Source organism: Paenibacillus sp. Y951, assembly GCF_056786395.1.
In genome coordinates this window covers 1-42,646 of sequence record NZ_JBXCIY010000027.1, presented here as the reverse complement: position 1 = coordinate 42,646, position 42,646 = coordinate 1, and the positions used below count along the sequence as shown (strand labels likewise).

At 38.5% G+C, this 42,646-nt stretch carries 27 protein-coding genes and 1 pseudogene; 11 read left to right on the top strand and 17 right to left on the bottom strand.

Annotated elements, in window-relative coordinates:
- Positions 1–506: 506 nt before the first annotated feature.
- The 3 genes from AC1TPB_RS23205 to AC1TPB_RS23195 form a co-directional block, all read right to left on the bottom strand.
- On the bottom strand, positions 507–779 hold the full coding sequence (locus AC1TPB_RS23205; protein ID WP_482078658.1) for a hypothetical protein: 273 nt from the start codon (positions 777–779) through the stop codon (positions 507–509).
- Between the two features lie 56 nt (positions 780–835).
- Complete coding sequence (locus tag AC1TPB_RS23200) at positions 836–1,093, bottom strand: hypothetical protein (protein ID WP_482078657.1); 258 nt, start codon at positions 1,091–1,093, stop codon at positions 836–838.
- 333 nt (positions 1,094–1,426) lie between these two features.
- Positions 1,427–2,221: a carbon-nitrogen family hydrolase gene (locus AC1TPB_RS23195; protein WP_482078656.1), complete on the bottom strand. Its 795-nt coding sequence runs from the start codon at positions 2,219–2,221 to the stop codon at positions 1,427–1,429.
- A 198-nt stretch (positions 2,222–2,419) separates the two neighbouring features.
- Here AC1TPB_RS23195 and AC1TPB_RS23190 point away from each other — a divergent pair, with 198 nt between their 5' ends.
- From AC1TPB_RS23190 to mtnB, 8 genes are all read left to right on the top strand, one after another.
- Positions 2,420–2,941, top strand: coding sequence for a hypothetical protein (locus AC1TPB_RS23190; protein ID WP_482078655.1), 522 nt, complete (start codon positions 2,420–2,422; stop codon positions 2,939–2,941).
- Between the two features lie 108 nt (positions 2,942–3,049).
- Entirely contained in the window at positions 3,050–4,246 is a 1,197-nt protein-coding gene (locus AC1TPB_RS23185; protein WP_482078654.1) for an aminotransferase class I/II-fold pyridoxal phosphate-dependent enzyme, read from the top strand.
- Between the two features lie 786 nt (positions 4,247–5,032).
- On the top strand, positions 5,033–6,133 hold the full coding sequence (gene proB, locus AC1TPB_RS23180; protein ID WP_482078653.1) for a glutamate 5-kinase: 1,101 nt from the start codon (positions 5,033–5,035) through the stop codon (positions 6,131–6,133).
- Positions 6,134–6,475: 342 nt separating this feature from the next.
- Positions 6,476–7,732 (top strand): glutamate-5-semialdehyde dehydrogenase, encoded by a 1,257-nt coding sequence (locus AC1TPB_RS23175; protein ID WP_482078652.1) that lies wholly within the window; start codon positions 6,476–6,478, stop codon positions 7,730–7,732.
- Positions 7,733–7,827: 95 nt separating this feature from the next.
- Positions 7,828–8,700, top strand: a complete 873-nt coding sequence (gene proC / locus AC1TPB_RS23170; RefSeq protein WP_482078651.1) for a pyrroline-5-carboxylate reductase — start codon at positions 7,828–7,830, stop codon at positions 8,698–8,700.
- 1 nt (position 8,701) lies between these two features.
- Positions 8,702–9,928, top strand: coding sequence for a 2,3-diketo-5-methylthiopentyl-1-phosphate enolase (locus AC1TPB_RS23165; protein WP_482078650.1), 1,227 nt, complete (start codon positions 8,702–8,704; stop codon positions 9,926–9,928).
- The gene (locus tag AC1TPB_RS23160) at positions 9,928–10,590 is read left to right on the top strand and encodes a 2-hydroxy-3-keto-5-methylthiopentenyl-1-phosphate phosphatase (protein ID WP_482078661.1); all 663 of its coding nucleotides are present in this window, start codon (positions 9,928–9,930) and stop codon (positions 10,588–10,590) included. The genes AC1TPB_RS23165 and AC1TPB_RS23160 overlap by 1 nt, the downstream gene beginning before the upstream one ends.
- 8 nt (positions 10,591–10,598) lie before the next feature.
- Positions 10,599–11,258 (top strand): methylthioribulose 1-phosphate dehydratase, encoded by a 660-nt coding sequence (gene mtnB / locus AC1TPB_RS23155; RefSeq protein WP_482078649.1) that lies wholly within the window; start codon positions 10,599–10,601, stop codon positions 11,256–11,258.
- Between the two features lie 164 nt (positions 11,259–11,422).
- Here mtnB and AC1TPB_RS23150 read toward each other — a convergent pair whose 3' ends face one another.
- Positions 11,423–11,974 (bottom strand): GNAT family N-acetyltransferase, encoded by a 552-nt coding sequence (locus tag AC1TPB_RS23150; protein ID WP_482078660.1) that lies wholly within the window; start codon positions 11,972–11,974, stop codon positions 11,423–11,425.
- Positions 11,975–11,987: 13 nt separating this feature from the next.
- Positions 11,988–12,566 carry an LURP-one-related family protein gene (locus AC1TPB_RS23145; RefSeq protein WP_482063627.1) on the bottom strand — a complete coding sequence of 193 codons (579 nt, stop codon included), beginning with the start codon at positions 12,564–12,566 and terminating at the stop codon, positions 11,988–11,990.
- Positions 12,567–13,117: 551 nt separating this feature from the next.
- Here AC1TPB_RS23145 and AC1TPB_RS23140 point away from each other — a divergent pair.
- From AC1TPB_RS23140 to AC1TPB_RS23130, 3 genes and pseudogenes are all read left to right on the top strand, one after another.
- Positions 13,118–13,920 (top strand): annotated as a pseudogene (locus tag AC1TPB_RS23140) (ribonuclease J); the annotation flags it as partial.
- A complete protein-coding gene (locus AC1TPB_RS23135; RefSeq protein WP_482078648.1) occupies positions 13,904–14,110 on the top strand; it encodes a hypothetical protein in 207 nt (68 codons plus the stop codon). The pseudogene AC1TPB_RS23140 and the gene AC1TPB_RS23135, both read left to right, overlap by 17 nt.
- A 547-nt stretch (positions 14,111–14,657) precedes the next feature.
- Complete coding sequence (locus tag AC1TPB_RS23130) at positions 14,658–15,980, top strand: condensation domain-containing protein (RefSeq protein ID WP_482078647.1); 1,323 nt, start codon at positions 14,658–14,660, stop codon at positions 15,978–15,980.
- Between the two features lie 235 nt (positions 15,981–16,215).
- Here AC1TPB_RS23130 and AC1TPB_RS23125 read toward each other — a convergent pair whose 3' ends face one another.
- The 12 genes from AC1TPB_RS23125 to AC1TPB_RS23070 form a co-directional block, all read right to left on the bottom strand.
- Complete coding sequence (locus tag AC1TPB_RS23125; protein ID WP_482078646.1) at positions 16,216–17,163, bottom strand: ketopantoate reductase family protein; 948 nt, start codon at positions 17,161–17,163, stop codon at positions 16,216–16,218.
- 28 nt (positions 17,164–17,191) lie between these two features.
- Positions 17,192–24,136, bottom strand: a complete 6,945-nt coding sequence (locus AC1TPB_RS23120; RefSeq protein ID WP_482078645.1) for an HAD-IIIC family phosphatase — start codon at positions 24,134–24,136, stop codon at positions 17,192–17,194.
- A 20-nt stretch (positions 24,137–24,156) separates the two neighbouring features.
- Positions 24,157–25,446, bottom strand: a complete 1,290-nt coding sequence (fabD, locus tag AC1TPB_RS23115) for an ACP S-malonyltransferase (RefSeq protein ID WP_482078644.1) — start codon at positions 25,444–25,446, stop codon at positions 24,157–24,159.
- A gap of 4 nt (positions 25,447–25,450) precedes the next feature.
- Positions 25,451–31,216 carry an amino acid adenylation domain-containing protein gene (locus AC1TPB_RS23110; protein WP_482078643.1) on the bottom strand — a complete coding sequence of 1,922 codons (5,766 nt, stop codon included), beginning with the start codon at positions 31,214–31,216 and terminating at the stop codon, positions 25,451–25,453.
- 39 nt (positions 31,217–31,255) lie between these two features.
- Positions 31,256–31,990 (bottom strand): thioesterase II family protein, encoded by a 735-nt coding sequence (locus AC1TPB_RS23105; RefSeq protein ID WP_482078642.1) that lies wholly within the window; start codon positions 31,988–31,990, stop codon positions 31,256–31,258.
- A 40-nt stretch (positions 31,991–32,030) separates the two neighbouring features.
- Entirely contained in the window at positions 32,031–34,310 is a 2,280-nt protein-coding gene (locus tag AC1TPB_RS23100; RefSeq protein ID WP_482078641.1) for an MMPL family transporter, read from the bottom strand.
- Positions 34,311–34,783: 473 nt separating this feature from the next.
- A complete protein-coding gene (locus tag AC1TPB_RS23095; protein WP_482078640.1) occupies positions 34,784–35,626 on the bottom strand; it encodes a helix-turn-helix transcriptional regulator in 843 nt (280 codons plus the stop codon).
- 214 nt (positions 35,627–35,840) lie between these two features.
- Positions 35,841–38,252 (bottom strand): ABC transporter permease, encoded by a 2,412-nt coding sequence (locus tag AC1TPB_RS23090; protein WP_482078639.1) that lies wholly within the window; start codon positions 38,250–38,252, stop codon positions 35,841–35,843.
- Positions 38,245–38,979: an ABC transporter ATP-binding protein gene (locus AC1TPB_RS23085; protein WP_482078638.1), complete on the bottom strand. Its 735-nt coding sequence runs from the start codon at positions 38,977–38,979 to the stop codon at positions 38,245–38,247. The genes AC1TPB_RS23090 and AC1TPB_RS23085 overlap by 8 nt, the downstream gene beginning before the upstream one ends.
- Before the next feature lie 22 nt (positions 38,980–39,001).
- Positions 39,002–39,679 (bottom strand): MBL fold metallo-hydrolase, encoded by a 678-nt coding sequence (locus AC1TPB_RS23080; protein WP_482078659.1) that lies wholly within the window; start codon positions 39,677–39,679, stop codon positions 39,002–39,004.
- Positions 39,680–39,727: 48 nt separating this feature from the next.
- Positions 39,728–41,350, bottom strand: a complete 1,623-nt coding sequence (locus AC1TPB_RS23075) for a GMC family oxidoreductase (protein ID WP_482078637.1) — start codon at positions 41,348–41,350, stop codon at positions 39,728–39,730.
- 108 nt (positions 41,351–41,458) lie between these two features.
- Positions 41,459–42,646, bottom strand: a 1,188-nt coding sequence (locus AC1TPB_RS23070) for a thioesterase domain-containing protein (RefSeq protein ID WP_482078636.1), incomplete at its 5' end; no start/stop codon positions are given.

Sequence of the window (42,646 nt, the reverse complement as noted above, 5' to 3'; positions counted from 1 at the left end):
GTAACTTTTTCAACATCACCCAAGCCCTTAATGGTGAGTCCTCTAGTTATTTCTGTTCCTTCGGTGTATAGTGATTCAGCGTGTCTAACCATATAGATGATGGTCTTCATATTATCCTCCTTGAAATGCTAACTTTTTACTGTGATTTCACATAACGTCATATTTATGAACTTCGTAATTTAACTATAAACTAGGTTATAAATGAACCATACACATTAGTCATTTAACTTAATCATATTATAGCAAATATTAGGTTTAATGGAATTTTAAATTTGTTCTATACTGACTATTTTATACAGTTACCATACACTATCGATTGTTTGGTAACTATATAGTATTAGACTGATCAATTAAAAGGAGCAGCTGCAGACCAAAACTTGATAAATAAAGAATAAAGCCTTAGACTGCCGCTGTTGTCATTCAACTAACGTACCCGTTAGCCATACATGCGCCGCACCACAGATGATAGAAGTTAATGAGTTCTTCCATGGGAGCTTAATCATTAATTAATTTGACTCGTCTTTATAATGAAAATGTTCTTGATGAATAGTATCCATTCCAACTAACTTTCCGTTCTTTTTATGATAATACGAAAAATCTTTATTTATTGGCATCCGAAGTAGCTGATAATTATTATCTCTGGGCATGGTTTCAATTTGGTTAATTGCTAATTCGCGTGTTGTATATAGTCCAACTGGAAAGAAATTAGGGAATGGCTTTGAACTGTCAGCTACAAATATTCCCCAAACAAATGAATCCTCCGCTATCCCTGCCCTCATAAAATGTCCCCTTCCACTTAGCTCAATAATTGAGGCTGATTTCTTTTACCAGAAATTCATCGCCGCTTCCTTTTGCTTCTTATCAAAACCATGACTAGCAACAGAAGGGCAACAGCGATGGCAACTATAGTCGCCAAAATGGCATACGGCAACTGTTGTTCAGATTGCTCCGCATCCATTGATGATTCAGGCTTAATTAACTCCATTATCGCGCCTTCCATTGATGATCCAGGTTTAATAGACTTGATGCCTGAATCCTTCATCGGCGTTTCTCTCGCATTGTCCCAAGGTCCCGTTCGCCCACACAAATTCATCTGAAGCTTTTCTTCCTGAACGCTTCCAAATACCAAATATACGGTATCTTTACTAAAAGGATCCCCTCCGCTTTTTTTTGGCTAAAGCTTCTGACGATCCCAAGTGCAAGAATGTTGCGGCGAAGTTAGTTAGGCGACATTACTCACTAAAGTTTTTATGGTTTAATTTTGGCAAAAATATCCCCCATCGTCGTCTTAAGTTATGAAATAACAAAATGGGAGGGTTATCTTATGGCTCATAAATGGGATGTTGTTATTATCGAATGGCATAGCAAAAAGGATTGAGCTCTACATTGGTAGAAAACTCAATCCTATTTATAGTTGTTGATCAATTTAATATTGCTCTGGGCGGCGGTCTTTGAACACTGGTATCGTTGAGCGTACTTTATCAACTACGCTCATATCAATCTCCCCAGTTAATATCGTTTCTTCATCGCCTGCTTCAGCTACAATTTCACCCCAAGGGTCGATTACGATAGAATGACCGAAGAATGTGCTTTCTCCACTCGTCCCCATTCGATTACAAGCAATGACATACATTTGGTTCTCAATTGCTCTAGCCATCAGCAATGTTCTCCAATGATGTAGACGAGGGTTTGGCCATTGTGCAGGTACAAACATGACCTTTGCTCCACCTAATGCCAGACGACGGAATAATTCAGGGAAACGGATATCGTAGCAAATCATCATCCCGGCATCAATCTCATCAATTTTCAACTGACCAAGCTTATTTCCGGCTTGCAAATATTTTTCTTCCTCCATAAGTCGGAACAGATGAAGCTTAGAATAATCACTAATCACTTCGCCTTTGCGATCGAACGCATAAATCGTATTGTACACGCCATTTTCTTTCGCTTCAGCTATGGATCCCGCTACAATATTGATTTGATGCTCCGCTGCAAATTGGGATAGCCATAATTTCGTTGCTGTTCCGTTAGGATCAGCTAATGTTGTAATTTCTGTTAATGCGTAGCCTGTATTCCACATTTCCGGGAATAAAATAACATCAGGTTTATTATCAGTTGATACTGCCTGATGTAGCATATTTTTTAATTTCATAGTGTTCGCTTCTACATTTCCAGCCTCAACATGCATTTGAATGATAGCGAATTTCAGCGTCTGACTCATGTTGTTTCCTCCTACAACTTTTCATTTACTTCTCGATTCGCTACTTCTTAATGAAAAGTAACATCGAAAGCATCAACTAATCTTTTCATTAGTTTCTTGTTTGTGAATCTTTTCCTAATCATACCCTGTCATGGATACATGTCAAGATGGGTAAACTAAACTCGCCGTTGCATATTTATGAAAGAAGGAGATTGAACGATGAAAATAGTTTCAATATTGTCACTTGCATTATGTTGTTGTTTTACATTTTTGATCCCTACTGACTATACCTACAGTGCTCCTAATCATTATGAAGTCGCCGCTCAAGCAGCAACGATTGGTGAAGATTTATCATTACCTGCACAATTGATCATTACAGAACAAAGTGAGCGCGTCAATGAAGTTCAAGTATTCGACGTAAAAAAGGGCGAAGTCGTCCAAACAACAGCCAACAATGAATATTTCCAAAAAAATGCCCATCAATGGTTATCAGGCATTACAGGGTTAGCTCCTGAAATTTCACCAGACTTAAAAGCAAAGTACATTGTACGTGTACCGGTTCAGCCAGTTGCAACACTTCAAGTTGGCACTACAAAACTTAATGTAGGCGAAGTTTTTCTGTTCTACTATGATGACAAGGAACCGATGCTACTCATTTTTGATGAAGCCAAGAAACCTTACATCTTCCACATCCATAATGATGTAAAACCATTTATTCAATATTTATCTATTCCCGATTAACAAACTAGGATTTTTCCGCATTCTACTTCATTTCTCTCGCCATTCATGCTACATTAGTTCTATTGTAAATTTGACAAGTAATTTCGAATTATGGATGGTGAAGAGATAATGACAACAAAGCAAACAATTCAAATCGAGCCGGCAACGAGAATGACTGGCTTACCCACTCAATTTTTTTCTACACTTGTTGCGAAAGCTAACAAACAAATTGCACTAGGTAAAGATGTTATTAATTTAGGTCAAGGCAATCCAGATCAGCCGACACCCCCACATATTGTGAGTTCTCTTCAGCAAGCCGCTGCAAATCCGCAGTATCATAAATATCCGCCGTTCAGTGGCTATAGCTTTTTAAAGGAAGCGATTGTAACACGTTACAAAGAAGATTATGACGTTGATCTTGATCCTCAGACAGAAGTTGCTATTTTATTTGGCGGCAAGACGGGCTTAGTAGAAATTAGTCAGTGCTTCCTGAATCCTGATGATATTTGTCTTGTTCCTGATCCTGGTTATCCAGATTATTGGTCTGGCGTAGCTTTGGCAGGAGCTAGTATGCACTTTATGCCACTACTTGAACGTAATGAATACTTACCTGACTTTGCTGCAATCGACCCTGCTATTGCCGACAAAGCTAAGCTAATGTTTTTAAATTATCCGAATAATCCTACAGGTGCAACTGCCGATGGCGCCTTCTACGATGAAGCTATCGCCTACGCTCGCAAACATAATATTATCGTTACAAGTGACTTTGCCTATGGCACGATCGGATTTGATGGGAAAAAGCCAACTAGCTTCCTACAATCTGAAGGAGCTAAAGATGTCGGCATCGAGTTCTATACATTATCGAAAAGCTATAATATGGCAGGCTGGCGTGTTGGTTTTGCACTAGGCAATGCGCAAATTATTGAACAAATTAATTTAATACAAGATCACTATTATTGCTCTTTGTTCGGTGGCATCCAAGAAGCTGCTGCTGTTGCTTTAACTAGTTCGCAAGATTGTGTTGAACAATTAACTGCTACATATGAACGTCGTCGTGATGCTCTATTCACTGCACTTGATGAAATTGGTTGGAAGGCTGCGAAGCCTACTGGCTCGTTCTTCTGCTGGCTACCTGTTCCAGCAGGTCATACATCTGCATCGTTTGCTGATCTTTTATTGGAAGAAGCTGCTGTAGTCGTTGCACCTGGACATGGCTTCGGCACATCAGGCGAAGGCTATGTAAGACTTGGGCTCCTTACGTCAGAGGAGAGGTTGCAAGAGGCCATCTATCGCATAGGCAAACTGAACCTCTTCGATCGCACGTGATCACGAGAGGATAGTTTAAAATATGGACTTTGATAACGATGTGATGCATTGTAGCTTATTCGACATCGAATATGAAGCGAATTTGGGAAGTCCGGGCCGCGTGTACATATTTCGTACACTGGCGCTTCCTCCTTCCGAAAATTCGCTCCATCTTCTCGATTCTGAAATCCCATATTTTAAACTTTTATTTTATATTACTGGCATCGCTAACGAGCAATTATCTGAGGGAATCTAATTTCTCCATCGCTTCCCTTCGAAGATCTGGGGCTGTCGCTCGCTAGCGAACGAGGCGCGTTTGCTTCCTGCTTCCTTCCCTGATTGTTTCCCTTCGAGGATCTGTGGGTGTCATACATTTTTTGTACGAAATGCTGCTTGCGTTCAAGACTCTGCTTTCTTCGGGATTACTCGGAGATGGCTTGTTTTCTTTACAGTTACAGCCGTTTCATGATATTCTATTAACAATTACATAGTAACGTGTTGACGGGACCAGTAAGTAGAAAATGCTGTATCAGAGAGTAAATTCCATTGGCTGAAAGAATTTATTGTTAGCAAACTACTGAAACCTATCTCCGAGCGGCCGATAACTATCGGACAGCGCCTCTGTTATAAGGCTTAAGCTGGACACTATATTTGTGTCAACTAAGGTGGTACCGCGGAAGTTAACGACTTTCGTCCTTTATTTAGGACGGAGGTCTTTTTTATTACCACAATACAATTTTTCATTTTTCGAGGATAGCCTCGATAGAGGTTTTCTCATTTTCACTACTTTAAGCTAGGATGGTAGATATGGAACGAATTGTCGTGAAAATCGGTAGTAGCTCCCTTACATCTGATGAGGGCGGACTACATAAACAAAATATTCAATTTTTCGCTGCTGAGCTTGCTGAATTATATAAACAAGGAAATGATGTTATTCTCGTAACTTCTGGTGCGGTTGCTGCTGGCTACCGTGAAATTGGCTACGAAGCCCGTCCTAAAATGGTTCATCAAAAACAAGCCGCCGCTGCGGTAGGTCAAGCATTATTAATGCAAGCTTATCAAGAAGCGTTCTCACAATATGATATCGTTGCAGCGCAAATATTGTTGACTCGCTATGATTTCTCTAATCGCAAACGAATTAGCAATGCCTTGATGACGATTGAAGAATTATTAGCTCAACGTATTATTCCGATCATTAATGAAAATGATACAGTTTCTACAGCTGAAATCGTCTTGAAATTCGGTGATAATGATCATCTATCTGCTCTTGTAGCTACGATGACAAAAGCTAATAAGCTGGCTATTATTACAGATATGGATGGCTTATATACTGCTGATCCACGTAAAGATCCTGATGCTACAAAAATCGAGCGTGTCGCTGAAATATCTGATGATATTCTTGCGATTGCCGGTGGTGCTGGTAGCGCTGTTGGAACTGGCGGGATGCGTTCAAAAATCGAAGCGGCTCGGATTGCCATGCGCGGTGGCGTAACTACATTCATCGGGCGTGTACAATATGTAGGGGAATTACCTTCCGCAGTATCCGGGAGTGGTCGAGGTACTTACTTCGATACGGAGGAAACGTCTTTGCCGATGAAAAAACAATGGCTTGGCTTCCACTCTATTCCTGTTGGTACAATTACAATTGATCAAGGTGCTGTAACAGCACTTATTGAAAGACATAAAAGTTTATTACCTGCCGGAGTTGTTCAAGTGTCGGGAGATTTCTCTCCTGGTGATGTTGTTGAAGTTATCGACAATCAAGGTGCAATTATTGGTCGTGGTGTCGTTAATTATGCAACATGGCAGCTACAAGCTGCCGCAGGACTGTCCTCTGATGAAGTTGAGAGGCGAGTGGATGTGCAGCGCTTAGAAGTAATCCACAGAGATGAATGGATCACCCTATAAGGTAGTTCAAAAAGCGGACTTTGATAATGATGAGTGTTCTGACGTAGCTTATTCGACATCGCATCTGAAGCGAACTTGGAAAGTACGGTTCGCGTGTACCAAACATGTACACTTGCGCTTCCGCCTTTCTCAAGTAGCGCTTCACCTGCTCGATTCTGAAAGCCCGCTTTTTAAACTTTCATTTTAAGCTTCGTGCTACACATTTGACCGCTTGTGTACTCGTGCCGTACACGTTGCTGGGTTTCGTTTCATTGTTTTCTTGCTTTATGTATCTTCTTCGTTGAAGACATGTAACGATTTTGAATATTTTGAACTTAATATGAAATTTCAGGAGGGTTTATTATGACGAATATTTCGGAAGTGAAAACTAAGGCATTGCTTGCTAAGCAAGCTGCTGCTGTAATGAACAATCTGTCTACTTTACAAAAAAATAACGCTTTGCTTGCTATGGCTGATGCTCTAGTCGAGCAAAGTGCTGCTATCATTGCAGCTAACGCGCTTGATATTGAATATGGCAGAAAAAATGGTACGAGTGAATCACTGTTGGACAGATTAGCATTGAATGAAGAACGCGTAGTGGCAATCGCTGAGGGCTTGAAGCAGGTCGTTGAGCTTGAAGATCCTGTTGGTCAACAACTTTCGCAATTCTCTCGTCCTAATGGATTACAGGTTACACAAATCCGTGTTCCACTTGGCGTTATTGGTATGATCTATGAAGCTCGTCCTAATGTAACGGTTGATGCAACCGGTCTTTGCCTGAAAACAGGGAATACGGTAGTATTGCGTGGTGGTTCTGCCGCACTTCAATCCAATCGTAAAATTGTCGAAGTTATGCGTAACGCGCTTACTTCAACGGATGTCCCAGCTGATGCTATTCAATTAATCGAAGATTCTGATCGTGCTTCCGTGAATGAAATGCTGAAAGCTAATGGATTGCTTGATGTTGTAATTCCTCGTGGCGGTGCTTCCTTAATTCGTACAGTTGTGGAAAATGCTTCGGTTCCAGTTATTGAAACGGGTGCTGGTATATGCCATACATTCGTGGATGCAACGGCACAATTAGAAATGGCGGCACAAATTGCTTTAAATGCGAAGGCACAACGTCCATCAGTATGTAATGCAATGGAAACTTTGCTTGTGCATGAACAATTTGCACAAAAGCATCTTGCACAATTACTTGCTCCTTTAACTGAAGCTAATGTTGAAATTCGTGGCTGTAAAGACGCACATTTATTACTAAGCAGTATCGTTGCTGCAACTGAAGCAGACTTCGCAACGGAGTATAATGACTACATTTTAAATGTACGTATAGTGAAGGATGTTCACGAAGCAATTGCTCATATTTCCACATATGGGACGATGCATTCTGAATGTATTGTTACAGAAAACAATGACAACGCGGCGCTCTTCTTACAAAGTATCGATGCTGCGGCTGTATATCATAATGCCTCCACTCGCTTTACCGATGGATTTGAGTTCGGCTTTGGTGCTGAGATCGGAATAAGCACTCAGAAGCTACATGCTCGTGGCCCAATGGGCTTACCTGCCTTAACTAGTACCAAATATATTGTTCAAGGAAATGGACAAATTCGTCCATAATATAGATGAAAAGTTAGATACTGCTTACGAAGTAACTTTTCAATTTCGAGAAGTTACTCCATTAGCACATGAAAAGTTCTAGGAGGAAAAATGCGATGACACACGACAACTATCATGAAACAAGCGCTATTTCTAATCAGCATATTTGCTTTTATGGAGCGGGTTCAATGGCTGAGGCGATTGCTAGAGGACTACTTAATCAAGAGTTAGTTCCGTTCAAGCAAATATCTATGCTTAATCGTTCCAACAAAGAGCGACAGCACCAATTGCATTTACAATATGGCGTGCAAACTGCACTGCAAGGTAAGAGCAATGAGCAATATTTGCAAGCAGCAAATATTATAATTCTGGCGATGAAGCCGAAAGATGCCGTTGAAGCGATTCGTGCATTAAAGCCTTTTCTCTCTCCAAATCAATTAATCATTTCAGTCATTGCTGGCCTGTCTATTACTGCTATCGAGTCATTATTAGGTAGTGATATGGCTATCGTACGTACGATGCCGAATACTTCAAGTACAATTGGACTCGGAGCAACAGGAATTAGCTATTCCGCATCTGTTTGCGAAGAGCAACGCTTTATGACGGAAACGATGTTTGAATCTGTAGGTCTACATGTCGTTATCGAGGAGCATTTACAGGATGCAGTAACAAGTGTATCCGGCAGTGGACCTGCTTACTTTTACTATGTAATGGAAGCAATGATGAAAGGTGCCCAGCAAGCTGGTCTTTCTGCTGAGCAAGCCAAACTCCTTGTCGTGCAAACTGCACTTGGTGCAGCATCAATGGTTGATACTACTGGAGAAGCTCCTGCTGACTTGCGTCGTAAAGTATCGTCTCCTAATGGTACAACTCAAGCTGCACTTGAAACGATGGCAGAAGGTCATTTGGAAGCAACCATTATTGCTGGCATGAACCGTTGTGCCCAGCGTGCTCAAGAAATTGGTAAAAGCATCGAGGAGGACATCTAATATGAGTATGTGTATTGCCACTTATCGTTCATATGACGATAATGCTGATTTTAATAAAAAAGCAAATTCTATTGCCATTGGACTAACTGTAGGTAGCTGGACTGATCTACCCGAAGCGAATAAAGCTTCTATGGAAAAGCATCTTGGTAAAGTACTTTCTATCGATGTTCATGAGCCTGCAAATGCGGTAGCTGGTGAACGTTATGCCGATATTAAAATTGCTTATCCTGATATTAATTTCAGTCGTGATATCCCTGCTCTACTTGTTACGATTTTTGGTAAATTATCAATGGATGGTCGCATCAAATTAATCGATCTAGACGTGTCGCAGCAATTTGCTTCAGCGTTCCCTGGTCCGAAATTTGGCATAGAAGGTATTCGTAATTTGCTTGGCGTGCATGATCGTCCATTACTGATGAGTATTTTCAAATCTGTTGTTGGTCATGACTTAGCAACACTTCGTGAGCAATTTTATGAGCAAGCTTTGGGCGGCGTTGATCTTATTAAAGATGATGAAATTTTATTCGAAAATCCATTAACACCAATTGAGAAGCGTGTTGAGGCTTGTATGGACGCTGCTCGTCAAGCGGAGCAAATGACTGGTCAGAAGCTACTTTATGCTGTTAATTTGACTGGACCAACAAGTAAGCTTGCTTCACAAGCGAAAAAAGCAATTAATGCAGGGGCAAATGCATTATTATTCAATACATTAGCATATGGCTATGATGTGTTACATGAACTAAGCAGTGATCCCGATATTAATGTACCAATTGCCTCTCATCCCGCCATGGCAGGAGCAATGTATCCATCTCCACATTACGGAATAAGTGCTGCAGTATTACTAGGGAAGCTTAATCGCTTAGCAGGTGCTGATCTCGTTCTCTTCCCTTCTCCATATGGTTCAGTTGTTATGCCGAAGGAAGAAAATCTAGCTATTAAAGAAGTACTGCTTAATGATATGCATCACTTGAAAACTAGCTTCCCTGTACCGTCAGCCGGTATTCATCCTGGAATTGTACCGCTTATATTAAAGGACTTTGGCATCGATGTTGTTGTCAATGCAGGTGGTGGTATTCATGGTCATGCGATGGGTACTGCTGCAGGCGGACGAGCATTCCATCAAGCGATTCAAGCAACGATGAACGGCATTGATTTGCGCGAGGCTGCATTGCAGTCCAATCATGAAGAGCTACGCATAGCGATAGAAGCATGGGGGATCAAACAATAATGACGACAGCTAAGAAACAAATTGTATTTTGTGATTTCGACGGTACAATTACAGAAAATGACAATATTATTGCAATCATTAAACATTTCGAGCCTGCTGGCTGGGAACAATTAGTTAAGAAAGTTATTTCTACAGAAATTTCTATTCAAGAAGGTGTCGGTTCACTGTTCCGCCTCCTTCCCGCTTCCATGGAAAAAGAAGTTATTGAATTTGGAATTCAAAATGCGATCATTCGTGATGGCTTTACTGAATTTGTGCAATTCTGTAAAGATAGCAATATTGATTTCTATGTAACAAGCGGTGGTATTGATTTCTTCGTATATCCATTACTTAAATCTTTCGGTATTCCAGAAGATCATATATACTGCAATAAAAGTGATTTTACTGGTGAGCAAATTGAAATTTTATGGCCTCACCCTTGTGATGAGCACTGTCACAATAGCTGTGGCATGTGTAAGCCGACAATTATGCGTAAATTCAGTACGAAGCAATACGAACGTATTATTATTGGCGATAGCGTGACTGATTTTGAAGGTGCAAAAATAGCTGATAAAGTATACTCAAGATCACATCTTACTGAAAAATGTAACGAGCTTGGTATAGCACACACTGAATTTCAAACCTTCTTTGATATCATAGAAGCGATGAAGCAGAAAGGATAATGTTAACTATGAATTTTGATCAAATTCCATTGCATGAAAAACAAGAAGTATTAATGAAATTGCGCGAAGTAAAAGAAGCATTCGCAGCACGTAATTGGTTCCCAGGCACGGCGGGTAATCTGTCGATCCGTATCGGAGAATATACGCCAGAAAAATTCAATTTTGGAATAACAGCAAGTGGTAAAGACAAATATGTCAATACTTCCGAAGACTTCTTATTTGTCGATCAAGATGCTGTTCCATGTGAAGCTACCAATTTGAAACCATCTGCTGAAACTGTGATTCATACTGAAATCTATCGCAAAACAGGTGCAGGTGCAATCTTCCATATTCACTCCGTCTTCGGAGCTGTTATTTCCGAGTATTATTGGCATCGTCGTTCTATTCCTGTTGATGGAGTGGAATTGATTAAAGGGTTAAACATTTGGGAAGAAGAATATCAGTTGGAAATTCCAATCGTGAATAATTTTCTTCATGTCCCTTCTATTGTCCCTGAAATTACTGAGAATTTGGATCCAAAAGTGCCAGGTATTTATCTCCGCAAACATGGCGTGTACGCTTGGGGAGCTAACGCTTTTGAAGCGAAACGTCATCTTGAATCTTTTGAATTCATCTTTGAATATGTATATCGCCTAGAGATGTTGAAAAAAGGATTACCTAGCGTATAGTTGATCCACTCATCTTTCATATCTAATACATGAAACAACAAAAGTTACAACAAAAGGAATGTCTAGCATTCAACTCACCAGAGTATGACTGCTAGACATTCCTTTTTACGATGATTAATCTCTAAGAATAGTCTGTTCTAAATTGAACAGCACCTCTTCGATGTTTAATTCTCTTTATAAAGTTTGTAGTAATTATAGCTTTCACTATCAATCTCAATAACACTTTCAAAGTTAAATCCGCATTTTTGTATTACTCTATTCGACGCTAAATTACTTATTAGAGCAATAGCATTAAGCACCTCAACGTCCGTATTTCCCAATAAATAGTTAACTAACCCTCTTGTAGCTTGGGTTGTATAACCTCTTCCTCTATGATCTTTTGATACTGCATACATGATCTCTCGATTTGGTGGTGGCAATTCATCTTTTATGCCTGTACAGCACCAGCCGATAAGCTCACTTGTCTCTTTCAAAATAATTCCCAATCGAAGCCTGAGTTCATCAATGTCTTCACCATTCGAGACAGCATTCAAAAACTGTTTATTCTCCGGAATTTCGTAGTTAATAAACCACTCTTCCCTTTGTTCTTTTGATACGTTCCAACCTGGTAAATATTCATATATCTCGGATTGCCAAGTAAGTTCGTGAAACTTATCTAAATCAGTAACTATGAATTCTCGTAAAATTACGTCCCCACAATCAATCTCAAAAATAATATCTTCCCCCTATCTAGCTTTGGCTTCCTTCAATAGCGAGTAATAATACAGCTGCCGCTAGACCTAAGCGAGGGTCTAATTGTTTGTTTGTATTAGCTGAGAAGTCTACATTTAATTTACTAACCATAGGATTGAAGTTTTGTTGGAATTCTACAACTGTTCTTCCATCTATTTCACCATGAAATTTTTGTGGAACTAGATTTGTTAGAAATCTTCTAAGCAATGCTAATACTGCGCTATCTTCCTTAATGAGACCAACTTCTTGTTCATTAGAATTGAGTATGATCCATTCATCTTTCAAAATAGACTTCATACCTTTACGACGAAGAGAACCAAGATTTTCTCCTGTAACAGCATCTACTACATCATAAGTTGCAGAGAAATCAATCGCAGTACGAGCTTGAATTGTTATCAGTTCTTGTTGCATCGATTCATCACTATACAAGCGAATATCCTCTTTCAACTTGAAAGCTTTCATCTGAGAAAACATGACTAACTGTTCATTATTATCATAGATATGAAACTTAGCTCCTAGTACAGTTAATATTTTCTTTCTTACGACGTACTGTGTATGAGTAAAGATTGGATTCAATTATATTCCCCCTAATATTAGTAACTAATTGAAGTTATTATCGACTAACATAGTCAAACAACTCTTTCCAGTAATTTCGACAAGATGATATGAAATCCTTCTAAAATTCTACTAATTTATATAATTTTCGCACATTCCCATGTCGAACAGTATACAAAAATCCCAATTTATCAATACTCACTGGGTATGCCCCGACTAAATGAGCGTCCTCTGGGAAGCATACAAGGAAGTAGCTAGAGGTCAAGTAATCTTCAAACTTTTCTAAAGTTCTCAAATCTCCAAAACCAATGTCGCTAGACTCATCGGATCTCGACGAGATACAAGCTTCACCCGAACGGACACAGAAACCGTTATTTGTGGATTTTATTGATTTTGGTTTTGAGCCGTATTTTAATGTATATTTTCTTTCATGTAACAAACATTATAATTGAAACATATACATATGCTTCTTGGACGCTCTCAAGACATTCTGTTAATTACACTAATGCTGAAATAGTTACAACTACTTAGCTTCACTTAATACATTCAAAAAAAGCATTGGAGGTCTTTTGATGAACATGACTAATTCGAATCCGATCAAGAAAGGATTATCAGTCTTTGCGTTAGGTGGCTTATTCGAAATAGGTAAAAATATGTATGTCATTCAATATGATGAAGATATTGTAATTATCGATTGCGGTTCTAAGATTCCGACGAAAGTTTGCTAGGGGTGGATCTTATCATCCCTGATATTCCCTACTTATTAGATCATAAAGAATCGATACGAGCAATGATTGTGACGCATGGCCATGAGGACCATATTGGAGCTATCCCTTACATACTCAAGCAATTGAATATGTAAGTTTACGGATCTCGATTAACTTTGGGTCTCATCAAAGGAAAACTTAAAGAACATCATCTAAATCAAACAGAATTACTTGAAATTAATGGAGATTCACAGTTAGAGCTCGGTAGTCTGAACCTTTCTTTTTTCCGGACTAACCATAGTATTCCAGACTGTCTTGGTATTGTTATCGACACTCCAGATGGCAGAGTTGCCATGGAGTTAGGCTACTTAAACGTTCCTGAAGACATGATTATCGATGCCAAAGAAGCTGATAACCTCCCTAGGGAACGCATTACAGTTTTATGAACTGGCAGTCAAGGGGAACCATTAGCGGCCCTCTCGAGATTAGCTAGCTCAACACATCCTTTCATCGCAATCGAAGAGGGAGATACTGTTATATTTGCTTCATCCCCTATTCCTGGTAATGAAAGAAGTGTAGCTAGTACGCTCAATCATTTATATATGCTAGGAGCAGATATCATTCATGGAAGTGGATCTGTAACTGGCATGCATGTGTCAGGTCACGGAAGTCATTACTAGAGGATTTGTATACGTAAAAGAATCGGAAGATCTGTTGAATGTAGATAGTAAATTAGCTATGGTTGAATTTGAAAAACTACAAAGATCAGGTGATAATTGGAAATGGTCTCAATTAAAAAATAATATTAGAAATTCTATTGGTAAATTTTATACGCAGAAACAAGAAGAATACCGATGATATTACCAATTATTATTGAAGTGTAATCTGTCTGAACCAAATTCTTCAGATCGCAATGATGAACATATTGTAAATCTGTTTGGTTTATCGAGAGAATACACTGTTACCCCTATGAAATTAAGCTTCTTTGCAATAAACAGATGATCTCTTACTGTTATATAAATGCGTGAGTTTCTGTAAATCGAACTCACGCATTTTCAGTATATAATAAACTAACTTACATCATTCATAACGGCTATGAATGATTTTTCATCATTGTTCTTTGTATTGCGCAGCCTACTTGATAATCTGAACACCTAGATCAGCAGCTCATTTAATACTCTCCTGACAGGATTGATCGATATTTTACTCCTCTGAGTCTAGTCATTTATATCAAAATAAATCTTGACTATCAGAGGCTAAAAGAATATATTTGTATATATAGTAATATATTGTATCTATTACTATTATTAGCAATATTATTGACTGTGTACAGATATCTTTTCATTTGTTTTAGATAGGTTAACGTGATACTAAAGTAGATATACAATAAGGAGAGAACTGGTTTATGTTTAAATTAATAAATAATGAATCGAACGTTATTGATGAAATCACTACCAGCGGTCAGGATTGGGCGAATCATATTGCTGGATATCATTCATCAGACACTCAGATCAGTGTTGTATTAGAATTTGAGGGAGAACTAAATAGGAAAAATCTTGAGCGAGCCATCAGGTTATCTATAGATGCTGAACCTATCCTCAGCTGTCAATTTGTTGATCACCCCCAAAATCCTTATTGGAAACGGCATGAAAACCCAGATGATATGGAATGGCTTCAAATTGAAGCATCAGATAATAGAGGAGAATCCCTAAATCATTACCTTAACTATCCTATGAAACAAGATCAACAATTACACGCCCTACTTATCCATACACCCAATCAAAGTGATATTTTAGTCGTTAAGTTAAACCATTCCTGTACTGATGCTGCTGGGGTAAAGGACTTTTTACGGCTACTTATCCAGATTTACAATAGTTTGTTAGACGACCCTAACTTTATTCCTTCTTCCAATCAATCTATAAAACGTGATGCGATGGAGGTATTTAAAAACCTTGGGATTACCGATTATCGAAAAGCTTGGGAACCTCAATTAGCAACATCTAAGCCAACTTGGTCGTTTCCTTATAAAGGAAATATACAAGAAACTCTACATACCTCATTAAACCGAATTAATAAGGATATCTTTATTGAGCTATATGCGTATTCTAAATCAAACAAAGTTACATTGAATGATATGATGTTAACTGCTTTCTATCGTGTAATGTTCAAATTAGTTGCTCCACCTGCTGGCGAACCAATGGAGATTACAGTTACCTGCGATTTGCGCCGATATCTGCCTATGAAAGCAGCGGATACGATTTGTAATATGTCAGGGGCAATTAACATTCAATTCCCACGAGTAGAAAATGAAACATTCCATTCAACACTTATACGTATTGCTGAGCAAATGAATCGATATAAGAAAGGGACTCCAGGGATACATAATGCTATGGCAATGGAAATGTTGAGAAGTATGAACTACAATGACGTTGTTCCATTTCTGCAAAATGCAAGACAAAAGGCTGTCCTAAGCGGTAAAACTTCTCCGCTATTCTCCAATTTGGGTATTATTGCAGATGATTCGTTAGCATTCGGAAATGTCACTGTTGCTGACCTCTATATTGTATCACCAGCTGCTCATGCACCGGGACTAATCTATTCTTTCGGTTCATACCGAAGTAAATTAACGATGTGCATAAGCTATTATGAACCCTCAGTAAGTAAAGAAGTAGTAGAGAAATTCCTAACTGATATTCAGTGTGAGCTTATGTCTTGTCTATCCTCTTAATAGACACTCTATCTGTCTTCTGTATTTGTTAAAGATTTGTTTTATATCAAAAAGGCGATATTTCGTTCAAATTGAAACGAAATATCGCCTTTCTTTTATTTCACTTTGATTCTTTCATTCAAAAAGGTACCCATACGCTAAACACTTTTTTCAAAGTGTCCAATATATAGGTACCAGTTTTCTGTCTACCATAAGAGGGAAAACACCTTCTCTATTTCCGTTTAACATTCTTTATTTATTTACGATTAATATAGGGTTCCATTCTCTTAAAGAGAGGCATCGGTATTTGATGAAAATGTGCCGTTTCCAGCACGTCACTATATATTTGCTTTACTTCCTCTTCCCCGTCAAACAATTCAAAGATTTTTCTTTGGGCTTTATCTCCTTTTAGCATAAGCCAAAAGGAGAATGCAACTACCCACGAAGGTAAATATAGAGCTTTTGCATCGGGAAATGCTTTTACATTTACACCACGAATTTTACATACCTCAAACGCTTCACGGGCCGCCAGTACTCCTTCACGAATGCTACGAATATTGTTTATAAAAGACACCGGGCCGCCTGCTTTCAGCATGGCACTACTTAAACCGGCATTCAGCGCAAAATGTTTCCACAACCATTGCTGCATATTACTGTGAAGTTGAACATTAACACCCGCTTGACGAAACATTTTCGCTACGTCTTGGAGGCTAGAGCTATTGTTACCATCTCCCGCTCCCAAGTGAATCTGGTGCATGAGTACACCTTTTAACTTATTTCGATCCTCAGGATCAAATCCACCACCAGCACCAGGAAATCCCCATAAGCATTTGTCCAGTTGTATACTGGTGTTCATATCCGCTATATCTTTCCACGAGTGGTGGAAGAACATGATATTTGTTTTTCTATTGCCCTGTTCCAATAAAGGTAATACGGATTCCATTTGATAATGTCTAACACATACGATGACAAGATCAAACCTATCTAAGTCATCCAATTGATCTACAACGTTTGGCATATAATGATCCTGAACATCCACAGGCTTCTTCTTAACTCTACCATCTAATAGTTCCAGCTTAATGCCATTCTTCAAGCTGTCTAGCTTACCTGGGCGAATGTAATGTGTAATCTTATGCCCAGCCTTGGAAAAGATATATCCGTATAAAGTCCCAATAACTCCCGTTCCAATAATGATAATATTCATACCAATCTCCTTCATTTCAGAGGAAGTTCTAGATAAACTTAACTTCTCTGGAGTAATCCAACATGTTTTTAATATGTGAATGATTAATCTCTACCCAATTAAAACCAAGCATCTCTAAAATGTAATTAGTTTTATCGCTACGCGTATGGAAGTTCGTGTCATTAAGATTACCCATAATCGCAGCATGCACAAGAATATTTAGAACATGCTCTTGCATTTCAGGATCCTTAAAGCTCTTAATAGCATTATTATTAAATTCAATAATGTCCAGAATAAGGATGTCAGGGCAACCGGCCTGCTGCATTAATTCACCCAAAGTTCTGCTACTAATACGATTAAAGTTATACACATGATAGGTCTCATTCACAAGGTTTTTCTTGTTAAATAAGAGAGTAATTGCATTGCTCACATAGTTTACAAAGGAGAAATCAAGTCCTTTGGTATCTAAAGCCGGAATCATGTTGATCTTAACAAATGACTTAATAATTGTATAAAAAGCATTATCTTCGATGTTTTTTTGGAATTTGCCAGTATTTGTATTATAAATGAGATTTCCTACTCTGTAAATATTGCAGTTTAGTCCACGTTTTCTCGCTTCGACGATCAGCTTTTCTGCTTCAAACTTACTTCGTGCATATACATTTTCATCACGTTGACCCACATCATGATCGTTTTCTGTGAATAAGAAGTTCTGAATACCGTCTATTTTACCATGAGCAACTAGTGGAGTAGAAATATGATGAAAATCGATCTCAGCACCACTGAATGCAAGTTCAAGCAAAGTGTTTGTTACTTTCACGTTGCCCTCGTATGAATCCTCATATTTACCATAATGACTCACATTAGCTGCAGAGTTAATTATACAATCAATCTGCAAAGCTAACTGCTCGTATTCAGATTTATCCAAACCGATTAATGGTTTGGATAAATCTCCAAGACAGATGTGAAGACGGTTCTTATATCGGTCATAGACACTCTCTTGAAAATAGAATTCCAATGTTTCTTTTATGCGTTTTTCTGCTTCTTTATGGGTTGTCGCTCGAACAATCAGGTAAATATTTGCAGACCCCTTCAGAAGAAGATCATAAAGCAGATGCGAGCCTAAGTATCCAGTTGCACCTGTCAGAAGAATGTTCTTATACGGTTTAATTTCTGTCACATTTATTTGATCATAATTGTCCATGAAATTAATGTATTCCGTAAGCTTGGCTTTTATATCTTCATCTTGCTCGACATCATAAGCAAGGGAAGTACTCGCGAGTGTCTCCATCTTCTTAAACTGGGACAGCATGTGATCTTGTTTCATAGGGATATTTTCTGCAAGTGCAGCAATCGTATCGTGATTAAAAATATCATTTAAGTGAGCATCAAAATCCATTGCCATCCTTGATATGACTTGAATTCCTTCTAGAGATGTACCCCCTAGATCAAAAAACTTTTCATAGATTCCTATTTTCTCAATTCCTAGTACCTCTTGCCAAATCAGCGCAATTTTCTCCTCTGCTTGATTCCTTGGAGCAAAATAACTTGATGGATTCAAATCAATTCGCTCATTATTCGGCTTAAGCAACTTAGTAATACTTTCACCCGTTGTATGCATCAATGGAGAATAATATTTTCGGTGAATCAATTGATCTTCGTTAACAACGTTAACACTCCACGTTCCTAGCTTAGTATCAGTCGTATGAATGGGAGACGTTGCTACCTGAAATCCACCTGAAACAAGGTCTTTATCGGCTATATACTCAGTAATTAGCGAAATATCATCTAGTGGAGCAGGTATTTCTTCATTCCAATATATATGGATAACATCAATAGCTGATGGAATATGGGCAACCTTCAATCGATATAGCTTATTGTCCACATTTTCTTTTATTAACTCCCAGCCATTACTTATAAGAAATGCCAAAAATGGCTCGTTTTTTTCTGTAGGATAATACTTCACTTCAAGTTCTTTAAGCTCTCGTTCTCTACAGTAATTGCCCAATCCGACAAGTATACTTTCCTCCACACTTCGCCCTAATACTCGGCAGCTTAATAGGAAGGCATCAATAACCAACTTGGAAGATTGTTCCTTTGCGAAAACAGTTCCTACAAGACCATAGTCACCGAAACGATCAGAAACCTCCACTTTCAAACCTATCGTCTGTTCCTGAATTAGAATATTGCTTACTTCTTCTTCAGTAAACCGTTTGGAGCTCATGTTAAACTGGTTCGTCCGCTGAGTTAGCTGAGCAATCCGTTTGATATGGGAGACATCAGCTTGTTTCAAAGATACCTTTAACTCAAGACCCTTCAAAAATTCTGTTAAAGATGAGACCTCATGTTGACTATCCTTTCTTAGCTTTTCGGAACGATACATCTCTGTTCGTTTACGATCTTCATCTGTAACACTTGTTTTATCAAAGGCCCACACATGCTTAAGATAAACTGGAATCTGCTCCTCTTGATCTGGTAAATGCAGTGTTAGAACCTCTGGACAATGCGTCATGACCTCGGAGCATTCAGCAAAATTATCATCAATAAAGATAAAACTATCTAAACCAAGATTCAGCTCCTCAGCCATTTTCCTTATGTTTACAGATTTTGCTTGCCAATTAATTTTCCAATGAATAATATGTTCCTTTTTAAGTAGCATGTCAGGATTGTTCTCGAATACATCCCAGACATCCTGTTCATTGTTTTTACTGCTTAGGACAAGCATCATTCCCTCATTAAGCCGCTCAATCATAAAACGCTGTAATGCCCGATATGATTCATTTATGTGTACGCCAATTGCACCATCCTCACCGCATATTCCTTTCCAAAGAGTGTTATCGCAGTCTAGTACAATTACCTTGAACTCTCGTCTCTTCGAGGTAGCCAAATGTCGGGAAATCAAAGTTCCCATTGCTGCATAAGCCTCATCAGTAAATGGAGCATGTCCTTCCTTATCTTTGACTGGATCGAATAGTTGCCCTATAGCATATTGTTCGCCAAGCTTGTAAAAGTCTATCATATAGACGTTGTTCATCTCATTAAGACGTTTTTTCCATTTTTCATTAAGTTCCTCGATGCATTCTTGGACACGTTTACTTAAAGATAAATGAATCGAAACAGGAAACACTCCAACATAATATGGGACTTGTTTTGGCTTACTTTCCAACATGGAGACCAAATCATGAAAGTTTCTTTTTAGCTTGTCACATTTACTTTGATCATCAGATGATTGATCATCGCGAATCCAATCCTCAAAGCGTACTAATAGAACATTTACACCATTATTGCTAGATAACAAACTGGATGGTTCTAGAAGCTCCATGAAGACCTGATTGTAAGGTGAAAATTGTAGGTTCAGCCCCAATTCAAACTCATTATTCCACCAAAGGATAGAATCCAAAAGCGGTTCCGAGGTGAATGTAGCAGTTACTACCAGATTCAACTCATTCGTTGTTGGGTATGCAAGCATTCGCTTTGCATTGAGGTCTTCTTTTTCAATTCCAGTCAGCACTCGGAGATCACTAATTTTCTCGTTCTCTGAAACTATCATCTCATCTAACAATTTATTGAAATGTTTAATAAAAGATTTCACCGTTTCTTGCTTGAACAAACCTGAATTATATTCTAAGAGACACAACATACCTTCACTTTTATCCGCAAAAATATCCATTTTTATGTCCAGCTTAGACGTCTGGGTTGTTAAAGAATGAACGGTATAAGAAATCCCATCTGCCGATTGAAGCTTATCAGAATTATACTCATTATGATAAATAAGTGTTGTATCAAACAACGGGTTACGGGAACGATCATACTTATAATCGCATATTTCAAGCATACTTGTATAAGGAAAATCCTGATTCTCGTAAGCTCCAAGTATTGCTTCATTGGAAGCACGAATAAATTCTATTACTGTACTTTCCGCATGAATTGAGTTACGAACAGGCAGAAGGTTAACGAAAGCGCCGATTATATTCTCTAGTTGATAATGAGATCTACCAGATACGATCGTACCGACAATGATATCTTCTTGCTGACTATATTCGTAAAGAAGTAGGCTATATACACTGAACATGAGTGAATTCATTGTCACATTCAGTTCTTTGGCAAATTGCATCAGCTTATCTGCTCTATCCTTTTCTATCTTAAATTCCGTAGTTAAGCCTTGAAAACCCCGCTCTTCCTTGCGTGGATAATCCTGAGGCATTGTTATTTTGGAGATATCTCCACTTAAAATTCCTCTCCAATATTCCTTCTGCTTTTCCATTCTGATTGTTGACAAATATTGAGGTTGCCATTCACTATAGTCCTTATAATCAATCCCTGGATCATCCAGCTGATGTCCTTCATACAAACTCCTGAATTGCTTAATAAGAATGTCACAAGAGATTCCGTCTGAGATAATATGATGCATATCCACAAACAACACATCTTTTCCATCCGAACGATGGAGCAATTGTATTCTGCATAAAGGTGCTTGACTTAAGTCAAATGGCTGAATTAATCCTTCTACAACTGAGTCTACTGAAATTGTTGAGATTAAATGCTCTTTAACCTCAAAATCTACCTCATTATGGATATATTGAACCAAATCACCTTCTGCGAAACCGAAAGATGTACGTAAAGCATCATGACGATTTACAAGTGTAGTGAAGGCCGCTTCCACCTTATGGGAATCCAACTTCCCTTCAAATACCAAATAAAACGGAATATTCAAAGATGTTCCAATACCATTATATTGAGCTTGAGCAAATACTTGTTTTTGAATAATCGATGTACGGTAGTAATCTTTCTTTTCCACAGGAACAATGCTCGCAACTGGTGACTGTTCCTTCAGCTCATTCAATGTTTGAGCAAGCTCATTAATTGTAGGACTTCTTAATAGACTTGTTACCTCTAATTTCATACCGAATGCTTCGCTAATCGCATTGACTATACGTGTCGCAATAATTGAATCACCTCCAAGCTCGTAGAAGTTATCATCAACTCCAACTTCTTCAAACCCTAGAGTATCTCCCCATATTTGTGCTATTTCCCACTCATACTTTGAATACTGATCGCTATTTCGTCCTAGTAAACGAATTTCCCCAGACTGTTTCTCAACTACTTCAAGCTCTCTATCAGCTTTCATTTTCTTAGGAATTCTTCCTACCTCATACCAACAACGCTTTTTCTCGAAAGTATAGGTTGGGACCGAAATTCTTCTAGCATTTGATTTCTTATAATAAGAGTTCCAATGAATGTTCGATCCATTAATATATTTCTTACAATAAGCAACGTAATCACGTTCTGCTTCGGGTATAGTAATCTCCTCTAATATGTAACTGCTCTCCCCATAGAACACTCCTTCTTGATAGGAGTGTTGCATACCGTAATGCTGAATACTTTCCAACTTCTCCATTAAATCTAGTTTGTTACATATGATTAGTGCTAAACGATGGGTATAATTTCCTCTGCCAGTATTGGCTGAGTAGCAAATATCCTCTATATGATTTGTTGGATAAAGCTCCAAAAACCTATGATATTCAACTACAAGTTGCATAAGAGATTCCTTGCTTTTGGCAGACAAAGTAAATATTTGCTCATCTTGAGGATTGTCATCTCTGTAACCTTCCGATATTTCGTTAGGTGCTTCCTCCAAAACTACATGACAATTGGTTCCACTTAACCCGAAGCTACTGACTCCGCATCTTCTTGGAAATCCTTCATACTCCCAATTCTTTCGCACGTTATTCACATAAACTGGAGTATTCTCGAATGGAATCTTTCGGTTAGGATACTGAATGTGCACGGTTGGAGGAATCTCTTTATGGTGTAATGCAAGTATCGCTTTTACTAGACCCGCAATACCTGAACAATTATCCAAATGTCCGATGTTGGATTTTAAAGATCCGATGGCACAGAATTGCTTTTTGTCTGTATATCGACTGAAAGCCCGTGCAATACCATCAACTTCAACAGGGTCTCCTAATGTAGTCCCCGTTCCATGAGCCTCAATATATGCAATCGTTTCCGGATTAACACCAGCGTTCTCCCAAGCAGAGGTAATAACCTCTGCTTGAGCAGCTGCATTTGGTGCTGTAATTCCAATAGAATTACCGTCTTGGTTAATAGCACTTCCTTTAATCACAGCGTATATTTTGTCACCATCCCTTACCGCATGGCTATAAGACTTCAGTAGTATAGCAACAACCCCTTCTCCTCTACCTGTTCCGTCTGAGCTGTCATCAAAAGATTTTGCACGTGCGTCTGAGGATTCAATCCCTAATTTATGCTCCCTCTCTAATGGATATAAATGAACTTTGACACTTCCTGAAATCGCTACATCGCATTCTCCATTTCGAATACTTTGACAAGCAAGATGGACGGCAACTAGGGAAGATGAGCATGCTGTATCTATCGTTATACTCGGACCCTTAAAATCCATTAAATAAGAAATTCGACTTGCTATTATGGAATTAAGGTTACCGGGCAACGCCATGGGTACCAATGACGGATCATTTTCGGCAATAAATCTTGAGTAATCATGTATGGTATCTGTGAATGGTGTTGCACCATAGCCTAAGTAGACACCTGTCTTCGTTCCCTTAAGCTTAGTTCCACCATATCCCGAGTCTTCCATTGCTTTCCATACCGTTTCTAGAAACAATCTTTGATTCGGATTCATAAGACTGGCTTCCTTTGGAGACAATTGAAAAAAATTGTAGTCAAATTTATCAACATCCTCTAGATAAGCGCCTTTCCCGAAATTAACCATTTCCTCCTCTAGACCAATAAATTTAAGGTGTTGGAGGGCATCTTTTTTTCTGTATTCCGGGAAATCATCGATGCAATCTGCACCATTACGTATGTTCTTCCAGAAAACATCTATATTATCAGCTTGTGGAAAACGAGCAGATATACCAATAATCGCTATTTCGTTACCTGACACCTCATCTACGGTATCTATATTTGAAGACATTATGTCATCAAGCACAAGATCGTTAATATTCATCATAAATCTTCCTCACTCCTTTGTTAGATGCTCTCTACAGGTTCTAGGTAATCAACCGATAGCATACTTGCTAAATCATACTCCACTTGAAATGCCTTGGTTTTTTCCAAAACACGAAGAAATAATTGTTCTCTCTCCTCCACTGGCAACTGCTTTGCTATAACAGAACTACGAAGTGTAGCAAAGGCTTCTCGAATTTGCTCCGCTGTAGGTTCTTTATCAAGCGCTTGAAGTTCTTGAAATGTTTCCTTGATTTTGCGGTAAGGAAGAATAAAGTCTTCGTGAAATGAAGTCAAATTAGTATTATAATTTTTTATTGTGATCATCGAGGTAATACATGCTTCTAGAAGAGTTCGCCTGCTGATTCCCTCATTAATTTCCTTCAACGTCTGAGACATCACTAGAATATCCTCTTTAGTATCAAGGTTATAACCTTGAATTAGTGGAGCTTGTTCTCTCATAATATTGTTGAGCACTTTTTTTGCTCCAAACTCAATGACATCGGTAACCCCTTGTGTTTTCATATATTGTATCGTTTCTTTCCATCGTACGGGTCGGAATAACTGTTTGTTAAGCTGTTCTACGAAACTATGTTCGCCTTCATAAGGTTGGGCAATCACATTAGAAATTACTGGGAAATTTGTTTTGCTGAATCCGCATTTTTTCAACTCGGTTTCCCACTCTTTTGTGGCTTGACGCATCAATGGACTATGAAATGAAGCACTTACTGAAAGGGGCACAATTGTTGCACCTCTTTTTTGTAGTTCTTTCATAACTTGTTCTACTTTATGACTATCACCCGAAATAACGTTTTGAGTGTCGGAGTTATAACAAGCAACTACAACTACTCCGCTTTCATCAGAAACTTTACGACATTCGTCATCGACAACTAGAGTATCTATGCCTTTAACAGCAACCATTCTTCCATTACCTTTCACAGAGGCCTCCGACATTATCAACCCTCGCTTGCGAACAAGTTTCAATCCTTCTTGAAATGATAGAGCACCGCTGCAGACAAGAGCAGTAAATTCTCCAAGACTGTGGCCTGCAGCAATAGCGGGCTTCAATCCAATTTCCTGTTGGTATACCGTAAATGCAGCAACGCCTGCTACAAGCAATGCAGGCTGTGCATTTTCAGTTTGCATCAATAACTCGGAATCACCTTGAAAAGACAACTTCTTTAAATCAAATCCCAAAATATCATTTGCTTCTTCATAGATTTCGGCAGCAGCAGAATATTGATCGCTTAAAGTCTGTCCCATGCCTACATACTGAGATCCTTGCCCCGGAAATAATAGTGCCATCTTGGTCATCTCGTTACCCCCTTATTTCATCGATATAACTACCGATAACAATTTCAGTCAGTTTCACATAACTATTCGCTATGACTTTCACTTTTTCTTTTTTCAATTTATTATTATATTCCACAATAAAATCCATTCTGGAGCCTTGTAATTGGAATATGAAGATAAGATCGAAAACCTTATTCCATTGCTTCTTGCTAAGAGCACTACTTGTTGTAGAAAATAGTGGTATGATTCCAATCTTAGCTCTATTTCTAATACCCAAAATGGCCTGATCCAGCGTATAGATATCCTCATGCTGTACATTGCTAGCAGTTACTTGAACCAAATCGATTAGTTGTTCAATGTTTCCAACATCTGATATATTAACAGTTATTGGCTTGAATGATTCCGTTTCTTGTTCATTATTAATCTGAACGGTTATGTCCTGCTGGTTTGTTAGTTTAGAGAGCAGCAATATAAATATCGAAAGTATCGTCTCAGAAATATCTACTTTGTGCTTTTGACTTAACTGTACAATCACTTCCGCTAAGGATTGCTCAAGTGAGAATTTGAAAATTGTATCCTTATCTTCAGCAGTTCCTTCACTCCAGTAGTCACCAGGTACATGTAGTTCATTAAGTTCAATAGCTTTTTGGGTACTATTCTCATCCGAACTTCCTATTAACCCAGCCAACTTACTGATGGTGGTATGTGTAAAAAGATCAGCCACCTTCACCTTCCCTTTGTACAAACTGTCGATTTTGGAATGAACTTTAATTAAGAGCAATGAGTTTCCACCAAGATCAAAAAAGTTATCATGTATTCCAATAGAACCTCGATCTAACACCTTCTCCCAAATATCAACAAGTTTACCTTCAAGTTTATTGGTTGCTTGTGCGAATGCACCTCTATCTGCTTCATGATTGTTAGGTTCTGGAAGGTTTTGTTTATCGATTTTTCCATTTAGAGTAAGTGGCATCTGATCCAATTGCACGTAAGATGAAGGAATCATATAGTCTGGTAGCTCTTTGCCCAACATTTCCTTCAATTGTGCAACCATTATAGATTCATCAGAAACATAATAAGCACAAAGGTACCGGTGACTCTCATTACTAGATTTCACAACTACTAATACTTCCTTAATAGAAGGATATCTCATAATTTGAGTCTCGATTTCACTCATTTCAATGCGAAATCCACGGATTTTCACTTGATTATCTATGCGATCAATAAATTCAATCGTTCCATCATGGAGCCATTTAGCCATATCCCCCGTGCGATACATCGTTGCTCCAGAAACAAATGGATGTGAAACAAACTTCTCTTTGGTTAGATCCGGACGGTTTAAGTAACCCCCTGCTAAGCCTTCCCCTGCAATGCATAATTCACCTGCAACTCCTATAGGCTGAAGCTTATTATCTTTACTTAGAATATATACTTCTGTATTGGAAATAGGCTTGCCAATAGGTACTGTCGTGGCCTCTTCAGGAATTACTGTGATCGGATAGTATGTTGCATATACTGTACTTTCTGCTGGTCCATACATATGAACCAAGCGACCTGGTCCTAGCACATTCCAAGCTTTTTGAACATGTGCCAAGGAGGCTCTCTCACCTCCAAATAAAACGGTTTTCACCTGATCCATACATTCAATTTGGACGTCAACTAACGTATTGAACAAAGCTGTCGTTGCTAGGAATACAGTAACCCCTTCTTCTTTTATGAGATTTGCCAAAGCCGGCATATCAAGCAATGTCATTTTATCGATGAGTACTAGTCGAGCTCCATTTAACAATGCACCAAAAATGTCAAAGGTAGATCCATCAAATGCATAATTAGACAGTTGAAGAAGTGTGTCCTGTGGTGTAATAGAAACGTAATTGGTGTAGGTTACTGTACGAATTATGTTATAATGGCAGATTAAATTCCCTTTTGGCTTTCCAGTAGAGCCTGAGGTATACATAACATGAGCGAGGTCTTTCGATTGATTAACTGGCTCCAATGGGGCCTTATCTTCGTGTTCTATCCGTGTGTCCCACTCATCTAAATCAATGACAAGAAGATTATCCTTATACAGCACAGATTCAAATTTTTTGTCCAATTGGGAATTTGTCAAAACCCAGGAGGTGGAAGAATCTTCAAGTATGCCATCCACCCTACCCTCAGGATATTCTGGATCTATCGGTAGGTATGCCCCTCCCGCCTTCAATACACCCCATATTCCAATTACCAATTCAGGTGATCTTTCAATAAGAAGAGCAATAATGCTATTGGGCTTAACACCTTCTCTTCTCAGCAGTCTAGCTAACTGATTGGATTTTTGATCAAGTTCTTGATAAGTAAGTTCAATGTCTCTCCACTTTAAGGCGACATGATTAGGAATCTTCTTCACTTGTTCAGAGAATAGCTCCTGCAAGGTTTGATGCTTAGGATACTGGGTAGCTTTAGGATTAAACTCGAATAAAAGCTGTTCCCTTTCCTTTTCTTCAATAAGCTCCAAGTCAAGCAATAATACTTCTTGATTTTGAACAATTTGCTTCATTAGTCTCATAAAGTGGTCGGACATACGCTGTATCGTTTCTTTTTTGAAAAGCTTTGTACAATACTCGAAAACAATCTCAAGTTCGCCTTTAACTTCTGTTACCTCAACCGTAAGATCAAACTTCGATGTTCCGTTGGTAAAGTTAGTGCTTTGAATGTTAAGCCCTTCAAGATCAAAAGTTGATTGCTCCATATTTTGCAGAACAAACATCGTATCAAAAAGAGGATTGCGGCTAGCATCTCTTGAAATGTTTAATTTATTTACCAAAGTTTCATATTGATAGCTTTGGTTATCAAACACATCAAGAACATTTTCTTTAACTTTGCTTAGTAACTTAGAAAAGCTATCCGTTTCTTCAATCCGACTTCTAATCGCCATGGTATTGACGAATAGACCGATAATTTTTTCCATGTCACTGTGCAATCTGCCTGCAATAGGTGACCCGACGACAAAATCTTTCTGACCGCTGAATTTCCATAGCAGAATATAATAAGTGCTTAACAAAGTCATATACAATGTGGCACCATTACGGGATCCCACTTTCTTCAAACTTTGTACTAGCTCACTGTTAACTCTAATTTGTACCTGATCTCCTTCTTGGCTTTTATGACCAGGTCGAGAATAATCAGTAGGGAGCTGAAGGGCAGGTATTTCATCTTCAAAAGTACTGAGCCAATAAGCTTCCTCTTTCACTAAACGACCGTTTTCTTCAAGCTTCTTTTGCCATACAGCATAATTTTTATACTGCATCTCAAGCGTATGAAGCTCCTTCCGATTATAAAAATCCGTCAATTCTTTAATAAAAATACTTTGTGATGTTCCATCCACAATAATATGGTGGGTGTCAAGCATCAGTATATGATGGTCAGAAGTCAACTTCGAGATACACCCTCGTATTAATGGAGCCTTATGAAGATCAAAAGGTTTTGCGAAGTTGGTAATCCAATTTTCCACGTCGGTTTCTGCTAGTTCAATAACTTCTAGGTGAACATTTAATTCCTCGGAAATGACCTGCACTGGCTCCCCATCTACTACGTCAAAAGAGGTTCGAAGAGATTCATGACGATTTATTATATAGTTAATAGCCTGCCTTAATCGGTCAAGCTCAAGAGTCCCTTTCATTTCTAAGAAAAAGGTTTGATTGTAGCTAACATCTTCTAGTGCCATCTGTTGAAGCACATACAAGCGCTTCTGTGCAGACGAAGTTGGATAGTAAGGCAAATTGGGAGAGACTCGTTCAAATTGATCTTCTCTACTCCCTTCTTTTTCTATATCTCCAACCACTTTCATGCTACGCTGATCTGCGATTAAGCTTCCAATGCCTCGAATCGTTGAATGTTCAAATAGATGTCGAATTGAAAAGTCCATTTCAAATTCCTTCTCTATTTTTACGAGCAATTGCTGGGCCTGTAGCGAATCCCCTCCAAGCTCGAAGTAATCGGCATCTATACTAATCTCTTCTATACCGAAAAGCTCCGACCACATAAGTGCAAGCTTTTCCTCGATAATGTTCATTGGTGGAATATGAGTCTTCTCCTGCCTCTGTTGTTCTAACAGTTGATCCAACTGGTTCCTTAGCTCATCATATTCTCCTAACCGATAACCTTCTGCTAACTTATATCGTTGAAATTTCCCACTCGTCGTTTTCGGTATTTTTTTGACGGGAGTAATTGTGGCAACCTCTAATCCCATTTGTTTACTGATATGATTTTTTAATTTGTGATACATAGAAATGAATCCATCTAATTTATTCTTATATATTACAAATAAATGTATATCATCGTATTGGTACTTTTCATTGTATACACCACATGCTGCTATGTAGCCTAACTCGATTTCCTTCAGTTCTTCAGCCACCCTCTCAATGTCATGAGGATAAATGTTTTGTCCATTCACAAAAATAATATCTTTAGCGCGACCCGTAATGATAAGCCGTCCCTCTGACATTAAGCCTAAATCACCTGTATTAAGCCAACCATCTCGGATTAGATTGGATGTTGCCTCTACATTGTTGTAATACCCCGTTGTTACATTACCACCTTTAATCTGGATATAACCAACCTTTAGATTCTCCAATGGATGATCGTTATCATCACAAATTCTTATTTGAAGTCCTTCTAGGGGATACCCAACATCAACAAACGCTATATAATCTGGACCAGCACCAAGGGATAAACAAACCGTATTTCCTACAATTAGCGTAGAGCGTTGAATATAAATCGTTCTAAAGTGCTCACCCAAAGGAGGAAATGTAACAGCCAATGACGCCTCTGCCATTCCATATACCGGAAACATAGTGTTTCGCTTCAAATTAAAGGGCTCAAGTTGAGTTATGAACATATCAGCAATTTCAGGAGAAATAGGCTCCGCTCCATTTAATATTAACCTTACATGAGATAAATCCCATGCAGCTACAACCTCCGGTTTAAAGTGCATTAAGAAATACTTATAACCAAAGTTAGGTGAAGAGGTAATCGTTACGTTATGCTGATATACCTTTTTCATCCACAAAGTGGGTCTTCGTATAAATAATGATGTAGGCATTATATATTGGTTGGAGTTTGATACACAGGGAGTTAAGTGCATACCGATTATTCCCATATCGTGAGTCAGAGGCATCCAGCTTAAGTATGCGTCTGATTGAGATACTTGCGCAGATAACAACATTTGATAAATATTGGTAAGCAAGTTGTAATGAGTAAGCACTACCCCCTTGGGATCCCCCGTCGAGCCCGATGAGTATTGGATTAAGGCAATATCATGCGGCTGTGGATCATGACAAACCCCTAACTCTTCATATAGGTTCATACATTCTGATGATATTAGAGTGCGACTATGCATCTCGCTCATATATGTAATCTCATGCTTTTCAGCGAAATTCATGAGATCCTCTAGCGACTTTTCATCAGATATCATGTATGGATTAATTAAGCTATTCCAAATAAGAAACAACTTCCGTTTATGTTCTTCATTATTCCCTATAGTTACCGGTACTGGAATAATTCCTCCTAATTGACATGCCCAAAACACTTTAAGAAAAAAAGGATTATCATCGATTTGGAAAATTAGCTCATCACCAGCTTTTAACCCTTTCTTCTGTAGCTGTCCTAATATCCCAAGGGCCTGATTATATAGTTCATGATATGACAGGCTCGATTCTTCTTTATCCCCGTCTATAAAACAAATACCAGCATTGCCATTTCTGCTATTATGCTTCAGCACCTCATTTAATGTTACGAACCGTTGCGCTTTCATTATTACTAATTCCCACTTTCAATATAATAGTTAATACGATTAACCATACATATGTAATTGGTTCATATGAGAAAAAGAACACTTTTGACGAATCAACTCTATGATCTTCGTTTCTTGCTGTTTCATAAAAAAATGTCCCCCCTCAAATAAAATAATTTCATGTTCTTTTTCTGTTAATTGCTCCCATGCCTTTACACCTTCTAAAGAAATTAAATCCTCTATACCAATTAGAGAAGAAATATTCGAATCAATACGTACTTTCCTCTCATTGCTCCACTGATAAGTCTCTATCGCTTCAAAATCTGCACGTAATATAGGCAGACAAAAATTAATTAATTCCTGATTTTCAATTACTTCTCTCGGTGTTCCATTCAATTTAATAATTTCATTCTTAAATAGTTGATCGGACAGTAGGTGCTTGGACTCTGTTTTTTTATGCGTACAAGGCGCCTCAAAAGATGCAGTGAACAAATGAATAGGTTCCCCTAAACCCTCAGTGAGCATTTTCTGACATAGCTCGTAACCAATTAAACTCCCCATACTGTATCCGAAAATCGCATAGGATTGTGCCATCCATTTATGCTTTATTTGATAAAATGCATCTTCAACTAAATCTTCTACACGGTGTAACAGAGGTTCTTTAAGTCTCGATCCTCTCCCTGGCATTTCTATCGGAAGCACATCTATATTCGGTCCTAGTAGAGACTTCCATCGAAAATACATGGATGCTGAGCCACCCGCAAAGGGTAGGCACAGCAAAGTAACTTTCTCCATTATGATCACATCCATCTTTCTAATTTAAGAATTTGATATATTAATGAAGACTCGATTTACTGCTTCTCTCAGAATTCTTTTTTCTACCAAATTTAGGAAACCACCAATTCCAACTACCTAATAGCTTTAACGTTGATGGAACAAGCACCATCCGGACGATTGTCGCATCTAACAAAATACCAACAGCTAATCCTACTCCCAGTACCTGAATAGGTAAGATACCAGAGAAGGCAAATCCTGCAAATACTGACATCATTAAGATGGCTGCCCCCGTAATAAGCGGTCCAGTTTCCTGTAGAGCAACTGATACACTATGCTCGTTATCATTCGTCAACTCATATTCTTCTTGGACTCTGCTGATGAGGAACACTTCATAATCCGTGCTTAATCCGAACAATAGTGCAAGTAATAATACTGGCACAAAACTTACAATATTTCCGATGGTTTCTACACCTAATAATTCTGCACCATATCCTTTCACAAAAATAAGTACCAATACTCCGTAAGTAGCTCCAACTGAAATCAAATTAAGGAGAATTGCTTTTAGCGGAAGTAATATACTCTTAAAAGTAAATAGTAGAATTATATAGATAAGCACAAGCATCATTACGATCGTTGGTATAAGACTTCTAGAGATCTCATCATTGTTATCGAGGCTCGCTGCTGTCTCACCGCCTATAGATGCTTTCATTTCAATTGGCATTTCCAAAGTTGGAATCCATACATCTCTCAAGTTTCGAATCAATTCTCGCGTCTCTTCATCAGCAGCTGTTTTCCTAGCATAAAACTCTATCACCAATGATTGATTGTCTTTGCTTATATAGCGGTTAATTGTGCTAACTGCTGATTCGGACAATTGATCACTAGCAAGTATCGATGGAATTTTTTTTTCTGGTGTACCCTCAAACATAGTTGTTACGGAATCAACACTCGTAATTTCTTCTCGTAGTTTTAGTTCACCCACCCATTTTGACAGCATTTCTAAGTTTTCTTCAGTTACAATGTTTCCATCTGACTCTATAACTAAGTAGTTTGGACTTAAACGTCCTTCTCCAAAAGATTCTTGCAATATTTCAAACCCTTTACGAACGTTGGAGTCACCAGGAAGGATCGTCACATCGGGTGAAAATAACTTTAATTGCAATGTTGGTATAGCCAAAACTACTAATAATAAAAGACCTATTGAAAGAAAAATCCCTGGACGTCGCATCACCATCTTCGACCATTTCACCCAACCTTCAGATGGTGCATTATCTCTTCGATTTAGCCTTTTGAAAGTACCTAAGTTAATTTTCCGACCTAATACTAGTAATATACTTGGTAGTAAAGTTAACGTTGCTACCATAGCAACGAATACAACAGTGATGGCCCCAATCGCCAAAGCCTTAATAGCGGGAATATTTACCAAGAATAGTACTGACATCGATGCAATTACCGTTATACCTGAAAAAAGAACCGTATGACCAGCTGTACGCATCGTATGACCCATAGCAGTTTTTATATCTTCTGTTTTTCCAAGTTCGATTCGGAATCGGTTCACCATGAAGAGGGAATAATCAATCCCAACCCCTAAGCCTAACATCACGGTTGCATTGGAGACGAAAACAGAAATTTCTGTATATGATGCAATAATTCCAATTACATTCGTCGCTCCGATTACTGATACTACCGTAATAATAAAAGGGATCAAAGTAGCCATCAAACTTCTGAATAAGAGAAAGAGGATGATAAAAATTAGTGGGAGAACAATAAGTTCTGCCTTTAATAGTCCCGATTTACTATATTCAGATATGTCACCCAATACTGGTGCAGTACCAACAAGATAAGTCATCACATCTAGATTTTTAGTATGTTCAATGAATTCCTTTTGCATTTTCGGTAATATTTTGACCGCTTCTTCTTCTGATATATTTAAGCTGACAAGAGATATAGAAGTATATCCATCCTGACCAATAAACCTCGCCCTTTCTTGAGCAGGAATATCTAATATACTCGTTACAGTTTCAATTGATTCATTGCTTTTTAGTTCTTGAATCACATTCTGTAATTTTTCCATATATTCAGCAGACTCGACTGGATACAAACTGTCTTTCATCACAAGAAGAATGGAAGGATTAGAGCGCTCTGGGAACTGCTCCCTGAATAATTCCATTACCTGCGCTGAATCAGATCCAGGAACATCACCGCCACCGCCGGACAACTTATCTTCAAGATCACCCCGCAGTATTCCACCTACAAATAGACACACTATCCAAATAATAATAACTATCAATCGTTTACGACTCAAAAAATCACCTAATCCAGACAACAAATGTTTCAATTAAACTCCCCCTTAAATATTTCGATACATTAATAAACACAATAAAAAAAGAGACATATGATTCCCCTACAAAAAGTGACAGTAATAATCACTTCTAACGAGGATAAAATCACAATGTCTCATAACACAATGTTAACCGATCATCACCACAACTAACTCTAGGAAGTAATCACCGTATTAGTAACTAACAACTCCACGAGAGTAACTAAAAATGGAAACAATCGATTCATACAACTGTTGATGCATCTAGGAACGTAACTTCCATTTTTTTATACAAACTACTTGGCAAGAGTCGCAATATACTAATAACTAAGTAGATATAAAATCAACTAGGTGCTTGAGACAATATACAAAATTTTGAAAGTATGATAACGAATAATTATATGTTAATTTTTACATTTATTACTTAACATTACATATATTAAACAATACCATTTCTTTTCCAACTAGTATATGTCCCATACAGGATACATTTATTTGATAAAGCCCATAAACTTATGAATAAATTTCCCCTTATCACTTACTCCAGTCTTCTTGTAAATTTTCTTAATCACGTTACGAATCGTCCCCTCTGCTAAGCCTAATTCACTAGCAATACGCAACGCGCTGTGATTCATTATCCAGTAATACCCAATTTCCTTCTCTCGGGGAGAAAGCTTATTTTTCTGAAATTGCAGAAAGATATGATCCTTACTAATTTCAGGGCATGTACTATTTAAAGAACTCTGAATATTACATAGAGCAATATCAAAAATAGAAGCAGCTAGTAAGTGATTCTCTTCCTCTGTAAGTGACATATTAAGATAACCTATTATCATCCCTTTAGAATAAATCGGACTGCAAAAACAACAACATTTGGAAAACATATCCATGTCATGTTCTGCGCCTCTCAAAAATACCTTCTCCTCTAATTCCATAGCAAGCGTAATCGCATTTACTCCTGTGTAGGACATATTAAATACTGTTCCAACCCCAATATTGCATGTATGATCAACAATTTTAGTAACTTCATTGTTCCCGATTGCTGCTAACACTACTCCTTCAGTTGATGTTACTAGGAATAAAATAGATTCAATCATCGATTTCATTAGGATTGAAATCTTCTCTTCGACGATTTCAATTAGCAAACCATGATTTTGTTGAATACCTGCGATTGTGTTGTTATCGATTCGCAGATGTAATCTAGTTAAAGAAGTATCCAGATTTGATTTCGTAATAATGTCTCTCCACTTTTTTTTCCTGTCCTCATCTATATTTTTAGTAATTGTCCAATATTGTGCAATATCTACTCTTTTATAAACTAATGCATCTTGCATGAAGAACCTCCACTTTTATATCTCTACTATAAATATTGAATGATCACAGTTTAATGAATAGCATATCATCGCTTTCTACATTTTACCATAAATGGTATTTTAATTAAATATTAACATTCCTCGTGACATATTATGCACATATACATAAATCAAGCGAACTCTCATCATTTAGATAGTTAAAATTAGCCCATCATATCTTCATTTTGAACATTAACTACATAGCCTTCAAGCTCTCACTAATGGTTTGCTTAGAAGCACGCTTGGCAGGAATATAACTAGCTATCGCAGAGCCGATGAATACGATAAACAACCATGCGATGATAGCCAGTGGTGATAATGCCAAGGAAAGTGGACTTCTGAAAGCCATGGTACCAACCATATGACCTATTAGATAGGAAAGTGGCAATGATAAGATAATAGCGAATAACCAACTTAATAATCCAATAAATACACCTTCACTTACTACATTCCTTATTATCGTGCGGGGCGTGGCTCCTATTGTTTTCATAATACCGAATTCACGGGTCCGCTCAATTACACTTGTACTTATCGATGAAGCTAATCCAAGTGTACCTACTAATGCCATTAATAATGCAAGTAAAACCAGTGAGTAAATTAAAATTTTCATATGTCCTTCAACTGCTGTACGAAGAAGAGTATCTGTAATCGCTGCAGCAATACTTATATCTGTCTCGTTCAGATTCATTTCTATTCGTTTAACTGTTTCTTTCAGCATTCCTGGATTGGTAGTATCGGTTGCTATTCGCATTGAACGTGCCAACCCTGTCTCACCTACGATCTGATCGAAGGCCGACTTTGTTACATAGGCAGATGCAGGTGATCCTAGTTCTTTCACAATACCGACTATTGTCCATTGGTGAGGTTCTCCGTGCACAGATAGATTTACTTTATCACCTATTTTTAACTTTGGAACTAATGCAGCTGCCATATGGTTTAATACAATTGAATTGCTATCGGATGATTGTAACCATCGGCCTGACTTCAAAGGAAAATCCATCATTTGGCTTCCTTCGGGTACTCCTCGTAATGAGAAACTTCCATGTCTTCCATCAGGATAGGTATGATTAATCTCGAACGCTTCCGATTGAACAACTGCCGTCTCAACATAGCCCCAACCCTCTACTTTATTCACACCAGTCACGCTAGCAATCATTTCTGTTAGTTCTCCGTAAGGCTCATTATTATTAAATAGAAACTCTATCTCGAAATTTCGGTGTTCAAATGCTGCACTCAAATCTTTCTCCCAAGCATCAGAAACATTCAGACCAGTCATAAACATAGAACCGCCAGCCGCAAGCAAAACTAGATTTAATACAAGTCTTTTCCTACGACGAAATGCATTCCGTATACCAAGCATTAATGTTCGGTCCAGCCCTCGCAAACTACTCAGCTTTTTCTCAATCCAGCTTTCTCCGAAATTATTACTGCTTACACCATAATCGTCGATAGCCTCCCGAACCGTCTTTTTACTACCGTCTAGAATAGGCCTTAACGTTATTAACATTGGAACCATCAAACCCACCGTTATTTGTAAAACCATTGCCCACCAAGGGATAGTGGAATTATAAACAGAAAAATTCAATAACTCAGAAATTATTTCGGATAAAAGCCGACCCGCTAGAATACTAAGGGGAAGTGAGATGACAACAGCTAAGACACTTACAATCCCTATCATATATAAATATAATCGAGATATTTGCCAGGTACTTGCTCCAATTGCTTTCATAACTCCGATTTGTCGAACTTGTTGTGCCATCATGCCAGCTACCATGGCTGCTACTAAAATAGCACTTAGTACGAGTGATAGTACACTAAAAGAAATAAATAATAACAAAATTGCTGATAGTTGATTTTGATGAGGATGCTTTCCCGGTGGAGGAACTTCAATTCCTTCAACATTGTAACCTTGCTGCTCCAGCTTATTAGCAAGATTCACAGCTGCCTCAGTAATTAGAGTTTTCTCCCCACCGTGATCACTGACCATGATGCGCAGTTCATCAAATTCAATTTGTTCACCAAGACTTCTCAGTGTTTCAATTGTAATATACCCGTAGCCTGTCTGTTCCTGCCAGGCGGGCGCTAAGCTTGGATCATGTACAATGCCCGAGACAGGAATCTCGAACATTAAGCCACTTGGTAGCTTAAGTTGAACACTATCTCCAATTGCAAGTGGTACGACTCTCGGAGTTGTACGCTCAATCAGCAAGCTATTCACTAATTGAGACCCCTGTCCTTCCTCTTTAATGAAACGATTCATCTTAATCGCAGAAAAATCCTCTACTACAAACAACAAGAAAGGCAACCATTCATTTGACCCCATTTGCGCACGTGCAAGAATCGACACACGTGCCTCCGCATCAGAGATATTCTGTTGCTCAAGTGCCGTCTCTACCATCATTTGATCTACATCATGAACTTTCACAGTAGCCGAAGCAGGATTCGTATTCAAATAGTTCTGACTCAGTTCACGTGTTAAGACTGAGTATCCATTAATAATGGTACCAAAGGCGAAAAGGCTTACAGTTATTGCTAATAGCATTAATGTGCTTCGCCCCTTGGTCATCCATAAGTCGTTATAGATCTTTTTCCAACTTGGTCTAAGCATACCTGTCCTCCTGAAGCCTACCGTCTGCCAACGTAATCGTTCGATGAACAAATCGCGAGACATCTCTTTCATGCGTTACCATTAGAACTGTCTTATTCTCTGCAACTAAGCTTGCGAAAAGTTCAAGCACCTGATCAGATGTAGCTGAATCTAGATTGCCTGTAGGTTCATCTGCAACTAAAATTGGTGGATTATTTGCTAATGCACGAGCTATAGCCGCCCTTTGCTGCTGCCCCCCTGACAGAGCTGAAGGTAATTTATCTGCTTGATCCGCTATACCAACTTTTTCAAGTAATGTAATTGTTCTCTCGTACCGTTCCTTAACCGGATAAGTATTACAAAAGTCCATTGGCAACATTACATTCTCAGCCACTGTAAGGGTAGGGAGAAGTTGGAAGAATTGAAAAATGACTCCTATGTTTGTACCTCTCCATACGGCTAATTGTTTTTCATCTAAAGTATGAATAGGTTTCCCTCCAACAAAAATCTCACCCTTTGTAGGAGAATCAATTCCTGTAATCATATTCATTAACGTTGATTTACCACTACCCGACTTACCAACTACCGCAATGAACTCCCCAGCCATTACATCCAGAGTAACATCCTGAAGCGCATAAAATACACCACTTGGTGAAATGAATTGCTTGTCTAGGTGCCTAATCTTTAATAATTGTCCGACTCTCTCTTCATTTTGACGAAATTCTACCAAATTCTTATGATTTCGCACAGCCTATCTCCCCTTTATCTGCTTAATAGAACGGAATATCTTTTTTTTGATTCTTTCTCATTCGAAAATTAATAAATTCAATTTTCCTATGAATTGCAAGATAAAGGTTTACCTTAACAACCTCATCAACAATAGTTCCTGGTGGCTTTCCAAAGGAATGTCCAGGAAATATTCGTGTCGAGGGAGAAACAACAAATTTTAATCTATTCAAGCTATCGAACAGTTGGGCTGCCGAGGAACCCTCACTTTCACAAAGACCGCATCCCTCAACAAACAAAGTATCTCCTGTAAATAAACTATCTGTTAATAGATAACACATACTGCCTGCAGTATGACCAGGAGTTAGTAAACAAGTAACAACAGTTTCACCGAACTTAATTAGATCGCCATCTTGCACAGGGTATAGATTTTCAGAATAATAATTATAGTAATTAATTTCATTTTCGGACATATATACTTTGGGATTGTATAAATTAACTAGTGGATTAACAAGATTGACATGGTCCTGATGAGAGTGGGTAAGTAATATTCCCGTTAACTTTGCACCAAATTTGTTGAGTGTTTCATTGATCTTGTGCAACTCCCAAGACGGATCAACAATAAATGCTTCTTTTGAAGTAGAGTCTATAATAATATAACAGTAATTGATAAATTCATTAGATTCTGTTCTCAAATTTATAACATTGTAACTATACTCCATCCCTATAACAGTTGGCATGAGCCGTCCCGTCTCCTTTCAACTATGCTTTCAAAACTGGAATCCTTCGTAAGTTTCAACTTTTTGTAATTGAGCTCCAATTTTCTCTCCGATCATCATACAGGTCAAATTAGTTGGGGCACTTGGAATTGTGGGCATGATGGAGGCGTCCGCCACCCAAAGATTATCTACTCCAAACACTTGCCCTCGTGGACTGACAACAGCCCCCTCATCTGGAGAAATCCCCATTTTTGCTGTGCCGACTGGGTGCCATCCTGGACGAACAAAAGTAGCAATAGCATAATCTAATGCTACATCTGATTGAATCACTCCGCTTGTCCAAGCAAGGACTCGCTCAATTTTCGAACGAAGTTCTGGGTATTGCATAAGTTCCCATGCCAAACGAACTCCTTCTCGTAGCTTCAAGGCATCCTCTTTCTCACCAAGACAGTTGGATACTACATGGAGAGGTGCTTGCGGATTAGCAGAAGTCAGACGAACATATCCTCTTGATTTAGGCTTCATTAGGCATGCTGACAATGCAAAAGCAATGGGGGAACCAAGGGCTGTGTTTATCATCGGGAACATCGTTGAGTTGATTCCACTAAGCATATAAAGCTGCATACCGTTTTTCTCTTCAGATAAACCCATAAGATTATGCTTAAGCAAAACTTGATGAGTGGGCTCCCCAGCCTCACTCACTCCCTGCTTAGGTACTCCCCAAATACCAACGGCATGGTGATCGATTAAATTAGAACCTACACCGTGAAGAGATACTTTCCCTTTAATTCCTAATACCTCCAACATTGATGGATTGCCTATTCCTGACCTCATAAGTATAGCGGGGGTATGCAATGCCCCGGAACATAGAATTACTCTACGGCCATAATAGGTTACTGTTCGACCATCTATTACCCCCTCTACCCCCTCAATGGAATGATCATTCTTCCAAATTAACCGATTAACTATAATACCAGTAATGAGAGTAAAATTCGGACGATTACGAGCAGTAGAGAGATGTGTGAGTGCTGCAGACATCCTAACCTTATTGGCGACATTTTTAGGGATCATACCTATCCCAGTAGCGTCTGGATGATTATGATCAGTTATTTCGCCTATTCCATGTACTAATGCAGCCTCTAGAAAACTTTTTTGAAGTTGGACTAGTTCTGATTTGTCCGGTCGAATAATGGGGATTGGTCCATTTTTACCGTGATACTCAATTTCACCGAACGGGTCATCCTCCATTGCACAAAATAGTTTTAATACTTCTGTCCAAGACCATTCACCATTGCATTCAGCTGCCCATTCTTCGTAATCAGAAGGCATACCCCTTAAAGCAATCGCACCATTTATTGCAGATGAACCACCGACTACTTTACCTGATGCGTAGTCAAAAGTAGCTTTCTCTCGGGTTTTACCATTCATATTTGTGTAATCTTTTATTTTCGCTAGAATATCCCAATTATATCCACTCAAAACAGGACCTACAGGATTTTTAAGTAATTCAGGCATTGACTCTACTTGAGGAAAATCGGACCCCGATTCGAGCAAGAGCACTTTTCTTGAGCTGTCTTCAGATAACCGACTTGCAATTACCGAACCAGATGAACCAGCTCCGATGATAATATCATCATAAATATCAAATAGGGTATCCTTCTGCAACTTTCCCACCTATTGCAACCTCCCATAATTAAAAAAGCATGGTAAAAAACTTCGCAGTATCATTACCATGCTTTTTATTCTATTTCGTTAGCTTATGTCCAATGAATTGGGTTATGATTATTTGTTTGTATACGCTAGATTGTATTGTGTGAGCCAGCTTTCAATTTGAGCTGCTATTTCCTTCATGTTTAAACTCGCCATTAAAGTATAATGATTGCCAGGCATATATATAGTATCTACTCTCCCTGAAGTAATTTGTTTCCATCCCCAATCTGTATCGTCTGTACAAGGATGATCAGCAAACTCACTTACAATCATTTCACTTGCGCGAATAATAAATAAATCAATATCAGATTTATGTGCTGAATAGTTCCTTGTTCCCCTTACAATCCCTGAGAATACTTCATAAATAGAGTTTAACTGTTCAATGTTAGTACCCAATGTATGTCTAGTCCATTCTACGACCTGTTTCAATTTTTGTTTATCCGTTGTTTCTTTCCTAATATTTTTCAAAATAGTATTCATTGATTGTTCCAAATTCATATCTTCAATAAACCAGTCGAAGAGAATGGCTTCATCAATTGGTTCATGAACTAGCGGAGCTGGACTATCTATAATAATAATTCCTTCTAGCATTCGTCCTTGCTCACGCAACTGTACCGCCATCTCATAGGCTATTATTCCACCGGAAGACCATCCGCCTAGTAAAATCGCCCCTTCAGGCTGATGCTCAACTAACTCCTTCACATAAATCTTCGCTAGCTCATTAATCGAATCCAATGGCACTGCTTTTCCATCCACACCAGGTGCTTGGAAGGCATACACTGGACGTGATATTAGTCCTCCCAGTTCCCCATAGCACATGACATTACCACCTGCTGGATGTACTAGGTATAACGGGCTCCCTTTTCCCTCGGTATTCATCTCTACAAGCGCTCGAAACGCTGCAGCATGCTCCCATTCCCGTAGTCGCTCCGCCATTCTCGCCACTGTACGATCTTGCCACACATCCCCGATCGATAGATTGATTCCAAACTGCTCTGAGATTAATCCAACTAATCGTACCGCTTCAAACGACTGCCCACCCAGCTGGAAGAAATCATCATTCACTATAATTTTCTCTTGTTCCAGAACTTTTTTCCATAGATTCAAAAGCTGTTGCTCAACTGGGTCCTTGGGGGCTCTGTCAGACTTTTCTGCCATTTCTACCATCTCTTTACGCTCAACCACTCTTGGTAAAGCCTTGCGATCCACCTTACCATTTACACTGAGCGGGATGCTTTCCAACACATGAAAAAGTCTTGG

What these genes read in the sequence shown, in the direction of transcription:
- AC1TPB_RS23205 (WP_482078658.1), bottom strand. Translation starts at nt 779, where the DNA reads ATGAGGGCAGGGATAGCGGAGGATTCATTTGTTTGGGGAATATTTGTA.
- AC1TPB_RS23200 (WP_482078657.1), bottom strand. Translation starts at nt 1,093, where the DNA reads ATGAATTTGTGTGGGCGAACGGGACCTTGGGACAATGCGAGAGAAACG.
- AC1TPB_RS23195 (WP_482078656.1), bottom strand. Translation starts at nt 2,221, where the DNA reads ATGAGTCAGACGCTGAAATTCGCTATCATTCAAATGCATGTTGAGGCT.
- AC1TPB_RS23190 (WP_482078655.1), top strand. Translation starts at nt 2,420, where the DNA reads ATGAAAATAGTTTCAATATTGTCACTTGCATTATGTTGTTGTTTTACA.
- AC1TPB_RS23185 (WP_482078654.1), top strand. Translation starts at nt 3,050, where the DNA reads ATGACAACAAAGCAAACAATTCAAATCGAGCCGGCAACGAGAATGACT.
- proB (WP_482078653.1), top strand. Translation starts at nt 5,033, where the DNA reads ATGGAACGAATTGTCGTGAAAATCGGTAGTAGCTCCCTTACATCTGAT.
- AC1TPB_RS23175 (WP_482078652.1), top strand. Translation starts at nt 6,476, where the DNA reads ATGACGAATATTTCGGAAGTGAAAACTAAGGCATTGCTTGCTAAGCAA.
- proC (WP_482078651.1), top strand. Translation starts at nt 7,828, where the DNA reads ATGACACACGACAACTATCATGAAACAAGCGCTATTTCTAATCAGCAT.
- AC1TPB_RS23165 (WP_482078650.1), top strand. Translation starts at nt 8,702, where the DNA reads ATGAGTATGTGTATTGCCACTTATCGTTCATATGACGATAATGCTGAT.
- AC1TPB_RS23160 (WP_482078661.1), top strand. Translation starts at nt 9,928, where the DNA reads ATGACGACAGCTAAGAAACAAATTGTATTTTGTGATTTCGACGGTACA.
- mtnB (WP_482078649.1), top strand. Translation starts at nt 10,599, where the DNA reads ATGAATTTTGATCAAATTCCATTGCATGAAAAACAAGAAGTATTAATG.
- AC1TPB_RS23135 (WP_482078648.1), top strand. Translation starts at nt 13,904, where the DNA reads ATGTGTCAGGTCACGGAAGTCATTACTAGAGGATTTGTATACGTAAAA.
- AC1TPB_RS23130 (WP_482078647.1), top strand. Translation starts at nt 14,658, where the DNA reads ATGTTTAAATTAATAAATAATGAATCGAACGTTATTGATGAAATCACT.
- AC1TPB_RS23125 (WP_482078646.1), bottom strand. Translation starts at nt 17,163, where the DNA reads ATGAATATTATCATTATTGGAACGGGAGTTATTGGGACTTTATACGGA.
- AC1TPB_RS23120 (WP_482078645.1), bottom strand. Translation starts at nt 24,136, where the DNA reads ATGATGAATATTAACGATCTTGTGCTTGATGACATAATGTCTTCAAAT.
- fabD (WP_482078644.1), bottom strand. Translation starts at nt 25,446, where the DNA reads ATGACCAAGATGGCACTATTATTTCCGGGGCAAGGATCTCAGTATGTA.
- AC1TPB_RS23110 (WP_482078643.1), bottom strand. Translation starts at nt 31,216, where the DNA reads ATGAAAGCGCAACGGTTCGTAACATTAAATGAGGTGCTGAAGCATAAT.
- AC1TPB_RS23105 (WP_482078642.1), bottom strand. Translation starts at nt 31,990, where the DNA reads ATGGAGAAAGTTACTTTGCTGTGCCTACCCTTTGCGGGTGGCTCAGCA.
- AC1TPB_RS23095 (WP_482078640.1), bottom strand. Translation starts at nt 35,626, where the DNA reads ATGCAAGATGCATTAGTTTATAAAAGAGTAGATATTGCACAATATTGG.
- AC1TPB_RS23090 (WP_482078639.1), bottom strand. Translation starts at nt 38,252, where the DNA reads ATGCTTAGACCAAGTTGGAAAAAGATCTATAACGACTTATGGATGACC.
- AC1TPB_RS23080 (WP_482078659.1), bottom strand. Translation starts at nt 39,679, where the DNA reads ATGGAGTATAGTTACAATGTTATAAATTTGAGAACAGAATCTAATGAA.